This is a genomic window from Streptomyces sp. NPDC005931 (assembly GCF_042871235.1).
Taxonomy (GTDB): domain Bacteria; phylum Actinomycetota; class Actinomycetes; order Streptomycetales; family Streptomycetaceae; genus Streptomyces.
This window is the reverse complement of record NZ_JBIAIG010000006.1, coordinates 57,403-113,495: the sequence shown is the minus strand read 5'-3', so window position 1 is coordinate 113,495 and position 56,093 is coordinate 57,403. Positions and strand designations below refer to the sequence as shown.

Below are 56,093 nucleotides of genomic sequence, written 5' to 3'. Positions count from 1 at the left end.
TCATCGCGCGGCCTCCGCCGCCGGGCGGCGGGCGACGAACGTGTGGGTGATGCCGGTCTGCCACCCGGGCATCGGCAGCACGCGGACGTGCTCGTAGCCGGCGGCGCGCAGCCGCTCCGCGAAGCGGCCGGCGGTGTCGAACCGGACGACGCTGCGCCCCAGGTGGCGGTACAGCTCGCCGTCGCCGAGCACGGTGGCCACGGGCTGGACGAGGCCCCGGCACACCAGCGTCCACACGGCACGGTCCACCGGGCGCCCGCCGAGGGTGTACTCGTGCACGGCGAGCCGTCCGCCCGGGGCCAGCGCGCCGCGCACCTCGGCGAGCACGGCGTCGGGGTCGGACACGTTGCGCAGGAGGTAGGCGGCGAACACCGCGTCGAACGGGCCGCGTACCCCGGCCTCCGCCAGGCCCTCGGCCCGGGCGCGGGCGAAGGTCACGCCGGGCGGCCAGGACTTGGCGGCGGCCCGCTCCAGCATGCCCGCGGAGGCGTCCACCGCGGTGATCCGCGCACCGGGCAGTGCCGCGGCGAGCGCGGCCGTCGAGGCGCCGGTGCCGCAGCCCAGGTCCAGCACGCGCAGCCCCTCGCCCCGCCGGGGCAGGCCGAGCCGGCGCACCGAGCGGCGCAGTTGCGCGTGGTAGCCGGGGTTGGCGGCGACCAGGGCGTCGTAACGGCGGGCGGCGTGGTCGAAGGCGGCGGCGAGTTCCTCGTCGCGCAGCAGGGTCATGCGGGCTCCCGGGGCCGAAGGGGCGGGCGGTGGCGGGTCAGGGCGTGTCGAACGGGCGGCGCGGCAGGCCGGGCAGTTCCAGGGCCGAGCGGAGCATGGGTCCGACGGGGGTGCGCAGACCGATGGCGAGGTCCTGGTGCAGCCGGGTGCGACCGTCGAGGAAGAGCAGCAGGCGCCGCATGGGCACGCGGGCGAACAGCCGGGAGAACAGCTCGGGGCCGTCCGCCCGGCCGCTGTCCAGGGCACGCAGCAGGACCGCGTCCATGGCCCGGGAGCGGGCCGGGTGGGCGGGTGGGGGCACCGGCCGCCGGCCCCGGCGCAGGGCGGCGGCGACGGCCCGGGTCTGCCGCTGCAGTCCGGCGAAGGTGTAGCCGGTCGACGGGCGGGTGGCGCCGCCCGCGGCACCGATGCGGAAGACGGACGCGCCGGTGCGACGGGGCATCGGGGCGTCGGTCATCGGGATGACGCCCGTCTCGGTGGACCGCACCTCGAGTTCACCGAGACGGAGCACCTCCTCGGCGTAATGCCGCACGGCCGCCCGGTAGGCGTCCGCCGACAGGGGGTGGGGGGAGAACTCGGTGTACTCCACCAGCGCCTCGTGGCGGCCCACGGGCAGGACGTAGCCGAACGACAGGCCCCGGTCGGGCTGCGGGGTGCGGAAGTCCATCAGGTCGGCGGTGGTGGGGTCGAAGACCGGGCGTTCGGTGCGGACGTACCAGCCGTGGAAGTGCTGCAGCAGTGTGGTGCGGGCGGCCGGGAGGCTGCCGGGCGGGCGTGAGTCGAAGACCCAGCGGGCGCGCAGGACGCGGGGCCGGCCGTCGGTGCCCCGCAGGTGCACGTGGGCTCCGCCGGGCACGTCCTCCACGGTCTCCACGGTCGCCTCCAGGCGCCGTACGGCAGGGCGTTCGGCCAGGTCGCGGGAGACGAGGTACTCGAAGTCGTCGGAGCGGATCATCTTGTAGCGCAGGGGTGTGATGTCGTCCTCGACCGGCCCACCCGCGGGCGGGCGCACCCGCAGACGCCGCCAGGTCGCCGACACGGCGGCGTCGTAGCGGCCCTGGCCGGACTCCCAGAAGCACCAGGTGCGCCGCGGCGGACGCAGCGGGCCGGGCGGGGCGCCCACGAGCACGACCGAGGGGGTCCGGGCTCCCGGCAGGGCCTCCGACAGCCGGTGGGCCAGGGACAGCCCGGCGGCTCCGGCCCCCACGACGGCGACCTCCGTCTCCAGCACGGCCACTGCCTCCTCCCGGTTTTCGGCACCCGCGTACCTCGCCAGCATTCCTGCCTGTGTGCCCCGTGGAATGCGGGTCACTCGGACGTGTGACGGGCGCGCGTCGGTGAGGCGGCGCGGCGTGGGAGGGAAAACATGCGGCAGTCCGTTCTCGGCCGTGGCGCCGTGCGCGCGTGCGGCACGCGGACGGCGAGCGGCGTCGGAACGGTCCGCCGGCACGACGGGAGAGGAACGGGATGCGCCGAACAGGGACGCGGGAGCGGGACACGCGGGAGCGGGGGGACCGGGGGCGCCCGCCCGGCCCCGGTGCGCGGGGACGGCCCGGCGCGGCGGAGGGCGCGGCCGGTGCCGGCACGCCGGGTGCCGCCCGGTGACCCGGACCGTGCCGGGGCGCACCGATCATGTCGTGGTCGTGGGGGCCGGGCTGGCCGGGCTGTCGGCCGCGCTGCACCTGCTGGGCGCCGGGCGCCGGGTCACCGTGGTCGAGCGGGACGCCCTGCCGGGCGGCCGGGCCGGGCGGATGGACCTCGGCGGCTACCGCGTCGACACCGGGCCCACCGTGCTGACCATGCCCGATCTCGCCGACGAGGCCTTCGCAGCGGTCGGCGGGAGTCTGCGCGAGCGCGTGGACCTGGTGCCGCTGCACCCGGCCTACCGGGCCTGTTTCGCCGACGGGAGCACGCTCGACGTGCACACCGACGCGGAGGCGATGGCGGCGGAGGTGGAGCGGTTCGCCGGTGCCGGCGAGGCCGCGGGCTACCGGCGGCTGCGCGACTGGCTGGAGCGGCTGCACCGCGTCCAGATGCGCCGCTTCATCGACGCCAACTTCGACTCCCCCCTGGGGCTGCTGAACACCGATCTCGCGCGGCTCGCGGCGCTCGGCGGGTTCGGGCGGCTGGACGGGCGGATCGGGCGGTTCCTGCGGGACGAGCGGCTGCGCCGGGTCTTCTCCTTCCAGTCCCTGTACGCGGGCGTCCCGCCGGCCCGGGCCCTGGCCGCCTACGCCGTCATCGCCTACATGGACACCGTGGCCGGCGTCTACTTCCCCCGGGGCGGGATGCACGCGCTGCCGCGGGCCATGGCGGACGCCGCCACCGACGCGGGGGCCGACCTGCGGTTCGGGCAGGAGGTGATCCGACTGGAACGCTCCGGCGGCCGGATCGGTGCCGTCGTCACCGACCGGGACCGCATCCCCTGCGACGCCGTGGTCCTCACCCCCGACCTGCCGGCCGCCTACGCACTGCTCGGCCGACCGCCGCGGCGCCCCGTGCGGCTGCGGCACGCACCGTCCGCGGTAGTACTGCACCTGGGCACGGACCGGACGTGGCCGCACCTGGCGCACCACACCCTCTCCTTCGGCGCCGCCTGGCACTCCACCTTCGAGGAGCTCACGCGCAGCGGACGGCTGATGAGCGATCCGTCGCTGCTCGTCACCCGGCCCACCGCCACCGACCCGGGACTGGCCCCCGCGGGCCGCCATCTGCACTACGTCCTCGCGCCGTGCCCCAACACCGACATCGGGCCCGGCGCCGCCGACTGGAGCGAGCTCGGCCCGCGCTACCGGTCCGCGCTGCTGCGGGAGCTGGAGCGGCGCGGGCTCGAGGGCATCGAGTCCGCCGTCGAACGGGAGTGCCTGGTCACACCGGCCTCCTGGCACGCGCAGGGGATGGCCGCCGGTACGCCCTTCTCGGCGGCGCACACCTTCGCGCAGACGGGGCCCTTCCGCCCGCGGAACCTGGTCCGCGGCACCGAGAACGCCGTCCTCGCCGGCTGCGGCACCACCCCCGGCGTCGGTGTGCCGACGGTGCTGCTGTCCGGGAAGCTGGCGGCGGCACGGATCACCGGCGGTCCGGGGCGGCCCCGCACCGTGGGCCGGGGGCGGCCGCGGACCGTCGGCCGGGGGCAGGAGGCGGCAGCATGACGAACCGTGAGCTCGACGCGGCGGGCGTCACCGACCCGGAACTGCGCGCGGCCTACCGCCGCTGCCGACGGCTCAATGCCCGGCACGGCAGGACCTACTTCCTCGCCACGCGGCTCCTGCCCGTCGACCGCCGGCCGGCGGTGCACGCCCTGTACGGCTTCGCCCGCTGGGCCGACGACATCGTCGACGCGCTCGGCCCGGGGGCGGACACCGGGCGCCGTGACGCCCGGCTGTCCGCGCTGCAGCGGGAACTGGACCGGGGTCTGCGGGACGGGAACAGCGGTGAGCCGGTGGTGCGGGCCCTCGCCGACACCGCCCGCCGGTACGCCATCGACCCCGGGCACTTCACCGACTTCATGGCCGCCATGCGCGCCGACCTGGTGGTCACCGACTACGCCGACTACGCGAGCCTGCGCGGCTACATGCACGGCTCGGCGGCCGTGATCGGGCTGCAGATGCTGCCGGTGCTGGGCACGGTCGTCCCCCGCGAGGAGGCAGCGCCGTGCGCCGCCGCGCTCGGGGTGGCGTTCCAGCAGACCAACTTCCTGCGGGACGTGGGCGAGGACCTCGACCGGGGCCGCGTGTACCTGCCCGCGGACCTGCTCGCCGCCCACGGGGCCGACCGGCACCTGCTGCGGTGGAGCCGGGACACGGGCCGCCACGACGCCCGGGTCACCGCCGCGCTCGAGGAGTTCGCGGCGATGACCCGGCGGGTCTACGGGGAGGCGGCGCCCGGTCTGCGGATGCTCGATCCGCGCTCCCGTCCCTGCATCCGCACGGCGTTCGTGCTCTACGGCGGGATTCTCGACGCCGTCGCCCGGGAGGGCTACCCGGTACTGCACCGCCGGGTGGCCGTCCCCGGCGGACGCCGGGCGGTGGTCGCCGCCGACGGGCTCGCCCGGGTCGTCACGGCCCGGCTGCGCGCCCGCGGGGGCGGCCTGCCCGGCGTCGTTCCCGCGGGCGCCGCGCCGGGCTGGCGGTGCCCCGCCGTCCACGAGGAGGTCGCGTGAACAACGGCATCCCCGGCAGGCGCCGCCGTCTGCCGCTGTCCCTGCGCCGGCGCCCGGTCCCCTGGGAGCGTCAGCGCCCCACCTGGCGGGAGGCCCGCCCCGCCGTGATCGCCGGGGCACTGAAGCGGGCGCTGGCGCGCCCCTCCGGCAACTGGTACGTCGTCGGGGCGAGCCGGGACCTCCGGCCGGACCGGCCGCTCGCCCGGACGGTGGCGGGACAGGAGGTGGTCGTCTGGCGCGGTGCCGACGGCCGTCCGGTCGCCGGCCCGGGGATCTGCCCGCACCTGGGGGCACCGCTGCGGGAAAGCCCGGTGCGGTGCGGCACGCTCGTGTGCCACTGGCACGGACTCGCCCTCACCGGTGCCGCCTTCGCGGGCTGGGAGCCGTTCCCGGCGCACGACGACGGGGTGCTGGTGTGGGTCCGGCTGGACGCGGTGGGTGGTGAGGTCGCGCTGGACGCGCCGGTCGTGCCGCGCCGGCCCGCCGCGGCTCGCGCGCTGTCCGCCGTGTACGTCGGCGTGGGGACCTGTGAGCCCGAGGACGTGGTGGCCAATCGGCTGGATCCCTGGCACGGGGCGTGGTTCCACCCGTACTCGTTCGTCGACCTCACCGTCACCGGCTCGCCCGACGGGCCGGAACCGGCCGCGGACGCCTTCACCGTGGACGTGTCCTTCAAGGTGGCGGGGCGGCTGGTGGTGCCGGTGCGGGCGGAGTTCACCGCGCCCGAGCCGCGCACGGTCGTCATGCGGATCACCGGGGGCGAAGGGGCGGGGTCGGTGGTCGAGACGCACGCCACCCCGTTGGGACCGGACGGCCTCGGGCGTCCGCGCACGGCGGTGGTCGAGGCGGTGGTGGCCGCCTCGGACCGCCCCGGCTTCGCCGTCGCCCGCACCGCCGCCCCCTTGCTGCGTCCGCTCGTCCGCGCCGCGGCGGCCCGCCTGTGGCACGACGACCTCGCCTACGCGGAACGCCGCTGGCACCTGCGGTCGACGGGCCGTTTCCCCGGCTGAGGACGCGGTTCCCGCGCCGCGGCGCCCGGGTCCTCCGGCGCCCGGCGGGGCCGACCCGGGCGGCCGGGGCGCGGGACCCTCGGTCGACCCGGCGGGCCGAACCGGGGACGGGCCACTTTCCGTGCCCTCAGAGGCGGCCGCCCGGACCGAGGGGAGTTCCACTCCCGGGACGGTCAGTTCTTCCAGGGTGGGGCGGCCCGGTCGGCCGCTCCGCCGGTGCCCAGGGGGCCGGTGGGGTGCAGGGGGTCCCGCTCTGCAGATCAGGACGCGGTTCCCGCGCCGCGGCGCCCGGGTCCTCCGGCGCCCGGCGGGGCCGACCCGGGCGGCCGGGGCGCGGGACCCTCGGTCGACCGGGGAGCCGAACCGGGGACGGGCCGCTTTCCCTCCCCTCGGGAGGCGGCCGCCCCGGCCGACGGGAGGTCCACCCCCGGGACGGTCAGTTCCCGGAGGGTGGGGCGGCCCGGTCGGCCGCTCCACCGGTGCCCAGGGGGCCGGTGGGGAGCAAGGGGGTCCCGCTCTCCAGGCGGCTGAGCCGGCGGCGGGTCGCCCGCGTCACCATGGACGGCAGCGCGGCGCGTCCCGCCTGGGCCAGGCGGAGCCAGCGGGGCAGGTAGACGGCCGTGCTGCGGTTCTCCACCGCGCTGCCGAGCCGGGCGGCGGCCCGGTCGACCGGATACACCCGGCGGGCGGGCGGCGGCATGCCTGCCCGCAGTTCACGCATCACCGGGTACCGGTCCGCGTCGCGGATCATGTCCGTGTCGATCCAGGTCAGATAGCCGATGCCGACGGCCACGCCGCGGTGTGCGACCTCCGCCCGCAGACAGTGGGCGAACGCCTCCGCACCGGCCTTGGACGCGCAGTACGCACTCATCATGGGCGCCGCGCCGATGGAGGCCAGCGATGCGACCTGGAGGTAGTAGCCCCTGGTCTCCAGCAGGTCCGGCAGGAAGACGCGGGCGGTCACCGCGCTGCCGGTCAGGTTGACGTCGACGACCCGCCGCCACCGCTCGGGGTCCGAGGCGGCGAACGCACCGCCCTCCGCGACACCCGCGTTCGCCACCACGACCGAGGGCGGACCGAGCCGCGTCCGGATCAGGCCCGCGGCGTGCTCCATGGCCGCCGGGTCCGTGACGTCCGCCTCGCAGGCCAGTGCGGGCGTGGTCAGGACGGCCGCGAGCGCCTCCAGTTCCGTCTTCTCGTGGCCGACCAGGGCGAGCCGGGCACCGCGCCGGGAGAGGTCCCGCGCCAGTGCCGCCCCGATCCCGCGCGCGGCGCCCGTGACGACCACGGTGCGGTCGCGCAGCGGGCCCGCGGTCTGCCGCCGTGCCCCGCCGCTCACGTCCGGTCCGACCGGTTGCGCTCCCTGGCGCGGGTCTCGGTCTCGGGGGCGGTCTCGGGGCGGGCGGTGTGGTCGGGGTGGCCGGCCGTGCGGCGGGCCTCCTTCATCTCGGCCTCGTAGAGGTGGTCCCTTCCCTCGGCCAGTTCCTCGACGGCGGCGCGTTCGAGGTCCTTGAACGGCTGGTAGTACGTGTCGTCGTACGCCTCGACGATCTGGAAGGTCCAGTGCCCGGGGATCACGTTGCGGCCGAGGACCTGGGTGCGCACCGTGTCGGCCCACTCAGGGTGTCCGGCCTTGCGCAGCAGTTCGACCGCCCGGTCGAGTTCCAGGTCCGCGGTGCCGGTGAGCTGGTGGAAGCTGTAGAGGTGGCCGCGGGCCCGCTCGGTGGTCTCCAGCGCCTTCGACAGCGAACCGAGGGCCTCCACCGTTTCGGTGCTGACGCCTTCGGGACGCTGATGGGCGCGGTCGGGGCCGTCTTCGGGGTTCATGGTCTCGCCTCCGGGTGTCGGTCGCTGGTGAGGTCCCTGCTGCGGCATCGTCCCGGGCCGGGTCCGGTCGCCGGCCGGGGCGCCGGTCATGCGTCGCCGGGCGGGCGGCCCGGCGGCCGGCCCGCGTCCGGCTGCTTGCGCCCGGTGCGGTCGCGGTGGGCCAGCAGGCGCTGCGCCCGCGCCAGGCCGGGGGCCAGGGACCGGCGCAGCGCGGCGCGGGCGGCGTTGGCGCCGGGCGCTCCGTGCACCCCGCCGCCCGGGTGGGCGCCGGCGGAGGCCAGGTACAGACCCCTGACGGGGGTCTCGGGGCGGCCGGTGCCGGGGGCGGGACGGAAGAAGAGCTGCTGGTGCATGGACGCGGTGCCCCCGTTGATGGCGCCGCCGTACAGGTTGCGGTCGAGCGACTGGAGGGTCGGCGGGGCGAGTACGCGCCGGGCGCGGATCAAAGAGCGGAAGCCGGGCGCGAAGCGCTCGACCTGGCGCTCGACGCGGTCGGCCATGATCTCCCGCTCCTTGGCGTCCCAGGTTCCGGTCAGCCCTTCGTCGCCGGCGTCGCCGCTGACGTGGTGCGGGACGTGGGTGTAGGCCCAGGCGGACTCGGTCCCCCGCGGGGAGCGGGACGCGTCCGAGGTGGTCATCTGCCCGAACAGCGCGAAGGGCCGGTCGGGGACCCGGTGCATGGCGAGTTGGGCGGCGAACCGGGTGAGCTCGTCGATGCCGTCGGCGAGGTGGACGGTGCCCGCGCCCGCGGCTTCGGCGGCCTGCCAGGGCACCGGACCGTCCAGCGCCCAGTCGACCTTGAAGGTGGCGAAGTCCCACTGGAAGCGGTCGAGGTCGGACAACAGTTGGGCGGGCAGGTGCTCGGGAGCGACGAGTTCGCCGTAGAGGGCGGGTACGGCCACGTCCGCGAGGACGGCCCGCCGGGCCGCGACCGTGTCGCCGCCGGAGGTGCGCACCGCGACCGCCCGGCCGCCGCGCACGACGATGCGCTCGACCCGCTGCCCGCAGCGCAGCACTCCTCCGCGCGCCTGGAGGCGGCGGGTGAGTGCCTCGGTCAGGGCCCCGGCGCCGCCGACGGGCACGGGGAACCCGTAGGTCTGACCGAGCATGGACATCAGCCAGCCGTAGCCGCCGCTGCCCGCGGCCTCCGGGGCGAGGTCGGCGTGGAGCGCGTTGCCGGCCAGCAGCAGTCCGCCGCCCTCCCCGCGGAACTCCTCCTCCCCCAGGCGGCGCACCGGCAGCACCAGCGTGCGGGCCATGCGCAGTCCGCCGGTGCCGCGCAGCCGGACGGCGAGCCGGGCCGCCGAACGGACCGGTGGGAACGGCGTGAACAGGGCACCCAGCAGATCGGGCCGCAGGCGCTCCCACGCGTCGTGCAGTCGGCGCCAGGCGGCTCCGTCGCCTGGCGCGAAGGCGTCGAGGGAGCCGGCGGTGACGTCGACCCGGCGGTCGAGGACCGCGCAGCGGCCGTCGGTGAGCGGATGGGCGAGGACGTGGGGGGCGTGGCTCCAGCGCAGCCCGTGGTCCTCCAGCCGCAGCCCGGCCAGGACCGGGGAGGCGGCGGCGAGCGGGTAGAAGGCGCTGAAGAGGTCACTGACGAAGTCGGGGTCCGCGCCGCGGTCGTGGCGCACGGCGCCGCCGGGTTCGGGCTGCTCCTCCAGGACCTCCACGCTCCATCCGGCATCGGCCAGCAGGTTCGCCGCCACCAGCCCGTTGGGTCCGGCCCCGATCACCACGGCGTCAGGCACGGGCGCCTCCCTCTCCGGGCGGCGCCACGACGTGCCCGAGCGGCCGGCGGCGCTCCTCCTCGGCGGCCTCGGTCTCGCAGAGCCGGGCGAGCCGGGCGAGCATGGTGCGGTGCCGCAGCTGGATGAGGGCCTCCACGGCCACGTTGTGCATCAGGCCCCCGGCCCCGCGCAGCGGGTGCTCGTCCACGACGACCAGGCAGTCGTCGCCCCAGGGCCGGATCTCGATGGCGATCCGTGCGGTGCCGAGCGGCCCGGCCTTGGCCTCGAGCTCCAGGGCCTCGCCCTCGAGGCAGCGTCGTACGACCGTCTCGTTGGACACCTTCCACGGTCCGAGGGGCACCTGGTAGCGGATCGCGGAGCCGAGCCGGGGCCACTGGCCGCGCACCGGTTCCGACTCCGAGGTGCCCACGACCCAGTCCGCGTAGCGGTTGCCGTCCGCGAGGACGGCCCAGACGTCCCGCGGGCTCGTTCTGATGAGGCGATGCCGAACAGCCACGTCGTTCTCCCTTTGGTCCAGGATCTGTCCGGGTTCGTCCGGAGCAACACCGGTCAGCACTGAGTGCCCCGTGTGGGGCGCGTCAACCGGTGACGCGGGACCGGTGTGCGCGGCGGCGTCGGTGGGTCAGGACGTGCCCCGGGGCGGGGTCAGGGCCCAGCGGATGCCCGCGGTGACGACGGTGCCGAGCGGGCGGACGCAGACGTCCTCGGCGGGGGGTACCCGGGGCAGCCACAGCGCGCGGGAGGCCCAGCCGGGCAGCAGGGAGACCGCGTTGGCGGCCAGGACGCCGTAGGGCAGCCGGGCGAGCACCGGGACGGGCGGGTTGAGCAACAGGAAGCGCGCGGTGGCGCGGGCCTCGGGGGTGGCGCGCAGTTCGGCGCGGTAGGAGGCGATCCGCCGGTCGAGCTCGGCGCGGGTCAGCGGCGGGTCGGGGACGCCGAGCGCGGTGGCGATGCGCGCCATGTCGGCCACGTAGCCGTCGCAGCCCTCGTCGTCCAGGGGGTGGGCGCCGTAGCGCTGGTGGGCGCGCAGGAAGGTGTCGACCTCGGCGATGTGCACCCAGCACAGCAGCCGGGGGTCGGCCGCGCAGTACTCCACGCCGTCGGCGGTGGTGCCGCGCACGGTCTCGTGCACGGCCCGGACCCGGTCGACGGCCCGCTGGGCGCTGTCGGCGGGGCCGTACGTGGTGACGGCCAGGAAGGTGCTGGTGCGTTGCAGGCGCCCCCAGGGGTCGCCGCGGAACCCGGAGTGCCCCGCGACGGCCGCCATGGCGAGGGGGTGGAGCGACTGGAGCAGCAGGGCCGCGAGACCGCCGATGAACATCGACGCGTCCCCATGCACCCTGCGGACGGGCCGCTCGGGGCCGAACCAGCGCGGGCCGGGTGCGCCGTGGATGTGGGCCCGGTTGTCGCGGCCGTCCGGTCCGGCGACGCGGGAGAGGATCGCCTCGCCGATCCGGTCGCGCAGCGCGGTGCCGCCTTCCGGGAGAAGCCTCATGACCGCCGTCCCCTTCTCGCGCCCGCGACGACCGGCCGGTGTCCGTCACGGCACCGGCCGGCGTCCTACGGCTACGTCTGCCCCGCCGGACCGCCGGTACCCGTGGCCCGGCGCGCCTCCCCCGCCGGATGCGCCGCGCGCCCGGTGGCCGGGCCGGTGATCAGGGCACGTCCTCCCGCCAGTCCAGGATGCGCCCGCCCGTGCCGCGGGCCACGTACACCGCCCGGCCGCCCGGGCCGTAGCGGCCTATCTCGGTGCGGAGCGCGATGCCGTCCCGCAGGGCGGTGCCGGGCCGGTCGGTGATGTCCAGCAGCAGGCCGTCCAGCGGCCCGCCGGCCAGTTCCGCGTACGACCGCCCGGCGCGCGGAGCGGGGTCGTCGTGGTCCGCCCCGTAGACGCGGCCGCGCATGAACTCCAGTTCGTCCATGACCGCAGGGTGCCATCCGGCACTGACAATCCGCTCTACGCGCCCGCCTCACCCGCGGTCACCGCCCAGGGCCGCGGGGTGAGGCCGTCGCTCCAGGCCAGCAGCGCCTCCCGGTCGACACAGACGATGCCGCACTGCGCGGCGTACTCCAGGGCGGGCTGAGTGAAGTCGCTGGTGGTGACGACGACGGCCACGTCCGCCTCGTGGACGGTGAAGCAGGTGCCGCCGAAGCGCTGGAGGTCCTGCGAGCCGACCTTGTGGTCGTCGCCGTAGCGCTTGCACTGGACGACGACCCGCCGGCCGTCGGGTGACAGCGCGACCACGTCGGCGCCGAGGTCACCCGCGCCCCCGACGACCTCCACCCGGGTGCAGCCGTCCCGCTCGCACAGGGCGGCTATCGCCTTCTCGAACTCCTCGGGGTCCAGGGCGCCGTAGTCGGGCACGGCGGGCGCGCCGATGACGGGGCCGGCGGCCCGTTCCCGCCGCTGTCCGGGGACCGGCGCGGGGGCGACCGGCGCCGGGCGGGGCTCGTCGAGGGCGTCCAGCGCCGTGGTCGTGGCCTGCTCCAGCGCCTCGGTGGCCCGGCGGGCGATCCGTGCCGCGGAGAGCCGGCGCCGTCTGCGACGGTGGAGCGGCAGGGCGGCGCACACGAGGCAGAGCAGGACGACGGCCCACACCGGGCGCCGTTCCACGACACCGGACAGGGCCCGCACCGCGAACCCGCCGGCGATCAGTGCCGTGGCCAGCAGGCCGAAGAACATGGCGGTCGCCCGCAGGTCGAAGCGGCGCCCGTGACGGACCGGACGCGTACGGTGCTGTGGCACGGTCACCGTGGTGTTCCCCTCTCTGGCAGCCGGAGTGAGCCTGTCGGCGGTCGCCCGCGACCACCGAGGATCATGTACGCCGTCTGCCCGGGAACGGGGCGTTCACCGGCCGCGCTCGTCGCACGCGCGCACGCGGGCGGGGCCCCGCCGTAGCAGGGCCCCGCCCGGTCACACAGTGCGGCGGCGTCCGCCGGTCAGTGCCGGAAGACGTCCTTCGTCTTCTCCTTGGCCTGCCGGGCGTCGCCCTTGGCCTGCTCGGCGCGGCCCTCGGCCTCGAGCCGCTCGTCGCCCATGGCGCGGCCGGCCGCCTCCTTGGCCTTGCCCTTGGCCTGCTCCATCTTCGCCTTGGCCTTCTTGTCTCCAGCCACAGTCATGCACTCCCAGCCGAATCCGTCGTCGGTGTCATCGAACGGGTGGCCGTCGGTGCGGTTCTCAAACACGGTCCGCGCGGCGCGGGTCTCAGCGCGTGCCGTTCCAGTTGTGGGCGACGTCGATCACGACGCGGTCCTCGACCCGCAGGACCCGGAAGGGCAGCCGGGCGCGGACGCCGAGGCCGACCTGCGTGTCTCCCTCGAAGCTCCCGGCGAAGCGGGTGTCCCGGAAGGTGCGGTACCCGGTGAGGTCCACACCCGGCAGGGGCCGCCCGGCACGCGCCGGATAGGTGGGTGCGCCGGTCTCGGGGTCGTAGGCGGGTGCGGTCACCCGCACCTCCAGGACGGCGCCACCGGCGACGGGGATGTGGCGACCGGATCCGTCCTGGAGGAGCCGGTCGACGTAGCGGACGGAGTAGCCGACGCCGCGGCCCGCGCCGGGCAGGTCGACGACCATCCGGTCGTAGCAGGCGTGCCGTCCGGTCCGGATGTTCCGCACGGGCGTGACCGTCCCGGTGCCCGCTGACTTGGCCAGGCTGCCCCAGCCGGTCGGGCACGCCGTGGCCTGCGTCGCGGCGGCCGGGGTGGCGGCTGCCGGGATCGTCGCCGTCGCCAGCGTGGCGCCGACGAGCGCGACGGTCGCGAAGATCGTTCGTCTGGTTCGGGTTTGTAGCATTTTCGGCCCCTGGGCTCGCATAGTGCTGGTATCGGATGAGACGAGCGGGTTGGAAAGATGGTTGCGCTGATTCCGGGCACGTTCGCGCGGACACGGGTCCGGTGCCGCGCCGCTCCGCCGCGCCGGACCGCCGGGCATGGCACATCCTGGTGGGAAGCGAACGACGGCCCGTGCATCCGCACCGGGAGGACGCGAGATGGATGAGGCAGCCGCCGCACCGGGCGGAGAGCGGCCGACCGGGGCGCGCGGCCCGGGCGGGCAGCGGGGAGGGGCCGGGGACGCGGCCCGGATCGAGGACGCGCTCGCGGATCCGCTGGTGGCCCTGGTCAACGGTGTCGGCGGATACGGCGGCCTGGTGTACCTGCGCTCGCGGGACCGGCGATCGCTGGTGCTGTGCGTGGTGACCGGGGTGCCGCGGTCGCTGCTGCGGTCCTGGTGGCGGGTTCCGGTGGGCGGGGCGCTGCCCATGGCCGAGGCGTACCGCACGGGCGAGACCATGTGGCTGCCGGACGAGCGGGCGACGATGCTGCGCTTCCCGCAGTTCACCGCCGCGCTGCCGTACTCGTTCGCCTCCGCCTGCCGCCCCCTCGTGGTCGGCGGTGAGACCGTGGGCGTCCTGGTGGTGCTGCGCTCGGCCGCGCGGGAGCCGCTGAGCGCGCAGGAGGTGGAGGGCCCGCTGCGCGACGCGGGGCGGACCATGGAGGCGCGGCTCGGCGGGTTCGGCCGCGGCCTGCCGAGGACACCGGAGGCGGACGCCGTCGCGCAGCCCCTCGAGTACGACGGCCAGCCGGTCAGTGTGCGGCTGCCCACCCCGCCCGCGCACGCGGTCCGGGTCGGCATGGTGGAGTGGGACCTGGACGGCGACCGGTGGTCCGCCGACGACGAGGCGCTGCGGCTCCTGGGTCTGGCGCGGGCGGACTTCGGCGGCACCCTGGCGGACGTCGAGGCGCGGGTGCACGCGGAGGATCTCTACGAAGTGCGCGCGAGCCGGCGCGAGGCGCTGGACAGCGGTCTGGTCAGGTCGCGGCACTTCCGGGTGCTGGACGAGACCGCGCAGGACGGGCGGATGCGCTACCGGCCGGTCGAGCTGTGGGGCCATGTGGTGCGGGCCCGTTCCGCCGAGCGGCTGCTGGTCGGGGCACTCGTCGACACGACCCTCGGATCGACCGCGGCCGAGGCCGCCGAGCGCTTGCCCGACGGGTTGTTCTCCCTGGACCAGGACGGCCGGGTCACCTACGCCAACCGCCGCTGTGCGCAGCTGCTGGGCTGCGAGCGCGACCAGCTCTTCGGCCGCTACCCGTGGCAGGTGATCACCTGGTTGCGCGATCCCGCCTACGAGGACCGGTACCGGGCCGCCATGCTGTCGCAGGAGCCGGTGTCGTACCTGGTGCACCATCCGGACGGCACCTGGCTGGGGTTCCTGCTCTACCCCGGCGTGCACGGGCTGACCGGCCGCATCTTCCGCACCAGCGCGCCCGCTGGCGGCGAGGCGTCGCGGGGCCGGACCGCCACACCGGTGGCGGGCGCCCGCGCGGTGGTGCCGCCGGAGCCGGTCGCCCCGGCCCGTGCGGGGGCGCTGTACCACGTGGTGCAGATGGCCAGTGTGCTCACCGAGGCGGTGACCGTCGAGGACGTCTGCCGGGCGGTCGCCGATCAGTTGCTGCCCGCGTTCGGGGCGCGGGAGCTGGCGCTGTACATGGTCCGCGACGGGCGGATGCACCTGATGTGGGAGTCCGGCTATCCCGAGGGGTTCCTCAGTCCGTTCGAGGGAGTGCCGCTGGACACGCAACTGCCCGGCGTGCACGCCCTCACCACGCGGTTCCCGCTCTTCTTCGAGTCACCGGAAGCCCTGTCCAGCGCCTATCCGGGCATCGCCCTGGACCGCATGAACGCCTGGTCGTTCCTGCCGCTGATCGCCTCGGGCCACCCGGTCGGCTCCTGCATCCTCGGCTGGGAGGACCGGCACCGGTTCAGTCCCGACGAGCGTTCCGCGCTGATCGCGCTGAGCGGACTGGCGGCGCAGGCGCTGGAGCGGGCCCGGCTCTACGACGCGGAGTCCGCCGTCGCGCGCGGGCTCCAGGAGGGCCTGCTGCCGCACCGGCTGCCCGCCATCGAGGGGCTGGTCACCACGGGGCGGTATCTGCCCGGCACCCAGGGCATGGCCATCGGCGGCGACTGGTACGACGTGATCAGGACCGGGCGGGGGGTGGCGCTGGTCATCGGCGACGTCGAGGGGCACAGCGTCGGGGCGGCGGCCGTCATGGGGCAACTGCGCAGCGCCGTCCACGCCTTCGCGGCCAGCGGGCGCCCGCCACAGGAGGTCATCACCCACACCAATCGGCTGCTGGCGGAGCTGGACGCGGACGCCTTCGCGACCTGCTGCTACATCGAACTCGATCCGGGCACCGGCCGGGCCCTCGCGGTGCGGGCCGGGCATCCCCCGCCCCTGCTGCGCCGTCCCGACGGCCGCGTCGAGACCCTGGACCTCGCCGGCGGCATGATGCTGGGCGTGCAGCCGGACGCCCCCTACCCCGTCACGGCGTTCACGCTGCCACCCGGCAGCGTTCTGGTGCTGTACACCGACGGGCTCGTCGAGCAGCCCGGCAGTGACATCGAGACGGGCATCGACGCGGTGCGCGGCTGCCTGGCCGACTGCGTCACGGACTCGGTGGAGGAGCTCGCCGATCAGCTGGTCCGGACGGCCCGCAGGACGCCGGACCGCCCGGACGACGTGGCGCTGCTGCTCACGGCGTACGGCCGGGCTCCGGGCCCGTGAGCCGCCGGCCGGCCCCGGTCACCGCAGCAGCGCGCAGACGAAGTCCTCCTGAACGGCCCGCAGGCGGCTGACCTGGTCCGGTGCGGTGGCCTGGTTGATCTGGCTGGTGACGGAGAAGACCAGGGAGCGCCGGCCGTCCGGGGTGGCGGCGATCAGCTGCGTGTAGCCGGGTGTGTTGCCCGTGTGTCCCAGCACGACGCCGCACCGGGTCTGGTATCGGAAGAGCGCCAGTCCGGCCGTGTTGCGTCCCGGTCCCGCGGGTTCCGAGGCACCGTCGATCCACCGCCGCTGCTGCCGTTCCACGGCCCCGCCGAAGAGGGCGCCGCCGGTGTACCCACGGACGAAGCGGGTCATGTCCGCGGGCGTGGAGACGATGCCGCCGGACGCCCACAGGCCCGATGCGCCGAGTACTTCACTGACGTCCTGAGGAGGTCCGGGCGGGGTGACGTCGTAGCCGTGGAGGTAGGGCTCCGGCATCCGGTGGCCCTGGGGAAGGCTGGTGTCCCCCAACCCCAGGGGCCGGTGGACGAGGTCGCGCAGCAGCCGCTCGTAGCGGATGCCGGTGGCCGCCTCCGCCATCAGGGCCACGGCGATGTTGTCGGAGTTGGAGTACTGGTAGCGGGTCCCCGGGGCGAAGCGCAGGGGTTCGTCGGCGACGAAGTCCAGCAGGCGCCGGGAGTCGAAGCGGTGCCGCGGGTCGGCGACGACGATGCGGACGAACTCGGGATCCCGCGAGTAGTCGGGCAGGCCGCTGGTGTGCTGCAGGAGCTGGCGCAGGGTCACTTCTCCCCAGGCCGGCGGGAGCTGCGGCAGCCGTTCGCGCAGGGTGTCGTCCAGGCTCAGCAGCCCGCGGTCCACGAGGCTCAGGGCGACCGCGCCGCTGAAGGCCTTCGCGGTGCTGGCGATCCGCATGTGGTCGTCGATGTGCGGTCTGCGGCCCGTCCCGAGGTCCGCCACGCCCGCGCGCAGGACACGGGTGTGGCCGTCGCGGCGGAGCACGGCGATGATCCCGGGAGGGCCGCCGGGGCTGCGCACGAACTCCTCGATCTGCCGGCGCAGTCGGACGTCACCGTGCGGTTCCGGAGTCGCGGCGACGCTCGCGGCGCCGGGCATCACGACGGCCAGCCCCACGGCGACGACGGCCGCCGCCCTCAGGCGGCGCGAGGCGGGACGCGGGGTGGGGGCGGGGCATGAAGACAGCGGCATCGGGTCTCCCGGGGACGTTTCGGGGGCGGCAGGGTCAGCCTGGCCGCTGTGCGCCCCGCGGGCCCGTGGTGCTGCTGCATTCGACGGACGGCCCGCCGTCTCAGAGGCAGTAGCGGACCATCCACCCCTCCGGGTCGTAGGTGTCCCGGGCGGGATCGGGTGCGGTGGCGGGGCGTTCCTCCACCATGTCCTCCGTCCGGACCGGCTGCGGAAGGCTCCCGAAACGGGCACGGCGCGCGGCGGCCGCCTCCGCCTCCGCGTCCTCATAGGTCGGTTCCATCTCCTTGCGCACGGCAACTCCCCTCTCCGGCCACTCGGTTGCTCCCCCTCGGGCCGCACCGCGGCCTGTTCTCCCAGTGTCACACGCCGTGACGGAAGCACGGCTTCCGTCGCGGCACCGGCGCCCTTCCCCGAACGACTCGGCGCTCAGGCAGGGGCCGACAGGGCCGGTGCCGCACGGCCGGGGCCACAGGGCCGGGGCCGCAGGGCCGGGGCCGCAGGGCCGGTTCGCCCCGGCGGATCCACGCCACCGGCTCACCCCGTGGGGCCGGCGCACGGCGCGGGTTCCCGCGGGCCGGAAAGTGGTCCTGGACGGAGCGTGCGAAGTGGACCCCGAAGTGGGCCGCCGTGCTCCCTAGCGTCGGTGCCATGAATGCCACCACCACGCGCGGGGCCCTCCTCGCCGCGCTCGCCTGTGTCCTCGTCGGAGGCTCGTTCACCGCCAACAGCGTCCTGGGCGACTACCCGTGGGCGGGTGGTCAGTTCCTGCGCTACGGGCTGGCCTGTCTGCTGCTCCTCCCCGCGGCCGGTCGGGGCACGACCGCGCGGTTGCGGTCGCTGACACGGCGTCAGTGGGGCCGACTGGCCCTGCTCGCCGCGGTCGGCATGGTCGGGTTCAACCTCGCCGTGCTCGCCGCGGAGCGCACCGCGGAACCGGCCGTGCCCGGGGTGCTGGTGGGCTGCGCACCGGTGGTCGTCGCCGTCCTGGTGCCCCTGCTGGGCGGTCGGCGGCCCCAACGCGTCGTGCTGTACGGGGCGTCGCTGGTGGCCCTGGGCGCCTTCACCGTGCAGGGCTGGGGGCGTACGGACGGGGCGGGCATCACGTTCTCCGTGGGCGCGCTCGTCGGTGAGGTCGGCTTCGCCGTGCTGGCCGTGCCCGTCCTGCGCCCGCTGGGCCCGCGGCTGCTGTCCGCAGTGGTGTGCGGCATCGCCGCGATCGAGTCGGCGGCGGCGGGGGTCCTGGTCGACGGCACGGCATGGTTGCGGCGACCCGACGCGGTCGAGGCGACGGCGTTGCTGTGGCAGGCGGTGGTGGTCACCGTGGTCGGGTTCGTGTGCTGGTACATGGGCATGCAGCGGATCGGCGCGGAGCGGGCCACGCTGTTCTCCGGGCTGATCCCGGTGGCCGCCGCCTGCACCGCCCCGCTCGTCGGCACCGGTTCCTACGGCGCCGCCCAGGCGGTGGGCAGCGCCCTGGTCGGCGCGGGTGTCGCCCTGGGCTCCGGAGCGCTGAACGCCAGGGGGCGCCTGCGCGCGAGGCCGGCCCGGAAGGCCCCCGTCGCCGCCCCGCGGGAGATCGCGGCCGACCGGCGCTGAGCGGCCACCGTGGCGCTCGGCCGCGGGCCGGGCGGGCCGGGCGGGCCGGGCGGGCCGGGCGGGCCGGGCGGGCCGGGCGGGCCGGGCGGGCCGGGCGGGCCGGGCGGGCCGGGCGTGGGACGGCGGCAGGAACACAGGGGGTTCCTGCCGCCGTCCGCCGCGCGTCGGAGCGGGGCAGTGTCCGTCAGATGCGCTGGTGTGTCAGGTGCGCTGACGTGTCAGGTGCACTGGTGTCAGGTGCGCCGGACCCGGCGCAGCACGACGAAGCCGGCCAGGACCAGGATCCCGCCCGCCGCGGCGGGCCAGAGCTGGGCTCCCGTCTCGGCCAGTCCGCCGCTCACGGCCTGCGGTTCGGTCCCGTCCGCGGCCTGCGCGTCCCGGCCGCCGTCGGTGGGCGCGCCGGCGCCGGGCGCCCGGCCTGCCTCGTCGCCGCCGTCGCCGGTCCGGTCGCCGCCTGCGGACTCGTCACCGTTCCCGGTCCTGTCACCGCCTCGGCCGTCCGCCTCCGCCGCCTTGCCGTCGCCCGGCGAGGGGGAGGCGTATGCCTTGGGCTGCTCGGCGCGCGGAGGCGTCGTGGCGTCGTCCTCGCCGCCCGCGGGCTCCTCGGTGGCCGGCGTCCCGGCCGGGGGCTCCGACGGGTTCTCCTGGCCGCCGTCACCGGGCTTGTCCGCGCCGTCCCCGGGCTGGTTGCCGTCGTCCCCGGGCTGGTTGCCGTCGCCGCCCTGCTGGCCGCCGTCGTCACCGGGCCGGTCACCGCCACCCGGCTGCTCGGCGCCGTCCCCGGGCTGTCCGCCGGTGTCGCCGTCGCCGCCCTGGGCCGGGGGCTCGGGCGTCGCGGTCGGCTCCTGGGGCTGCTGCGGCTCCTCGCCGCCGTCGCCGCCGCCGTCCGCGCCGGAGCCGCAGGTCCGGCCGCTGTTGATGCAGTCGACCATCTCTTTCATCAGGTCCTCGTCGAAGACGTTGATGAAGTCGCCGTGGTCCGTGATCGGCTTGTGCAGCTGCTCGGGGAAGGAGTCCACGGCGAACAGCGGTGTCGTGCGGCCCCCGTCCTCCAGGCTGGGCGCGTCGACGTCGTAGACGATGCGCTGGACCAGTTGCGGCACGGCCTTGAAACCCGCGGGGCAGTTGCCGGCCGCGTCGGCGAAGGCCATGTGGGTGCGGTGGTTGGCGCTGTCGATGTTGCGGCCGTCCCAGCAGCTCTGGAAATTGAACGTGCGCACCACGTCACTGCCCTGGGGGCACAGCGGGTACTTGTCCTTCAGTTGCCGGTCCTCGAACCCGGTGCAGCTCCAGGAGGCGTTCGCGTTGGCGGGGCCGTTGACGAAGGACTTGGCGTCGCCGGTGATGATGCGCAGCAGCCGGGGCATCGCGGTGACCTCGCCCCGGGGGTTCCCGACGAAGGTGAGCGTGACCTCCTTGGGCGTCACGATCTCGCCGGCATTGCCCTCGATGCCGCCGCCGGGCGAGTCGGCGTCCTTCTCCTGGGTGCCGTTCTGCAGGCGCAGCACCGGCCAGTAGTACGACGACCTGTCGCCCTGGTCCTCGCAGGTGGTGTCGGCCCCGGCCAGGTCCTCGTCGCTGGAGAAGGCGTTGGTGGCCTGGTTGCCGATGTAGTCGTGGAAGTGGTGAGCGCCGTTGGCCACGCCCGGGGCGGCGATCACGTTGTCGGAGTTGAACAGGCCGTTCTCGTTGACGCCGCAACTGGAGGAGAAGGTGCCGCGGGAGGCGTCGTCCGTAAGGGCCGGCCGGGCGACGTTCGGCTGGACGCTCTTGATGTCTGCGTAGTCCGCGGCCACGGGCCCGTTGCCCGCCTGGCCGCCGTTCCCGCCCTGGGCCTGCCCGCCGGCACCCTGGTCGCCCTGCTCGCCGTCCTGGCCGTCGCCGTCCTGCCCGGCATCCGGTTGGGCGGAGGCGTTGCCGGACTCGCGCACGGTACAGGCGGCGAGTTCGTCGAGGCCCTCGGGGCGGTCACCCACCCGGTCGATGGCGATCACGATCCGTTCGAGCGTGGCGGACCGCTTCTCCTCGAGCGGGCCCAGGATCGCATTGTCCGCGAACCCGGGGTCCTGCTGGACGGCCCCGGCGGACTCCCCCAGCTTCTTGTAGGCCTCGGCGATCTGGCCGTCCAGCGCGGCGAGTTCCTTGTCGACCTCTGCCCGCGCCTGCTCGGGAACCGACGTCAGCCGGGTCGTCACATCCGGGCAGTCGACGGTGGCGGCCGCGAGGACCTGGTTGCCGCCGTCGGCCTCACCGGTGGTGTCGTCCACCGTCGCGGAAGCGTAGACGTTGGCCGCCATCAGGCCGCCTCCGCCGAGGATGAGCGCGAACGCGGCGAAGGTCGCGCGTTGTGGGCCTCTTGGGCGTCTGCGTGCGTTGCGTGCCAAGGCAGTACTCCTACGCTTCGGTCGTGGGGGGTCGTCAGGGGTCGGCATGGAATTCCCACGCCCCATACGTAGGGGGACCGTCGTATGTTCAAGCGCCGCGGAGTTTCCGCGAAATCTCTCATGGACCGGCACACGCTCCGACCACACGGGCCCCGCCGCCACGCGTCGCACGGCGAGGAGGCAGCGGTTCAGCGGAAGATGACGTCGCGGCACAGGAAGTAGGTCTGGTCCATGTGCGAGGCCTGCCGGATCGTGCAGAGGACGTGACGGCCGCTCGAACCCGAGGTGTGCACCGGGACTTCGTACTTCTGGCTCGGGGCGTAGAGCCCGTGCGGGCGACCAGTCGGAGGTCGTTCCGGGTCATCGGCCGGGTGGTGGGGTCGAAGCCCTGCCGGGTGACGTGGACCAGGAAGCAGTCCGCGCCGTGGCGGGCCTGGTCGTGCAGTTCGACCGTGAGCCACCGGCGGCCTCCGCGGTTCGACGCGTTCGACGGCGGTCCGATCCCCGCCGCTCACAGACGGTCCGCGTCCCGGGTCGTGCGCCCGAGACACGTGACCACGTCGTCCATGCGCGTCGCGATCTCGCGGAAGCCCATGCGGTCGTAGAAGGCCCGGGCCGGCTTGTTGGCGGTGGACATGACGAGGTGGACGGCCGGCACTCCCCTGCCGTCCAGTGCCCGCAGGAAGGCCCGCATCAGTTCCCTGCCGTGACCGTGCCCCTGCCACTCGGGCAGCAGGTCGATGTGCAAGTGGGCGGGGTAAGCGGCGAGCTCGGGGACGATCATCCGCTCGGGACGGTGCAGCAGGGCGGCGATCTCCTCGTCCGGGGTGCGCGGCGACCCCGGCGGCTCCGGGTAGCGGTCCGCGACCAGGGGCAGCCACGCCTCACGGAACGCCGCGGCGAAGCGAGGGGTGTCGGCGGTGCCGAGGATGTAGCCGACGGCCCGGCCGCGCCCGTCGTCCAGCACGAAGGCCAGCTCCGGCTCGAGGTGGACGTACGGGGCGGCGAAGGTGGCGGGGAAGACGCAGGGGTCGGCGTAGTGGGGACGGCTGTCGCCACCGTTGTACGCGGTGCGGACGCAGATGTCGTCGAGGGCCGGGCGGTCCTCGGGGCGGTAGCGGCGAACGGCGGGCACGGAAGCGGTCATGGGCGGCATCCTGTCATCCTGTCCTTGTGGGAGCGCTCCCACAAGCACTCCCACAAGCCCGGCCGTGCCGGGTTTTCCCTCGCCCTGGGGCAGGGCCCATGCTGGGCCCGTGGACGAGTTCACCACGATGGGCGAACTCGCCGAACGCACCCGGCCGAGCCGCAGGGCGCTGCGGCTGTACGGGGAGCGGGGACTGCTGGTCCCCGCCCGGGTCGAGGCGGGCGGGGTGCGCCGGTACGGGTCGGAGCAGGTCGCGCGGGCCCGGCGGATCGCGCTGATGCGATCGGTGGGGATGCCGCCGGCCCGGGTCGGGGAGCTGCTGGACCTCCGGGGCGGAGAGGCGGCGGCGCCGGCGGAGTACCGGCGGGCGCGGGAGGCGGAGCACGCGGCCGGCGGTCGCTGGTGACCCATCTCGGTCAGGTGCTGGAGGGCAGGGCCGGTCCGGCGCGGCCGACCGCGGAACCGGACGCGCCGGAACAGCGGGTGGTGTCCGTGCGCGGCCAGGTCGACGCGGCTGGGCTGCCGGGCTTCCTCGAGTCCGGGACCGACTAGCTGTTCGACCGACTGACACAGGCGGGAGCGCGCGTGAACGGGCCGGTGTTCGCCGTGTACGACGGCATCGTGGGAGAGGAGTCCGGCGGGCCGGTCGAGCGGCGCGTGCCGACCGACGACCTCGTGGAGGAGTGCGACCGCGTCCGGGTGCGGGTGGAGCCCGCGCCCCGGGAGGCGTACCTGAAGATGACCCGGCGCGACCTTCCGTTCCCGGTGCCGCCCCGGCGCTGCACGACGGGGCGGGCGGCGTGGGTACTGGGGCGGGGGCTGGGACCGGTCGGCGCGGCACGCGAGGTCCACTGCCCGAACTTCGCCACCGCCGACGCTGGCAGAGCATGTGAGGTACATCGCCGTTCCGATCCGCGTGGGTGCTTAACGCGGCGCCGGGTGGTTACCCGGCGCCCATGAAGCTGCATATTCCGGGGCGGAACAGCCGGCACGAGCACGAGACCGCAGCACCGGAAGGGACCCGCGCGGACCCCCCGGCGAGGTCCGCCGCGGAGGAGCGGCCCGGACCGAGCGACGAGGTCGAGCGCGCGGCGCCGGACGGGCCCGGCGACCTGCCCCGAGGGTCGTGGGGCGCGGCGCTGAAGGGCAGTCTGCGGGAGTTCAAGGACGACGAACTCACCGACCGGGCCGCCGCGCTGACGTACTACGGCGTACTGTCGCTGTTCCCGGCGCTGCTGGTGCTGGTGTCCCTGCTGGGTGTCACCGGCAAGAACACCACCGACAAGGTGATGGACAACCTCCAGCAACTCACTCCCGGGTCGGCACGCGACATCATCACCCGGGCGGTGGAACAGCTCCAGGGCAACGCGGGCGTCGGCTCGGTGATGGCCATCGTCGGTATCGTCCTGGCGGTGTGGTCGGCGTCCGGGTACGTTGCGGCGTTCATCCGCTCGGCGAACGCCGTCTACGACATGCCCGAGGGCCGCCCCGTCTGGAAGGTGCTGCCCGTGCGGCTCGGGGTGACGGTGGTGCTGATGGTGCTCGCGGTGATCAGCGCCCTCATCGTCGTCTTCACCGGTGGGCTGGCCCGCCAGGCGGGCAGCGCCTTCGGGGTGGGCGACACGGCCCTGACCGTCTGGTCGATCGCCAAGTGGCCGGTACTGGTCGTCCTGGTCACGATGATGATCGCCCTGCTGTACTGGGCGACCCCGAACGCCAAGGTGCGGGGCTTCAGGTGGATCACGCCGGGCAGTTTCCTGGCCCTGGTCATCTGGCTGATCGCCTCCGCCGGGTTCGCGTTCTACGTGGCCAACTTCGCCTCGTACAACAAGACCTACGGGACGATGGCCGGTGTCATCGTGTTCCTGATCTGGCTGTGGATCACCAACCTGGCGATCCTGCTGGGGCTGGAGTTCGACGCCGAGGTCGCCCGGCAGCGGGCCATCGCGGGCGGCCATCCGCCGGAGGCGGAACCGTACACCGAGCCGCGCGACACCCGGGCCTGGGACGAGCAGGACCGTCGGCGCCTGGAGGAGACGGAGCGCGCGGACGGCGTGTGAACCTCCCGCGCCCGCGGCTCCGGTCGCCGGCGCGGACACCGGACCGGTCAGCCCGGCATCAGGCCGGCGGCGAGCGTTGCGCCCAGTTCCCAGCAGCGCTCGACGCCGGCCTTGTCCGGTTCCCCGGTGACGGTCACGGTGTCGGCCGCGCGGCGCCAGCCGAGGCCGGTGGTGATCGCCTCGATCGCGCGCACGGCGCCGGTGACGTCGTTGCCGCCGTGCACGTAGCAGCCGAAGGGGCGGCCGCGGGTGGCGTCCAGGCAGGGGTAGTAGACCTGGTCGAAGAAGTGCTTGAGCGCCCCGGACATGTAACCGAGGTTCGCGGGTGTACCCAGCAGGTAGCCGTCGGCCTCCAGTACGTCGGAGACGGTGGCGGACAGGGCGGGCCGCCGCACGACCCGGACGTCCTCGATCTCCGGGTCCGTGGCACCGGAGAGGACGGCTTCGAACATCGCCTGGCAGTTGGGCGAGGGCGTGTGGTGGACGATCAGCAAGGTGGGCACACCCCGACCCTGCCGTCCGGGCCCCCGCCCCCGCAAGCGGCCGTCAATGACGTCACACCGGCCGGGTGGCGCGGGCAACGCCCGCCCGGGGCGCCGGGGCGGACCCCTCGTCCCCCGCCCGGCCGGTCCCGTTGTGAGCGCCCGCGCGGGATGGGACGATGCCCGGGACCGGTTAAGCGGGGAACGGGGTTGGTCGTGGGCGACGAGGACGAGACGTCACCGGCAGCGGCGGTGTTCGACGCGCTGGGCAGCGAGTACGAGAAGGCGTTCGCCGGCTCGGAGGCGCACCGGGTCTCGTTGCAGTGGCTGCTGGGACGACTGGCACCCGGCAGCCGGGTGCTGGACGTGGGCAGCGGCACGGGACGGCCCACGGCGGCCACGCTCGCCGCGGCCGGCCACCGGGTGCTGGGCGTCGATGTGTCCCCGGTGATGGTGGAGATCGCCTCACGTCAGGTGCCCGGGGCGGAGTTCCGGTGCGCCGACGTCCGCCGGCTCTCCCTCGAGGACGGTTCGTTCGACGCGGTGTGCGTGTACTTCGCACTGCTGCAGATGTCCCGCCCGGAACAGTCCGCACTCGTCCGGCAGTTGGCACGGGCGGTGCGTCCGGGCGGTTTCTTCGTCCTGGCGACCGTGCCCCTCGACGTCGAGGGCTTCGACGGGGTCTTCATGGGCCAGGACGTGCGGGTCACCAGCTTCTCCGCGCAGGACGTGACGGCCCTGGTGCGGCAGGCGGGCCTGACGGTGGTGTCCGAGGAGAGCGTGATGTTCACCCCGACCCATCCCGACGCCATGCCCGAGCCCCAGCTCTTCCTGCACTGCCGGCGCCCCGGACCCGGCGCGGACGGCTGACCCGAGACCGACGGGGGCCCGAGCGGAGATGACCGACCCGATGGGCGGGGCCCACAGCGGAGATGACTGACCCGCGCCGGAGGTGGTACTCGCATCCGCGTCCCAACGGAAAGCGAGGCACTCCACCCATGTCGCAGGTAGAGGAATCGATCGAGGTCAACGTCCCCGTCCACACCGCCTACAACCAGTGGACCCAGTTCGAGAGCTTCCCGGAGTTCATGGGAGGCGTCGAGCGGGTCGAGCAGCGCACGGACACGCTCACCCACTGGGTCACCAAGGTGGGCGGCGTGGAGCGGGAGTTCGACGCCGAGATCACCGAGCAGATCCCTGACGAGCGCGTCGCCTGGACCACGGTCGGCGGCGAGGCCAAGCAGGCCGGCGTCGTCACCTTCCACCGCATCAAGGACGACACCACCAAGGTGATGCTCCAGATGGACTTCGAGCCGGACGGAGTCGCCGAGACCGTCGGTGACAAGCTCGGTGTCGTCAAGCGGCAGGTCGACGGGGACCTGAAGCGGTTCAAGGAGTTCATCGAACGCCGCGGCCTGGAGACGGGCGCCTGGCGCGGCGGGGTGTGACCCGGGCGCACCCGGTGGTGCACGCGCGGCCCCACGGCCTTCGGGCCGTGGGGCCGCGCGGCTGTCGTCACGCCGGTGGTCCGCCCGGCTCGCCCTGGGCGGCCCGGAGGTCCGCGAGCAGTTCGGCCTGGCCGGCCAGCACGCCCGAGAGGATGGTGCGCGCCACCCGGAGCAGTTCCGCCACGTGCGGGCTGGTCAGCGAGTAGTACACGGTCGAGCCCTCCTTGCGGCTGACCACGAGGTTCGCGCGCCGCAACAGCGCCAGTTGCTGCGAGAGGTGCGCCGGCTCGATGCCCACCTCGGGCAGCATCTCCGCGACCGCGTGCTCCCGCTCGCTGAGCAGTTCCAGGACGCGGATCCGGGCGGGGTGCCCGAGGGTTTTGAAGAACTCGGCCTTCAGCTGGTACAGCGGCGTGGTCATCGAGCCGTCCCCTTTCCGGCGCGGCGCCACGGCCCCGAGGGCCACACGTCGGGCCATCGCCTCCACCTGTTCGTCGACACCTCAGCGCGACCTCGACGTTTTTCCGACATTAGCAACTTCGTGCGCATCGGCGATCGGTCGGCGCTGCCGTGCGGAGCGTCAGAGGGGGAGCGTGATCCAGACGCTCTTGCCCCGTCCGTCGGCGTCGGCCCGGACCACGGCCGTGCCACCCAGGTCGCGGGTCAGCTCGACGACGGTGGCCAGGCCGCCGCCGCTCCCGGGCGCGGTGGCCGGCCCGTACAGGGCGGGCCGGTCGGGGTGACGGTCGTGCACGGCGAACACCAGGCAGTCGGAGCTCGCCGCGTAGATCACAGTGGTCTGCGGCGAGCGTTCGGCGGCGTGCCGGACGCTGTTGGTGACCAGTTCGCTCAGGATGAGCAGCGCCGGATCGACCGCGGGGTGGTGCCGCCCGATCCCCCACTCCGCCAGGGCCTGTTCGGCGGTCTCGCGGGCGAGGCGCACGGCGGAGGGCTCGGTGGGCAGGGTGAGCACGTGGCGGTGGGGCAGGACGTCGAGGCGGGGTGGCATCACGGCTCCGTGGGGTACGGGTGGTGGCTCGCGGTCGTCAAAGGGGTCGGCGTCGGGCGCGTAAGGGTGGTCAGGGCGCCTCCCCGATGACCGCGGGCTCCGGGGCCGGGGCGCGGCCGGGCCGCAGGACCCCGATGCGTTCCGGGCGGCCGCGGGCGGCGCCGATCACCTCGGGGGTCGTGGCGTGATCCGGGCCCTTGTGCCGTGGCAGGTCGAGCGCGCCCACGGAGCCGAGGATCCGGCGGTGTGCGGGCCGTATACCGGAGGCCATGACAACGATGCCGAATCCGAGAGCCAGGGGCAGCGCGACGACGGCGACGGTCGGGCCGGCGAGCAGGTCGCGACGCGGATCGCGGCGGACCCGGGCCGGATCGGTGCGGGACGGCAGCACGGTGGTCCGCGCCGGGACGAGCATGCGGAACGGCGGTTCGGACACGGTCCCTCGGCTGTCCGGTTCGGACACGGTCCCTCGGCTTTCCGGCGGCGGCCCGCCGCGGCACGCGACCCGACACGCGGCGGCTCCATGACCGTACCAGCATGTAGACACTTGCTAAATTTGGCAATTCCGCAGGTAGTAGTAGCTCTATCGGCGAGCGATCGCGGTCAGCCGGTCATGCGCTTGCGCCAGGACGGCTCGACCAGTTGCCACTCCGCCTCCCACTCCGCCCAGCGCCGCCGCTGCATCCGTGCGCGGACCAGACGGCCGGTGAGCACCACTGCTCCCCCGGCGGCGACCGCGACGGTGATGCCGGCCATGACGGTCTGGAAGCGTGCCTCTCCGGTGCCGAGGGGCTTGGTGACGAGGTTGCCCGCGGGGTCCGTCCACACCGTGACCGAGGAGCCCTCGGCGCCGCCGGAGGCGACCTCGGCGCGGCCGGTGCGGGGAGTGCCGTCCGGCGCGGTCCAGCGCACCGCGGCCCAGACGGTGCCCTCCTCGGTCACGGGCGAGGGCAGCGCCTGCGCCGCGTCCTCGGTGAGTGCGGCCGTGACGGGACGGGACTGGGCCCGGCGCTCGGCGATCGAGTCCTCCACCGTCCCGGCCGCCGACAGCCCGGCGAACCCGCCGAGCACCAGGGTGAGGACGAGGGTGGCGAGCCCGACCCAGGCTTCGACCAGATCGCTGCGGCGCCGCAGCGGATTCTTCCGCCAGCGCCACAGTCGCACCGCGCGGGGCCGCGCACCATGCGTCCTCGCCACGTGACTCACCTCCTCGCGAGGGTGCCGGCGCCGTCCCGCGCCGGCCGAAGAGCCGGCCGCCGGTCCGTGCGGGCCCGCGGCATGACATGTTCAGGTTCGGCCACCAGGCCGCCGCCGTCATGGGCCGAACGGCCCGTTCACGAGGGCGCCCCGGCCCCGGTCGGCACGGACCGCGCGGCCCACGGATCAGCCCGGCTGCACCGCGACGACCTCGCGCCGCGGGCCGCCGAGGACGACCTTGAGCGCGCCGGTCTCGGCGGCGTTGCCGAACACGTCGTAGGCCTCCTGCATCCGCTCGAGCGGGAAGGTGTGGGTGGCCATGTCGCCGGTGGGCAGCCGACCAGCGGCAGCCATCCGCAGCAGGGTGGGCGTGGAGTGGGTGTCGACCAGGCCCGTGGTGATGGTGATGTTCTTGATCCAGAGCTCCTCCAGGTGCAGCGCGGCGGGAGCACCGTGGACCCCGACGTTGGCCACGTGCCCGCCGGGCCGCACCATGCGTGTGCACAGGTCGAAGGTCTCGGGGATGCCCACCGCCTCGATCACCACGTCCGCGCCGAGCCCGTCCGTGAGGTCCGCGATCAGCTGCTCGGGGGCCTCTCGCGCGTCGGCCACCGCCTCGGCTCCGAAGGTCCTGGCCGCCTCCAGCCGCGACGCGGCCAGGTCCACGGCGACGATCCGCTCGGGCGAGAACAACCGGGCGGTGGCGATCGCGGCGAGTCCGACGGGGCCGGCGCCGACCACGACGACGGTGTCCCCGGGACGCACCCGGCCGTTGAGGACGCCCACCTCGTAGCCGGTGGGGAAGATGTCGGCCAGCATCACCGCGTCCTCCTCGGCGAGCGTGCCGGGCAGGGGGTGCACGGAGAGGTCGGCGAACGGCACGCGCACGTACTCGGCCTGGGTGCCGTCGATGAGGTGGCCGAGGATCCAGCCCCCGCCGCCGCGGCACTGGCCGTACATGCCCTCGCGGCAGTACCGGCACCTGCCGCACGCGGAGATGCACGAGACCAGGACCCGGTCCCCGGGGCGCACGGAGCGCACGTCGTCGCCGGTCTCGACGACCTCACCGACGGCCTCGTGCCCGAGCACGGTGCCGGGGCGCACCTCGGGCACGTCGCCCTTGAGGATGTGCAGGTCCGTTCCGCAGATGGTCACGACGTCCACCCGTACGATCGCGTCGGTGGGGTCCTTGACGTCCGGATCGGGCACCTCCTCCCAGGCGGACTGTCCGGGACCGTGGAAGACGTATCCCTTCATGCCGATCCTCACCTTCCGCTCGGCGGCTCTTCTGCGCGGCGGCCTCGGCGTCCGGCGGTCCTGACGGACCCGCGCCGCCCGGGTCGGCGGGACCCCGGCCCGCTGTCACCGGGGGCCGTCCCGCCTTCCAGTCTGGCGGCTTCTCGGGCGATGCGCGCGGCCCGCCGGTTCACCGCCGCAGCACCCGGACGAGGGCGCCGCCGGGGCGGGCGGTGAGTTCCTCCCAGGTGCCCTCCTCGGCGATGCGGCCGGATTCGAGGACGGCGATGCGGTCGGCGCGGCGGACGGTGGCCGGGCGGTGGGCGATGACGACCGTCGTGCGGTGGCCGCGGCGCATGATGCCGGCGAGTTCGGCGTCCCCGGTGTTGTCGAGGTGTGCGGTGGTCTCGTCCAGGACGAGCACCCTGGGGTCGGCCAGCAGGGCGCGGGCGAGGGCGATGCGGGCGCGCTGCCCGCCCGAGAGGGTGGCGCCGCGCTCGCCGACCGGGGTGTCGAGGACGGCGAACCGGTCGATGCCGCACGCCCGGACCACGTCGGCGAGGCGGGCGTCGTCCGCGTCGGGTGCGGCCAGCCGCAGGTTCTCGGCGAGCGTGCCGTGAAACAGGGGGGTCTCCTGGCCGACGACCGCGACGGCCCGGCGCAGGTCGGCGTCGGCCAGCTCGCGCAGGTCCACGGGGCCGCCGTGCTCCGGCAGCAACTGGACGCTTCCTTCGGCCGGGTCCCAGAACCGGGCGAGCAGATGGGCGCAGGTGGACTTGCCCGCCCCGGAGGCGCCGACCAGGGCGAGGGTGCGGCCCGCGGGCACCGTCAGTTCCACGCCGTCCAGGACGGGCCGGCCGCCGTAATCGAAGCGCACGCCGTGCAGCCGTACGCCCAGGGGGCCGTCGGGCAGCGGGCGGGGGTCGGCGGGCGGCGGGGCGAGGGCGGGTGCGGCGAGGGCGGCGCCGACACGGGCCGCCGCGGCGCGCAGGGCGACGGCCCGACTCAGGGACCGGGCGGACTCCGCGACCGGGCCGAGCACCGACAGGGCGAGGGTCATCGCCGCCGGGACCCAGGCACCGTGCAGCCGGCCGGAGGCGGCGGACTGGGCGGCGCCGGCCACCACGCCGAGCACCGCCAGCACGATGAGCGCGTCGCGGACAGCGGCGGAGGTGGCCTCCCAGCCGGCCTCGGCGCGCTGGGCCTCCCCCACCGCGCGGCCCTGCGCGGCGATCCGGCGGCGCCGTTCGGGCAGCGCGCCGAAGGCGAGCAGCTCGGGCAGCCCGTCGACGGTCTCGACGGTGTCGGCCGACAGCTTCGCGGTGGCCGCCAGGGTGCGGGCCCCACGTGCCGCGCGGTGGCGCGCGTCGGCGAACGGCGCGACGGTCAGAAGCGCGGCGACCGGCAGCACCGCCGCGAGCAGCCACGGCTCCATCGTGGCCAGCAGCGTGGCTCCCGTGCTGAAGACCACGCCGGATGCGAGGAGTTGGGCGGTGGTGTGGGCGTAGAAGAACTCCAGCGCCTCCACGTCGGCCATGGCCGTGGCGGCCAGGTCGCCGCTGCGCCGCCCGGCCACGCGGGCGGGCGCGCTGCGGGCCAGTCCGTCGAAGACCCGTATCCGCAGGGCGGCCAGGACCCGGTAGGCGAGGTCGTGCGAGAGGTCCATCTCGCGCCAGGTCGCGAGGGCGCGGACGAGGACGAGGGCGGCCAGCGCGGTGACGGTGCCGGCCGAGGGGGCACGGCCGTCGACGACGGCGGTGCCGGTGGTGTGCGCGGCGAGGGTCAGCAGGGCGACCAGCGAGCCCTGTTCGAGGAGTGCGGTGGCGCAGGTGCGGGCCGTCATGGCGCGGTGCGCGGCGAGGGCGGGCAGCAGGGCCCGCAGGGAGCCGGGTGGGGGCTGCGCACCGGAGGTGAGGGTGCCCGTGGTCATGCGGCGAGATCTCCTTCGTGCGCGTGGCCGGCCGCGACCAGCCGGGCGTAGACGCCACCCGCGGCGACGAGACCGGTGTGGTCGCCGACGGCGTCCACGCGGCCGTCGTCCAGGACCACGATGCGGTCGGCGTGCCGGACGGCGGCTAGCCGGTGGGCGACCACCAGGACGGTTCGGTGGCCGGCGACGTCGAGGAGTTCGCGCACGATGTCCGCCTCGCGGCGCTCGTCGACGGCGCTGGTGGCCTCGTCCAGCACGAGCACCGGGGCGTCGGCGAGCAGCGCCCGGGCGAGCGCGAGGCGCTGGCGCTGGCCGCCGGAGAGGGTGGCGCCGTGTTCGCCGAGGACGGTGTCGTAGCCGTGGGGCAGGGCGGCCATCTCGTCGTGGATGCCGGCGGTGCGGGCGGCCCGCGTCAGCTCGTCGTCGGTGGCATGCGGGCGGGCCAGGCGGAGGTTGTCGGCGACGGTGGCGTGGAAGAGGTGGGTGTGCTGGGAGACCACGGCGATGCCCCGCCGCAGCGAGTCGAGGTCGTACGCGGTCACCTCGCGTCCGGCGGCGGTGATTTGGCCCCGTTGGGGATCCTGGTGGCGCAGGAGCAGCGCGATCAGCGTGGACTTGCCCGCGCCCGACGGTCCGACGACGGCGGTGGTGCGTCCGGCCTCGGCGGTGAAGGTGACGCCGCGCAGGGCGGCCCGGTCCGCGCCGTCGTAGCGGAACTCCACGTCTTCGAAGCGCAGTTCGGGTGGCGCGGACCAGTGTGCGGGTGCGATGCCGGTGTCGGCGACGGCGGGTTCGGCGGTCCGCAGGGCCGCGATGCCGTCGGCGGCGGAGGCGCCCAGGTAGCCGGCGTGCCACTCACGGGACAGGTCGCGCACCGGGCGGAAGCACTCGGCGGCGAGCAGCAGCACGAGGTAGGTCGTCGTGGCCGTGGCGGAGCCGGTGACGGCCGACCGGCAGGCGAGCAGCGCCGCGGCCGCGGTGCCGCCCTGGATGGCCAGGTCGGTCAGTCCGGTGTCGACAAGGGACACGCGGAGCTTGGCGACAGTGGCCCGGTGCAGCCGCGCCGAGCGGGCCTCCAGCCGCTCCCGGGTGCGTCCGACGGCGCCGGCGGCCCGCAGGGCGGGCATGCCCTGGAGGGCCTCGAGGTAGTCGGCGCCCAGCGACTCGTAGGTGTCCCAGTGCTCCTTGCCGCGCCGGGCGAGCAGCCGATCCCAGGCGCGTGGCCCGGCGAGGGCGAGCAGCAGGGCCGGGACGAGGCCGAGCAGGGCGGGCGGGGCGAGCAGGGCGAGGGCCGTGAGCAGCAGCGGCGGTACGGCGAGGGTGACGAGGAGCTGGGGCAGGTAGCGGGCGACGTAGGCGTCGACGCCCTCGACGCCGTCGACGAGGGTGGTGCGGACCGCGCCGATGCGCGCGGTCGTCAGGTGGGCGGGGCCCAGCCGCCCGAGGTGGGCGAGGAGTTCGTCCCTGAGCCGTACCCTGACCGCCGCGCCCGCGCGGGTGGCGGTGGCCTGCTGCCGGTGGCCGAGCCCGGCGCGCACGGCGACGACGCCGAGCACGGCAGCGAGCAGCAGCGGCAGGCGTGCGGTGGCGCCGCGGGCCAGGTCGGCGAGGGCGAGCGCCAGCAGGACGGCCTGCGCGAGGTGGGTGAGGGTGACGGCGCCCTGGAGCAGGGTCGCCGCGAGCAGGGGGCGCCGGGCGTGGCGGGCGGCGCGGCGCAGTTCGCGATGGACGATCACGAGGTCCTCTCCTCGGGGTGGGCGGTGCCGAGCGCCAGTGCGTGGACGACGAGGTCCCGGCCGGGCGGGCCGCCCAGCGCGGCGCCCAGGTCGGCCCGCTGCCAGGAGCCGACGGGGCGGGCGGCCAGCTTCCGCCGGGCGGCGGTGACATGGGCCAGTTGGACGGCGTGTCCGGCGCGCAGGTGCACTCGGCGGATGCGCGCGGCACCGGCGTCCATCGGGCAGCCGTGTCCGAGCAGCACGGCGCCGGCCCGCGCGATCCACGCCTGGCGTGCGGCCCAGACGGCCAGGGTGGGCCGGGCGTCGCCCGACGCGATCCGGCGCAGCGTGCCGTCGGGTGCCGCCTCGACGAGCCCGGGCCGGGGGCCCCCGACCGCCGCACACCAGGCGAGTTCACCGGCACCGGCCTCGGCGACGGTGGTGAGCAGGGCGTGCAGGTCCTCGGGGGGCGGGGTGCCGTGCAGGGGTGTCGGGGCGCTGCGGCGGGCGGGGACGTCGTGCGGGCCCGCTGTGTGCCGGGGCGGCGGGACGTGCACGGTGGCGAGGGGCTCCGCGTCGGCTCCGGTGGCGACCGGATCCGCGGCGGGCCGGTGCGCACCGTGCCCGATCGGCTCCGGGTCCCCGGCGGAGGGCGTCCGGCCGTCGAGGTGCAGTGCGGGCGTCGCACCGAGGGCCCGTGCGGCCAGCCACAGGGCGCCGGCCGTGTGGCCGGTGTCGAGGAGCAGGAGCGGCCAGGCGCGGTGGCCGTAGTGCGAGATCGTGCGTCGTGGGGTGACGGAGAGCTCGGCGCTCACCCCGGGCGGAGTGCCGGCGGGTGCCGGTCCCAGGTGGTGCACGCGGTGGCGCAGCGGGTCGTAGCCGTAGCGTCCGGGCGGCAGGGGGCAGCCGGTGCCGACGACGAGCCCGGCGTCCACCGGGTGGAGTGCCCCCGCGGACGCGGCGGGCCGCAGCCGGCCCGCGCCGTCCCCGGCCGTCAGCGACAGGCGCAGCAGCCGGTCGAGGTCCAGCTCGCCGGGGCGGGCCGGCGGTACAGGACGGGGCGGGTCCGGCCAGCGGCGGACCGGTGGGCCCGCGGGGGTGTCGGGGCCGGGCTCCTCGGGGGAACGGGCGCGGGCGAGGGCGGTGACGAGGTCCACGAGGTCTCACATGTGGGGCGCGGGGGCGAGGGTGAAGTCCTCGGGCGCGTGCGGGGCGGTGGTGCGCCAGCCGCGCGCGACGGCGACGCGGGCCAGGCGCGGGCAGCCGAAGTACCCGAAGGCGGCGGGGGCGTTGGGCAGCAGGCCGGAGACGAGGACGCGGGCGACGCGCAGCGGCGTCTCGGCGACGTCCTCGGTGGTGAGGTCGAACGTCATGATCCGGTGCCCGCCGTCGTGCAGGGCCTGTTCCAGCCGCTCCCGGCTGCCGGGCCGCACGTCCCGCAGGGGTACGGTGCCGAGCGCCGGCTCGGTGAAGCGGCGAGCCTCGGGCGCCATCCGCTCGTCCAGCCAGACCTGGACGTGCGCGCCGAGATCCCGTACGTGCTCGAAGTGCGGGCCGCAGGAGTCGAGGTAGCGGCCGTCGGGACGGTGGTCCAGATACAGGCCGCGGGCGAGGAGCCCGGCCTCGACCGCCTGGAACACCCAGCCGTCCGGTCCGGTGAGGCCCTGGGTGAAGACCCAGGTGTGGACGGCTTCCAGGACGGCCTTGCGGGCGGCCTCGGCCGGGTCGTACCTGCAGGCGAACCCGGCGGCGTACAGGCCGAGCCGGGGATCGTGGACGAGTGCCGCGACGCACGGGGCGAACTCCGAGGGCATCTCCGTCAGATGCACCTCGAGAGGGGACCCGGCGAGGTCGTCGGCGAGGCCCGGCACCGTCGCCGGGTCGATGCCGCGGGCCGGGCCGTCCAGATGCCACCACAGTTCGAGCGCATCGCGCTCGACGATCTCCAGCAGGGCCCGTTCGACGGCGTCGTCGAAGCCCTGGCCGGTGGCGATGCCCGCGTAGTTGAGGTGGTGCGTGCGCGACAGGGAACGCAATGCGCCCTGACGCCAGTTGAGGTGGGTGAGGGCGACGGGCGCCCACACCTCGGCGCGGGTCCCGTCGGGCAGTTGCTCGGTCCCGCGGGCCCACAGGGCGGGCGTGTCGACGGTGAGGCGGCGGTAGGGGAACCGGTCGCGTGCGTACTGCCAGTCGGCGTACGCGGGGAGTTCCTCGGGGCCGTACAGCCGCAGCGACCTGTCGGCCAGTTCGGCGGCGGTGGCGCGCAGCGGGGCGTCGGGGTGGCCGGGCGGGGGCACCCGGTTGCCGCAGTACCGTTCGACGCCTTCGGCTATGGCGGCGATGCGGGCGGCCCCGGGGTCGCCGAAGGTGGTGCCCAGGGAGACCCGGTCGGCGGGCCACAGTCCGAGTCTGCGCGCGTCCGACATCTCGGCGGTGAGCGAGGTGTAGAGGGGCGGGACGCCCGGGGGGTGCCCGACCGGTTCGACCCCGCGGACGATGCCGCAGACGGGATCGACGAGGGCCTCCAGGGGCAGCGGTGTCATCGCGGGATCTCCTGTGCCGGGTCGATGGGTGTGGGGCGGGACCGCAGGACGGGCAGCCGGAGCAGCACTCCGCCGGGGTCGAGGTCGCGCCGGGAGGCGCGCAGACGGGTGGCGGTGACCGGGTCCTCGCCGGTGTGCGGATTGCGGGCGTGGGCCGGGAAGTGGTGCCCGGCGATCTCCAGGCGGAGCCGGGTCCCCGCGGGCAGTCTGCGGGCGAGCCGGCCGAGTTCCACGGTGAAGCCGGCCGCCCGTCCCGGGGTGTCGGCCCGCCGGACGATCCCCACCGCGAGCCGCTGGGCGACGCCCTCCGGGGTGAGCGCGACGAGCCGGGCGGCCCAGTCGGCGGACGGTGTGTCGGCGGTGGCCCGGAGTTCCAGGCGGGCCGGTCCGACGACGTCCAGGGGGCGCGGCAGCGGTGGGGTGACGAGCAGGCAGCGGTCCGGCGTGTCCCGTGCGGGAGCCGTCAGGTCGTCGGAGGACACGGGGCGTTCGGGGTCGGCGAGGAAGGACGTCCCGTGCAGTGCTCGCAGTCGCGGCGCGTACGGCTCGCCCTCGATGCCCGCGTCGAGCCAGAGGGCGCTGCCGCCCAGCCCGATCACGCCCCGGGCCCCGGCGGTCAGGTCGCCGCCGAGGGCGCGCCGGGCCCAGCGGGCGTACAGCGCGCCGAGGCGGACCCGGTGTGCGGGGTCGGCGTCGGGGCCCGGTTCGGCGACCAGGCGGTGTCCCCAGGGTCCCAGCAGCAGCCGTGCGCAGGGTCCGCCCCAGTGGCGCCACAGGGCGACGGTGTCCTCGGTGAAGTGGTCGTGGTGACCGCCCACCGCGAGCAGCGGAACCGCGGCCCGCCCGGCCCGTGCGATCAGCCGGCCGCGCTCGCCCCGGCGCCACAGTCCCGGCCAGGACGGCAGGTCGCGGCCGAGCCGTTCGGGCAGGCCGGTCACCGGAAGGTGCGCCAGCAGGCCGGGGTCGGCGGCGCGGGCCCCGGCCAGGGCCGCCTCGTCGGAGTCGCGGCGGTCGCCGTGGGCGGCCCACCAGCCGGCGCGGGCCGCGAGCCGTTCCACTCCGGTGGGTTCGCGGGCGGTGTCGGCGGCGCCGAGCGCGGGAACGGCGGCGACGACGGCGTCCGGCCGAGCGTCCCGGGGCGCGTCGAGGGCGAGGACGAGGGCGCAGTGGGCGGCGTAGGAGGCGCCGACGGCCACGATTCTGCCGTCGTTCCAGGGCTGGCGACGGATCCAGCGGGCGGTCGCGGTGCCGTCGGCGGTCTCGTTCGCATAGGGCTGCCACACTCCCGTCGACGCGTGCCGGCCGCGCACGTCCTGGACGACGGCGGCGAATCCGTGCCGGGCCCAGCCGCGCTGTTCGGCGCGGTGGAGCAGCCGGTCGTAGGGGGTGCGCAGCAGGACGGCGGGAAAGGGGCCGGCGCCGCCGGGGAGCAGGACGTCCGCGACCAGCCCCCCGACGGTCACGGTGAAGGGGGTCACCGGGGGTGTTCACCCGTGGCGGGCACGGGGGCGACGTCGGGGACGGGCAGGACAGGGTGCTCGGTGACCGTCAGGCCGCGCAGGTCGACGCACCGCAGTCGGCGCCGGGCCGGGAGCGGGCCCGGGTCGGGCGCGCCGGTGGCCCAGCGGGTGAGGTCGGCGGCGAGCAGGGCGGCGACCAACGACGCCTCGGGACGCGCGAGTTCGAGGGGGGCGCCGCCGGTGCGCGGGCCGGCCCAGTAGGCGGCCAGTTCGCGGTGGGCGGGGGTGGCGGCGAGGCGGCGGGCGCGGACGTGGGCGGCGGTGACGTCGCCGGGGGCGGTGGCCGGCGGCTCGACGTACACCTGGTAGCCCTCGCGGTGGCAGCGCAGCCAGGCGATGCCCTGCCCGGGCAGCCGGTCGGCGGCGTCCCACAACCCTTCGGGCACGGGCCCGTCGAGGCACCACACGACGGCGGCGGGCCGGCCGCGGGCCGGGTCCTCGGGCGTTCCCGGGCGGGGCTCGGCCCCGGCGGCCCGCAGGAGCGCGGCCAGCGGATCGGTGAGGACGGGGTCGCCGAGCAGCCGGACGTCGCGGAGCCCGGCGGGCCACTCGGTGCCGGACGGCCCGTCCGTCAGGTGTCCGGCCGTGTCGAACGCCGTGAGGAGCCGGTCGACTTCGGGGTCCGCCGGGGCGGGGGTTCCGGAGAGCCTGGCGAGCAGCGTCTGCTCGTCCGCGTCGCCGGTGCGGACCGTGAGGAACTCCCCGTCCGCCGTGCGCAGGGCGAGGCCCCGTCCGGGTACGGCGACGACCTCGGCACCGGGGGCGAGCTGGCTGGGGGACACGTCGAGTCTCCTGGGGGGAAAGGGGCTGGGGCGGGCGTGGGCCCGCCCGGAAGGCAAACGGGCGGGCCCACGGTCTGGGGAGAGCTGCTCCCGCTTACTCCTCGGTGTCGTCGAAGGGGTTCTCGACCAGCGCGTTGGAGTGGGAGGCCGAGGCGTGGGCCAGCTGGCCCGGGTCGGCGATCGGCACGAAGACCTGCTCGTTGTCCATGAACTCTCCTTGTTCATCGAGGAGTTGCAGTGATCGGACGATCACCGCGCAGCACACACTAATGAATATGATTTTCATATTCCACCCCTGTGAGGGGGTGATCCGGGTAACACACCGGCCAGCCGCCCTGCGGGTCGCGGCCCACCCGGCCCGCCACCCTCAGGACGTCCGCGAGCAGACCCGGTGTCACGACCTCCTCGGGCGGACCGTCGGCGACGACGAGGCCGTCCCGCAGGGCGACGATCCGCTCGGCGAACCGGGCGGCGTGCGCCAGGTCGTGCAGCACCATCACGACGGTCAGTCCGCGCTCCTCGCGCAGTCGCACCACGGTGCGCAGGACGTCCAGTTGGTGATGCAGGTCCAGATAGGTGGTCGGCTCGTCGAGGAGGAGGATCCGGGTGTCCTGGGCGAGCGCCATCGCCAGCCGGACCCGCTGCCGCTCGCCCCCGGACAGCGCGTCCACCGGCCGCTCCGCCCACTGCTCCACCCCCACGTCCCGCAGGGCCCGGCGCACGACGGGGTCGTCGCCCTCGCGCAGCATCCCGAGCGGCCCGCGCGCCGCGTACCGGCCCTGCCGCACGAGGTGACGCACCGTCATCCCCGGTACGGCCGGGGCCGACTGGTGCAGCAACGCGACCCGTCGGGCGGTCGCCCGCCGGGTGAGCCGGGCCGCGTCCTCGCCACCGAGCAGGACGCGGCCCCCGTCGGGCCGCAACAGCCCCGCCGCCAGCCGCAGGAGAGTCGATTTCCCGCACCCGTTGAGCCCGATGAGGGCGGTCAGTTCGCCCGGACGCACGGTCAGGTCCACGCCCCGCAGGACGGGCCGGCCGGGGTAGCCGAAGCGGACCCCCTCGACACGGATTCCCAGGGACCCGGTGGCATCGGTCATGCTCTGCCCTTCGTCGACATCACAACGTTCGGTCCGGCGCCCGGCGCACGACGAGCAGCAGCAGCGCGGCACCGGCGCAGGTGGTGAGCGCACCGACCGGCAGCGTCAGCGACTCGGTGTCCAGCGCCACCGCCAGCAGCCGCGAGGCCAGTTGGGCCGCCGCGTCCGCCCCGCACACCACGGCGGCCCCGAGGAGGGCGGCGCCGGGCAGGGACATGCGCAGGTCCGCACCGAGGACGGCGAGCGCGAGGTGCGGCACCAGCAGCCCGACGAACCCCAGCGCGCCCGCGGCGGCCACGGCACCCGCGGTGAGCGCCACCGCGGTCAGCAGCGCGAGCCTGCGGGCCCGTCCGGTGGACAGGCCGGCGGCGGCGGCGGTGTCCTCACCGCAGCGCAGCAGGGTCAGCGGCCCCGCCAGCAGCCACGCCGCCGCCGTCCAGACCAGCGCCCAGGGCCACAGCAGATGCCAGTGCTGCCACACCCTGCCCTCGGTGGTGCCGACCAGCCACTGCACCACGCTGCCGAGTTCGCCCGGGGCGACCAGCAGCACCATGGCGGTGAGCCCGCCCAGCACCGCCGAGACCAGCACCCCGTGCACGGCGGTCTGCGCCGGATCACCCCGGTCGCGACCGCTGAGGAGCCACAGCAGCCCGGCCCCGGCGCAGCCGCCCGCGCACGCGGCGACGACCACGGCGAGCGGGGACTGCCAGCCGGCCAGCCCGAGCCCCGTGGCGGTGACAGCCCCGAGCACCGCGCCCGGTGTCACCCCGGTGACCTCGGGTCCGGCGAGGGGGTTGCGCAGGGCCGACTGGAGCACCAGGCCGGCCACGCCGAGGCAGGCTCCGGCGCCGAGGGCCACCAGCAGGCGTGGCAGCCGGAGTTGGAGCAGGATGTGCCGTTCGGTCGGGTCACCGCCGCCGCCCAGGACGTCCACCACGGTGCCCGGGGACATGCCCCGCCCGGCCACCAGTTCCGTGCCGGCGCACAGTACGACCAGCGCGACGAGAGCGGCGAGGCGCCCGGTCACCGGGCCGCCTCCCGCGTCGCGCCGGCCGGGTCCGTGGGCCCGCCGTCACGCGGCCGCAGGCGCCCGGAGCGCAACAGGGCGACCCCGGCGGGCACGCCCAGCAGGGCCGTCCAGGCGCCGACCGGGGTCTCCACCGGTGCGAGCGCGAGCCGGGCCGGCACGTCGGCGACGGCCACCACGGCGGCCCCCCACGCTGCCGACCAGGGCAGCCACCGCACCGCGTCCGCGCGGGGGGCCAGGCGGCGCGCCAGGTGGGGGGCGAGGAAGCCGACCCACGCCACCGGCCCGCACACCGCCGTCACGGGCGCGATCAGCACCACGGCGACAGCCAGCGCGGCGAACCGGGCCCGCCGGGCGCGCACCCCCAGCGTCTCGGCGTCCTCGTCCCCGAGCCGCAGCACCGACAGCACCGGCGCGCACAGCACCAGCGCGGGCACGGCGACGAGCAGCCAGGGCCACAGTCCCCCCACGTCGTCCCAGGTGCGGGCGGAGAGGGAGCCGAGCAGGTAGCGGTAGATCAGCTGGAGGTCGAGCTGGTCCGCCATCACCATCAGCACCAGCAGCGCGGCCTGCAGGGCGGCGGCGACCGCCGCGCCGGTGAGCAGCACGGCCGACGGACTGCGCCCCGCCCCCGCGGCGAGCAGGGTCAGTACCCCGCCGAGCGCGGCTCCGCCGATGGCCATGAGGGGCTGCACGACGGCCGGTACGGACACCGCCAGCACCAGGGGCGCGGCGACCCCGAGCGCGGCGCCGGAGGAGACGCCGAGCATCTCGGGCACGGCGAGCGGATTGCGCAGCGCCTCCTGGAGCACGAGCCCCGCCGCACCGAGGCACGCCCCGGCCAGCAGCGCCAGCACCAGCCGGGGCACACGCAGTTCACCGACGACGATCCCGGCCAGGGTGGTGTCCCCGTCGAGCAGTGCGGCGGGGAGGCGGTGGAGGGGCACGTAGGGCGTGCCCAGGGTCAGGGAGCACACCGAGGCAGCGGCCAGCAGCGCGAGCAGGACGTACGCCTGCCCGCTCCCCCGCCGGCCGCCCGCCCGGTGGTCACCGGTCACGGTGGGCCTGCTCACCGCAGCGCGGCCGTGGCCTCGTCGAGGACGATGCCCAGCGAGCGGGTGCCGCGGCCCTTGGCCCACACCTCGGGGTCCACCTCGTGGACGTCGCCGTTGCGTACGGCCGGGATCTTCCCCCAGAGCGGGTTCTCCGCCAGTTTCTCCGACAGCTTGCCGTCCGCCCCGCCGAAGCTCATCGTCTCGACGAAGAGCACGTCGACGTCCTCGGCGAGGATCTCCTCGAGGCTGTAACTGCCCTGCACGCCCCGGGACTTCCAGGGGTAGTCGGCGAGCCTGGGGAAGAGGCTGGCGGTCACGTCCGTCTCGGGGGTGGCGACACCGAAGTTCTCGTCGCTGCCGTAGATGACGAGCGCCTTCTTCCCGCTCCTGGCCCGCTCGGCCGCGGCGAGTCCGGTGCGGAAGGTCCGCTCCGCCCTCTCCCCCTCGGCGGTACGGCCGGTGAGCGCGGCGGTGTCGCGCAGGTAGGCCACGCTGTCCTGCCAGGTCTCCGGCTGCATCGGCCAGAAGGTGGTGGCGCCCTTCAGGGCGGGGGCGAGCTTGCCGTGGGTGTCCTCGAGGCCGATCACGAGGTCGGGCTTGTGGGCGAGGACGGCCTCGACCTCGGGGGCTATGAACCCGCCGGGGATCACGTCGACCTCCTTGGCCCTCCGCTCACCCAGGAAGTCCTCGTGGGCAAGGAGCGCGCTGTTCGTGGCCGTGGGGACGATGCCCAGTTCGGTCAGGATGTCGTCGCACAGCGCGAACAGGCAGACGATGCGCTCGGGCGGCTCGGACAGGGAGATCCGGACGCCGTTGGCGTCGGTCAGGTCACGTGTCGCCTTGATGGGTCGGACGGTGACGTCGGTCTGCGGACCGGAGCTCCGGCCGTCGGCGGCGGGTTCGCTGGACGCGCCGCACGCGACCAGGAGGGAACCCACCGCGGCGGCGGTGATCCAGCTTCGGACGAGTCTCGACGGTGAGCGCAGCATGCGTGGCCTCGCTTCTTCTCAGGGGCCCGAACGCCACGAAGATACATGATAATCGTTTTCAATAGACCTCGCGCCCCTCTCCCCCGCTGCCCGGAGGACCTCATGACGACCGATCCGCTGCTGCTCGTCTCCGACCACGTGGCCGGAGTCCTGCATGTCCTGACCGTCCCGGACGGCAACCCCGTCCACCGCCTGACGGACCGTCACCTCTCCGAGCACGCGGGATTCCTGCCGCTCCCCGGCGGCCGGGTGGCCTGCGTCGACGACGGCCGGGGCGAGTTGCTGGTGCTCGACCCGTTCGCAGCGGAGCCCGTCCGGGCGGCGGCCCCGGTCGCCGTACCGGCCGAGCACCTCGCCGCGGACCCCTCGGGCCGCCTCGTGGCGGTGACCACGGGGCTGGGCGCGAACGCCGAGCCGTGGTCGGACCTGCTGACCGTCGCCGACCTCGCCACCGGGAGGACGGCCCGGGTCCGCACGCGCGTGGGAGAGCCGGGCGTCACGGTACTGGGCGGCGCCGACCCCCTGGTCGTGCTGCGGCACCGGGAGCCGGGCGCGCTCGCCGTGCACCGCTTCGCCGATCTGCTCGCCGCTGGGCCCGGCTGCCCGCCCGCCCTTCCCCGCACGGAGCTCCCGCTGCCGGACGACGGCCACGGGGACGCCCACGACCCGGTCGGCGGGCGGGTGTTCGCGGCCACGGGAGAGGGCGTGGCCCGGGCACGCCGGGAGGGCGACACGCTCGTGGCCGAGCCGGTCGTCTCCTGGGGCTCGGCCGCCCGGGGCTGGTACCTGCGGCTGGATCCGGCCCGACGGGCACTGTGGTCGACGCTGCGGGGCGGGCCCGGCGATCCGCTGCGCTGGCCGGAGTGGACGAACCAGGCGTGGTGCCACGACCTGGCGACCGGCCGCACCACCCGGACCGACCTCGGACCCGGCCTGGTCTTCCGGCTGGCCCTCACCCGGGACCGCGCCGCGGTCACCCGCGTCCACCCCGACGGCGACGAACTCGTCCTGCTCGGCACCGACGGCAGCGTCGGCCGGGTCCCCCTGCCCGCGATGGACGGTGCCCCGCGGGCCGGCGCCACCCCCTGGGACGGCGTCCAGCGCCGTGCCGTCGCCGCGTCTCCCGGCGCGGACTGGGTCGCCGTCACCCGCGGCGGCCACGGCGAGGTCCATGTGGTCGACGCACGGTCCGGCACCGAGGCGGGCCTCGTCAGGCTCGACACGGCCCTGCACCACGGGGGTCACATGATGCTGCGGGCCCGCACCGACGGCGCCGAGGGCGACACCGTGGGGCGGTGACCGGCCGGTGCGCGAACGCGCCGACGGCCACCGCCCTCACGCGGGGGTCACGCCACCGGGCGTGCGATGCCGCTGTGCAGCAGGTGCCGGGCCTGCCGGGCGTACACGCCCAGGTGCAGGGCGAGGCGGGAGAGCGCGTCGTACAGGTCGCGCACCGGGCCGAGACGCTCCAGCCGCGGGGCCAGCGCCGACAGGGTGATGGCCGCGGCCACGCCCGCCCAGGCGACCGGGCCGAGCGGGGTGCAGCCGAAGAAGTGGCTGACGCCGGGGGTCTGGACGAGGGCGGCGAGCACCGCGGCGCTGCCGAGGGCGGTCGCCCACACCAGGGGGCTGTGACGGCGGCCGGAGAGCGTCTGCACCAGCTGGGCGCCGACCACACCGCACAGCGCCATGGTCGTGGAGCGGCGCTCGGTGCCGGGCGTGTACCGGCCGACCAGGTACGCCGTGACCGCGCCGAGGCAGGTGGTCACACCACGGCGCCGGATGGCCCGCAGCAGGGGTGCGCCGAGGACGTCCAGGCCCATCGGGCCGGTGGCCGCGTGCGCCGCCGTCGACGGGTCGTCGCTCGGGGTCACCGCCACCGCCATGGCCGGGAACATGTCCGTGAGCAGGTTCACCAGCAGCAGCTGACGGGTCGACAGCGGCGAGGAGCCGGCGAGCAGGGTGCCCAGCACACTGAATCCGACCTCGCCCGCGTTGCCGCCGATGAGGATGCTCACCGCGTCGGCGACGCTGCGCCACAGGGCCCGGCCCTCGACGACCGCGTCCACCAGAACGGACAGGTCGCCGGTGGTCAGCACCAGGTCGGCGGCGTTGCGGGCGGCGGCCGAGCCGCGCGCCTCGACGCCCACGCCGACGTCGGCGGCGCGGATGGCGGCGGCGTCGTTGGCGCCGTCGCCCGCCATCGCCACGACCCGGCCGGCCTGTTGCAGCGCTTCCACCACGTGCAGCTTCTGCTCGGGCGCGACACGGGCGATGACACCGGCGCCGTGCAGGGCGCGGACCCGTTCCCGGCGGTCCATGGCGACGAGTTCGTCACCGGTGACCACTTCCGTCTCGTCCGGCCAGCCCAGTTGCAGGGCGATGGCGCGGGCCGTCTCGGGATGGTCGCCGGTGAGCATGACGGGCAGGATGCCGGAGCGGCGCAGCTCGGTGAGCAGACCGTGCGAGGTGTCCCGCGGGATGTCGGCCAGCGCGATCAGGCCGACGAACTCCAGGTCCGTGAGCTCGGCGTCGAGTTCGGCGGCCGGGTCCGGGCCGCGGCAGGGCCGGCGGGCGACGGCGAGCACGCGCAGTCCGCGGCCCGCGAGCGTGTGGGCGGTCTCGGTGGCGTCGTGGGGCAGGTCCCGGCAGGCGGGGAGCACCGTCTCCGGGGCGCCCTTGACGACGAGGAGTCCGTCCGGCCGCGAACCGGACGTGCCCGAGGTGTCCGACGGGCCGCCCTCTTCGCGCCCGACGGCGGCGGCATAGCCGCGGCGTGCCTCGAAGGGCAGTTCACCGGTGGGGTTCCAGATCTCGTCCGGCGGCGCGACGTCGAGCACCGCCTCGTCGGTGGCGTGCGCGACCCGGCGTCCCTGCCCGGTGTCCTCCTGCGGGCAGGCGCGGGCGGCGAGGCGCACGACCGGTACGGCGTCCTCGGCGTCCGGCTCGAGGACGGTGCCGCCCGCGGTGGCGACGCGGACCAGGCGCAGCCGGTTCTCGGTGAGGGTGCCGGTCTTGTCGAAGCAGACGGTGTCGACCCGGCCGAGCGCCTCCAGGGTGCGCGGGGTGCGGACCAGGACACCGCGCCGGGACAGCCGGCGGGCGGCCGCCATCTGGGCGACGGTCGCCACCAGCGGCAGGCCCTCGGGGACCGCGGCGACGGCCACGGCGACCCCACCGCTGACGGCACGCCGGATCGGGCTGCCACGCAGCAGCGACAGGCCGGTCACCAGCGCGCCGCCGGTGAGGGTCACCGGCAGTGCCTTGCGGGTCAGCTCCTGCAGCCGGGCCTGGACTCCGGCGGGCGGCGGGGTGCGGGCGGCCAGGGCCACGGCGCGGCCGGCCTCGGTACGGTCGCCGACGTCGACGACGAGCGCGGAGGCGCGGCCGGCGACGACGGTGGTGCCCTCGAAGACCATGCAGGTGCGCTGGGACACGGGCGCGCCGGGGGTCGGCTCCAGGCTCTTGGTGACGGGCAGCGACTCGCCGGTGAGCGACGACTCGTCGACCTCCAGCCCGTCCAGTTCCAGCAGCCGCGCGTCGGCCGGTACGACGTCGCCGGCGCCGAGGCTGATCAGGTCCCCGGGGCGCAGTCGCGCCGCGTCGACCGTGACCGTGCTCCTGCGCGTGTCCTGCCGGCGGGCCTTGGGCTGCTGCCGCGCCGCCAGCCGGGCGAGGGCCTGTTCGGCGCGCAGCCGCTGGAGTCCGCCCGCCACGGCGTTGATGTCCATCGCGCCGACGACCAGCAGCGCGTCGACGAGCGAGCCGAGCAGGGCGGAGGCGACCGCGCCGGTGGCCAGGACGGGGGTGAGGGGGTCGTCGAGTTCCCGGCGGACGGCGCCGGCTGCCTGCCAGGTCCAGCGCACCGGTGTCGCGACGGGCGTACCGGCCAGCCGTGCCGTGCGCCGGCGGGCGCGGTCGGCGAGCAGGGCCGCGCCGCGGAGCTCGGTGTCGGCACGGGCGCGGGTGCGGCTCAGCCGGTCGCGGGCCTCGTGCGGCTCCAGCGCGTGCCAGGGCACGTGCAGCCGCGGCTCGGGCGGGGTGGCCCGGGCCACCCGGGCGGCCTCGACGGTGCCGCCGAAGAGGGCGGCCGCCGCGGCGATGTTGACGGGTGCGTGCCGGGTGAGCGACCGCCAGATCCGGCCGCCGGGCTTGCCGCCGCGGGCCACCATGAGCCCGGACAGGGCGGCGCCCGCCCGGGCCAGGGTCTGGGAGCGGCGGCCGACCCGGCGGGCGGCGGGAATGGCCGTCAGCAGCCGCCACACGTCGGCGGTGCCGCCGGGTGCGAGCGCGTCGACGCCCCACGGGATCGCCGCGTTCCGGTCGGTGAGCGCGACGGCCACGTCGCCGGCCGGCAGGCCGTCCGCCACGTCGCCGCCGTCGGCGGCCACCCGGGCGACGCTCACCACGATGTGCCCGTCGTTCTGCAGCGCCCGCACCACGTCGCCGAACGGCAGGTCGGCCGGGGCCACTTCGTCGGCCAGGCGGGTGATGTCCTTCAGGTCCGAGCCGCCGGTGATGACGACGTGCAGCCCGGCCCTTCGGGCGGCGTCCAGGACGGCCTCGGCGAGCGGGTCGACCGGGTCGTCGGTTCCGGTCCCGTCGTCGTCGGCACGGTTGCGCAGGGCGTCGGCGTGCAGCACCAGGGCGTCGGCGATCTCCAGTTGGCGCAGCCGTTCCGCGCCGCGGACGAGCATCCCGGACCGGGCGAGGAAGGTGCCGAGGGTGGCGTTGAAGGCGGCGGGCCCGTAACGGGCCGCCTTGGGGGAGCCGGCGAGGACGGCCTCGGCGGCTTCGTGGGGGTTGTGGGTGACCAGCAGGGTTGCGACGGCGCCGGCGATGCTGCCGGTGCCCGCGTTGGCCGCGTACTCCTGGGCGGGGGTCACCCGCAGCGGCGGGCGGGTGCCGGTGGGACAGCGGATGCTGGTGCGTTCCTCGAGGCAGACGTCGTCGTGCAGGGCCTCGAAGGCCGCGACCCTGGCCACGGCCTCGGTCAGCTGCTCGGTGCGCAGCAGGCCGTCGAGCACCAGGGCGGCCGGGGACTGCCCGGCGCCGTGCGCGGCGGCGTTGACGCCGGCGAGGACGAGTTCCATGCCGCTCTTGCCGAACCGGTGGCGCAGCAGGGCACGGAAGCGGGGGTTCTCGCGCAGCAGGGTGACGGCGGCGGTGACCGTCCTCGGGGTGCTCGGCAGACGCATCGAGCGGGCGGCCAGGGCACCGGCCGCGCCGGCGGCGTCGATCAGCAGCGCGGCGGCGGTGACCCGCACCTCACGGGGGTCACCGGGGTGGGTGATCTCGCTCTCGTCCTCCTCCGGTGCGCTGCCCTCGACCAGTCCGAGGCGGTCGGCGAGCGCGGTGGCCCGCTCGGTCAGGCGGTCGCCGGCCGCGTCCGCGACGAGGGTCACCACCAGGCGGGACAACCCCTCGTCCCAGTAGGCCGTCAGCACGTCGGGGTGGTCGAGCAGTTCGGCGGCCACCTTGCGGGCGAGCGGTCCGGCCTCTCCTCCGGGGTGCCGCAGGGCCAGGTGGACGCGGTGCCCCGCCCGCCAGTGCCTGCCGCCGTCGAGGGCGTTGCGGGCGACGTGGCGGACGCGGCGCGTCGTGTGCCGGACGGACGTCATGCCCTGGGCGGTGCTGCGGGCGGCGCCGGCGGCGGCTCCCGCCACGGCCCCGGCGAGGGGGGCGACGTCGAAGCGTGTGAGCATCAGGTGGTGTCCCGGTGACGTGTGACGGTGCGGAGGGGGCCCGGCGGCGGCCGGTTCGTGGCTCAGCCGGCCGGCCGCTCGCCGTGCGGCCGGCCGTGGGTGCCGTTGCCGTGGTGGGCGGGTGTGCCGTGGTGGGCGGTGGCCTCGGCGACCTGCTTGAGCGCGGACGCCGTGGCCGTGTCACCCACCTTGGCCGGCTGTTCGTGGGCGTGAGGGTGTTCGGGCGGCTCGTTCCGGTGCCGTGACGGGGTGAGTCTGTCCCCGGGACCCCGGTCGGCCGGTGCGGGTGAGTCCTGCTGCGCCCGGTCCCGGTCCGCTGGGGTCCCGGACCGGGTGTCCTGCCCCTCGGCGACGGCCGGCGCGGGGCCGTCCGGCTCCTCGGCGGGCCGTTGTGCGGGGCGCGGCTGGGTGAGCCAGGCGACGGCGGCGCCGGTCAGGGCCACCGGCCATTCGACGACGCCCGCCACGCCGAGCACTCCGGCACCGGCGTAGACGGCCATGCGGCGGCCGCGCGGGGAGACGGCACCGATGGCGTCCAGCGCGCCGCCGGCGGCCTTCTCCACCGTTCCCGCTCCCGGCAGGTGCCGCAGGCCGGAGGCGACGGCCCGCAGCGGCTGCGGCAGATCCGACGATCGAGACGTGTTCCGGTCCATGCCGACCTCCACGAGCGCAGCACCTAGGGGCGCTATCCGGTTTCCCTGCCTTTGGCCCCATATTCAGCCTTCCGGAAGTCGGGCGCCTTTCTTGTTCGCCCGAGGGGCGCCGCGTCCCGTCCCCCCGAGGGCACCGCGCGGGTACCCGGCCCACCCGCTCGTCCCGCGCCTTTCGCCCCGCCCGTGTCGGGGCGGACGCGCCGGGTACTCAGTGCTCGCAACGCAGGCCCGTCCGGGGACAGGAACGAAGCGGCGGCCGCGCCGAGGCCCGGCCGCGAAGGGAGTGGTCATGACGGAGAACGGTGATGACGCCACGCTCGTCCGGCGCCCGGAGATCCCCGATCTCCGCCTGGCACCGGACACGTCCGGGTGGGTGCCATCGCGGGAGACACCACGGCACGACGAGCCGGAACCGGACCTGCCCCTCGACCGCAACCAGGCCATCCTGGAGGCCGCCAAGCAGGTCGGCGCGGTCCTGAAGCGCAGCGGGCACCTTTTCGCACTCGCCGGGAGCGTGGCCGTCTACGCCCACGGCGGCAGCGGCAACCTCCAGCACGACGTGGACTTCTGCGTACGGCCCGAGGACGCCGAGACCGTGGCCGCCACGCTCCGCGAAGCCGGACTGACGGTCTACGCGCCGCCGGAGGACTGGCTGATCAAGGCCACCTGTTTCGGCCAGGACGTCGACATCATCTTCGAGCTGGCGCACCAGCCGGTCTCCACGGAGATGCTCGAGCGGGCGGAGGAACTCTCCGTGGAGTCCGTGCGGATGCCCGTGCTGTCGCCGACGGACCTGCTGCGCAGTCTGCTGGCCGCCTTCTCCGAGCACCACTGCGACTTCGGCGCGGTGCTGCCCATCGCCCGGGCGCTGCGCGAGAAGGTCGACTGGGAACGGGTGCGGCGCGACTGCGGGGACGAGCCCATGCCCGCCGCCTTCTTCTTCCTCCTGGAACGCCTGAACGTCATCTGAACCGAGCCCGCGGAAGGAGCAACCCCCATGAGCACCCACGGCGCCGACAGCGCAGGCGGCGCAGGCGGCGCGCCACCGGCGCAGAGCCTCGAGTACCGCGTCGCCCATCTGCAGGACCGCCTGGCCGCCGGCGAACTCGGCGAACTGGGCGTGCGCATCGAGGTCCGCGGGGAGCATGTGCTGGTCACCGGCACCGTTCCCTCGGCCCCCTGCCGCGACGACGTCCTGCGCACCGTCCGCGAGGAGCTCGCCGGGCTTCCGGTGCACTGCGACATCGTGGTCAGCGAGACGTCCTCGCCCGATCACGCGGAGGAGCTGGCATGATCCGCATCGCAGCCGTCGGGGACATCCACATGGGCCCCGACAACCAGGGCCTGCTCCGGCCCGCCTTCGAGACCCTGCCGGACTGCGCCGACCTGCTGCTGCTGGCCGGGGACCTCACCCGCCACGGCACCCCCGACGAGGCCCGGGTGGTGGCCGAGGAGATCCGCGGCCTGGGCGTCCCCGTGATCGCCGTGCTGGGCAACCACGACCACCACGACGACCGGCCGCAGGAGGTCACGGCGATCCTCGAGGAGGCGGGCGCCGCGGTCCTGGAGGGGCGGGGCACGGTCGTCCGGGCCGGGGGGACCCGCATCGGGGTCGCCGGCACCAAGGGGTTCGGCGGCGGTTTCGTCGGGCGCAGCGCCGGCGAGTTCGGCGAGCCGGTGATGAAGGAGTTCGTGCGGCACTCGCGCCGATGCGCCGACAGTCTGCGCACCGCGCTGGAGGAACTGGAGCAGGACGCCTGCGACGTCCGGATCGCGCTCACCCATTACTCCCCCGTGCCGGAGACCCTGGCCGGGGAGCCCCTGGAGATCTATCCGTTCCTCGGCAGCTATCTGCTGGCCGAGGCGATCGACACGGCCGGGGCCGACCTCGCCGTGCACGGGCACGCGCACGCAGGCACGGAGCACGGCATGACCAGCGGCGGCGTGAAGGTCCGCAACGTCGCCCAGCCGGTCATCGGACGGGCCTTCCACGTCTACCACCTGCCCGTCCGCGAACGCGTGGCCACCGGGGCGCCCCGCTGAGCCAGGGGCTCCACGGCCCGCGCCTCCCCCGCGCACCCGCGATTCCGACCGCCGCCGGCGTCCGCCGGCGGCGGTCGGCGTGTCGGCCCGTACCGCCTCCGGTGTGAACGGCCCGCACGGCACGACCATTGCGCGCATTTTGTCTGCTTAGCATGCAGACGCCGCGTCCCTGGCCGATGTCGCCACACAACGGCCCGGGGCGCGGACCGCCGTCGTGCCGCTCGTCCATCGGCCCGCCCGCACCGTACGAAAGGACACCAGATGGCACTGACGGACCGTCACAGACCGTCCGCCGGCCACACCCTCGCCGAGCACGCCGTCTCCCCCCACGACGTCGAACTGCGCACCGCCGCCGCGCGACCGGCCCGCCGCCGCTTCCTGACCCTCACCGCCGCGGCGGCCGCCCTCGCCTTCACCACCGGCCTGCCGGCCCGCGGCGCCTTCGCGGCGCCCCGGCTCGACCCGGCCCGGATCACCGAGGACCCCTTCACCCTCGGTGTCGCCTCCGGGGACCCGCTGCCCGGTTCGGTGCTGCTGTGGACCCGGCTCGCCCCGGCCCCGTTCGAGCCCGACGGCGGGCTCGGACAGCGGATCGTGGCGGTCGAGTGGGAGGTCGCGCTGGACGAGTCCTTCGTCCGGGTCGTGCAGCGTGGCTCCATCCTGGCGCACCCGGAGTACGGCCACAGCGTGCGGGTCGACGTCGGAGGACTGAACTCCGGCAGCGTCTACTACTACCGGTTCCGCACGGGCGGCTGGGTCAGCACCACCGGCCGCACCCGGACCGCCCCCGCGCCGGGCGACGCGGTCACGCGTCTGCGCCTGGCCGCCGTGGCCTGCCAGGCGTACCACCACGGTTACTACACCGTGCACCGGCACCTTGCCCAGGAGGACGTCGACCTGGTGCTCCATCTCGGCGACTACCTCTACGAGTACGCCGTCGACTCCGCCGGCGGTGCCCGCCGTTACACCGACGTGGTGCTGCCGGACGTGTTCGACCGCGAGGCGGTCACGCTGGCGGACTACCGGATGCGGTACGCGCTCTACAAGAGCGACCCCGACCTGCGGGCCGTCCACGCCGCCCACCCGTTCGTCGTCACCTGGGACGACCACGAGACGGAGAACGACTACACGGGCGTCATGGAGGAGAACGGCAGGACACCGGAGCAGTTCCTGGTGCGCCGCGCCGCCGCCTACCGCGCGTACTGGGAGAACCAGCCGCTTCGTGCCGGGCAGCTCCCCCAGGGCTCCGGCGCCCGGCTGTTCCGCCGACTGCACTGGGGCGACCTCGCCCAGTTCGACGTCCTGGACACCCGCCAGTACCGCGACGCCCATGCCTACGGCGGCCGGCCGCACGTCCCCGGTTCCGAGTCGGACGACCCGGCGCGCAGCATCACCGGTCACGCACAGGAGCGCTGGCTCATCGACGGGTGGGCGGCCTCCACGGCCGTCTGGAACGTGATGCCCCAGCAGGTCTGTTTCTCACAGCGCCGATTGGACGTCAACGAGCGGGCCGACGTCTCCATGGACGCCTGGGACGGCTACCGCGCGAGCCGTGACCGGGTCGTCGCGGGCGCCAAGGCGGCCGGTGTGGCCAACTGGCTGGTCCTCACCGGTGACGTCCACGTCGGGTACGCCTTCGACATCAAGGACGATTTCGACGACCCCGCGTCCGCCGTCCTGGGAACCGAGCTGACCTGTTCCTCGGTCGCCAGCGGCGGCGACGGGGCGGAGCGGCCGGCCAACTGGGACACGTACATGCGCGCCAACCCGCATCTGAGGTTCTACGACGGCCGACGCGGATTCGTGCGGGTCGACCTGGACCGCACGAGCGCCCGGGCCGCCTTCAGAACCGTCTCCGCCGTGACGACCCCGGGTGCCCCCGTCACCACGGCCGCGTGCTTCGTCACCGAGGCGGGCTCACCCGGACTGCGACCCGCTTGAGTCCGCCCGGTCGCACGGGACCGGGCCGCGCAGCGCACAGGGCACACCCGCCCCGGCCTCCCCGGCGCTCCGGCGCGCCGGCGTGCCGGGCCGGTGCCGGAGCCGGAGCCGGTGCCGGTGCCGGTGCCGGTGCCGGTGCCGGTGCCGCGGGCAGGAGCGGATCCCGTGCGTCGCTTCGTCACCATCCCGCGGCGGTTTCCCGTCCGTTGGCGGGGCGGGCGGTGTCAGTCCGGACGGCGGTGAAACCCGGTCGGGGCAAGCGTCCGACCGCACCCCGCCGACACCGAGGAGGCCCCGTGCCCCGCACTCCCGACGACGTCCACCGGTCCGTCCGGCAGGCGGTGGCCGACCGGGCCGACGCCCTGTGGGACGTCGCCCTCCGGCTGCACGCCGATCCCGAGCCCGCCTTCGCCGAGCACCGGGCAGCCGCCCTGCTGACGGGTGAACTGGAGCGGGCCGGCTTCGAGGTGGAGCACGGGGTGGCGGGGATGCCCACGGCGTTCATCGCCCGTTCGGGTGGCCACCGCCCCACCGTGGCGCTGCTGATGGAGTACGACGCCCTGCCCGGCCTCGGCCACGCCTGCGGTCACAACCTCATCGCGGCGGCCGGTCTGGGTGCCGCGCTCGCCCTGCGTGCCGTGCCGGAGGCGTCCGCCGGGACCGTGCTGGCGGTGGGCACACCGGCCGAGGAGGGCGGCGGCGGCAAGGTCCTCGAGGTGGAGGCGGGAGTGTTCGACGGGGTCGACGCGGCGCTGATGTTCCACCCGGGGGTGTACGACTGGGCGCGTGCGCCGCTGACCGCGCAGGTGCAGTACCGGGTGGCCTTCCACGGGCGCGCCGCTCATCCGACCGGGAATCCGACGGAGGGCGTCGACGCGCTCGCGGCGCTGGTGGAGTTGTTCAACGTGCTGGGCGTGCTCGGACGCCGGCTGCCGGAGGGTTCCCATGTGCAGGGCATCGTGACCCACGGGGGCACGGCCACGAACATCGTCCCGGACCACGCCGAGGGCCGGTTCGGGCTCCGCGCGGCGACCACGGGCGCGCTGGAGGAACTGGCCGAGCGGCTGCGGGTGTGCGCCGACGGGATCGCCCTGGCGACCGGCACCACCGCGGAGGTGGAGCGGGCGACCGTCCGCTACGAGCACTTCCGGGACAGCGCGCCGCTCTCCGAACGGTTCGCGGCTCATCTGTCCCGGTCGGGGATCCGGCTGACGCCGCCGGAACCGGGGGTGTACCTTGGCTCCTCGGACGTGGGCAATGTGAGCACCCGGTTGCCGGCGATCCACCCCTTCGTCGCGATCACGGGCCCCGAAAAATCGGACCACACGCCCGAGTTCGCGGAAGCGGCGGCCTCGCCGCGGGCCCGTGAGGTGCTCCTCGCGGTGACCGCGGCCCTGGCGTGCACGGCGGTGGACGTCCTGCTCTCCCCCGGCCTGCGGGAGGAGGCGTGGCGGCGGCACCAGGAGGGGAACGGGGGGCGGGACTGACCGACGGGCCCCCTCATCCCTCATCCCTCCCCGCGCGATTCCCCCGGCCCGCGGCGGATCCCCGCCGCGGTCCGGGGACCGCCGTGCGGTCAGCCCGCCGCCGCCGTGGCCAGACCGGCGGGCATCCGGACGCCGGACACGACGACTCCGCTGCGCGGGCGGGTCGGGACGCGGTGCAGCGGGATCGTCAGATCCTGTTCCGGCACGGTGTACTCCAGGCGCGCCAGTCGCACCGCGAGGGCCTCCAGCAGCCCGATGGTGATGCCCTCGCCCGGGCAGCGGTGCCCCGTCCTCGGCTCGCCGCCGCCCTGCGGGATCAGCTCGTCGCGTTCCACGGGGCGGTTCAGAAATCGCTGCGGGCGGAAGGCGTACGGGTCGCCCCACAGCGCCTCGTCGTGGTTCTGCCCGTACACGTCGAGCACGACGAGTCCGCCGGCCGGCACCCACTCGCCCCGCCAGAACAGGTCCCGCGCGGCGAGACCGCCGAGGAAGGGCACGAACGGGTAGAAGCGGCGCACCTCGTGCACGAACGCGGCGGTGAAGGCGGTGTCGCCGTCGCGCAGCCGGGCACGGTGCTCCGGGTGGCGGTGCATGGCGTGCGCGGCGAAGGCGACGAACCAGCTGACGGCGGTCGTGGGGCGCAGGACGTTCAGCAGTTCCACGGCGGCCGTCCCGTCGTCGAGCGGAGCGCCATCGGCGTCGCGGTGTCGGCACACCAGGTCGAGCACGGAGTGCGCGGGGGCGGTGGCCGCGCCGGCGCGGACGTCGCGCACGAGGCGGGCCAGCCGCTCCTCCTGCCGGGCGCGGGCGCGGCGGGCCCGCAGGTGGCGTGGTCCGGCGGTGGCGAACCCGTCGACCATGGCGATCATGTCGCGGGCGACGGGCCCGGCTTCCGCGTCGTCGAGCCCCACACCGGCCCAGCGGTGGACGCCGGTGGCGAGCACGGTGGCCGCCTCGTCGAACAGCACCACGGCGTCGCGCCGGCCCCAGGCGGGCACGGCGTCGTCCCAGACCGTGGTGACCTGCTCGACGAGTCCGGCGATCCTGTCGGGTGCCAGCAGGGGCAGGAACAGGCCCTTGCGGGTGCGGTGGGCGACGCCGTCGAGGGTGTGGACCGCCTCGTGTCCGAAGAGCGTGCTGAGGACGGGTCCGGGGATGGCGCCGTGCCGGTGCACGTTCGCCTCGTCGTAGAAGAACCGCACCGCCTCCGGCCCGCGCAGGGCGAGCGCGGGCCGGCCGAGCAGCCGGGTACGGATCACGGAGCCGGAACTCTCCCGCATCCGGTTGGGCAGCCAGGCGTAGCCTTCGACGAGCAGGGACAGGGTGCGGTCGATCAGGGGGCGGCTGAGTAGGTCCATGGCCGCCGGGTGCCCCGGTCGGGTCGCCGGGACACTTCCGTCGCGGGCGGGGCATCCCGGTCCGGTCGCAAGGACGGTCCGGTCGCGAGCGGGGCATGCGGTGGGCGCACGGGGTGGTGGTGTGGCGCTCCGTCGGCGTGCGCGGCCATGGTGCGCAGGCCGGAACTACGTGGCCGTGGTGCGCGGGTCGGGGGGCGCGGCGGTCCCCCCGGTCGGGTCGCCGGGACACTTCCGTCGCGAGCGGGGCGTGTGGTTGGCGGGCACGGAGTGGGCGGCCGAGGCGCGCCGTCGGCGTGCGTGGCCTGGTGCGCGGGTCGGGGGCACGCGGCGGTGCCCCGGTCGGATCGCCGGGACACTTCCGTCGCGAGCGGGGCGTGTGGTTGGCGGGCACGGAGTGGGCGGCCGAGGCGCGCCGTCGGCGTGCGTGGCCTGGTGCGCGGC

52 protein-coding genes and 1 pseudogene (1 of these 53 running past the window's edge) are annotated in these 56,093 nt (G+C 75.5%); 16 read left to right on the top strand and 37 right to left on the bottom strand.

The window, feature by feature from the left end:
- Window positions 1–4, bottom strand: the 5' portion of a protein-coding gene (locus tag ACFYOV_RS16545; protein ID WP_389088138.1) for an FAD-dependent oxidoreductase. The gene continues 1,547 nt to the left of window position 1, outside the view; 4 of the gene's 1,551 nt are visible here — the first part of the coding sequence; it begins with the start codon at window positions 2–4; the stop codon falls past the left edge of the window.
- Entirely contained in the window at window positions 1–726 is a 726-nt protein-coding gene (locus ACFYOV_RS16540; RefSeq protein ID WP_389088136.1) for a class I SAM-dependent methyltransferase, read from the bottom strand. The genes ACFYOV_RS16545 and ACFYOV_RS16540 overlap by 4 nt, the downstream gene beginning before the upstream one ends.
- A 37-nt stretch (window positions 727–763) precedes the next feature.
- Window positions 764–2,005, bottom strand: a complete 1,242-nt coding sequence (locus ACFYOV_RS16535) for a lycopene cyclase family protein (protein ID WP_389088133.1) — start codon at window positions 2,003–2,005, stop codon at window positions 764–766.
- Window positions 2,006–2,327: 322 nt separating this feature from the next.
- Here ACFYOV_RS16535 and crtI point away from each other — a divergent pair, with 322 nt between their 5' ends.
- The 3 genes from crtI to ACFYOV_RS16520 are packed head-to-tail and all read left to right on the top strand — an operon-like array spanning window position 2,328 to window position 5,898.
- Window positions 2,328–3,878 (top strand): phytoene desaturase family protein, encoded by a 1,551-nt coding sequence (gene crtI / locus ACFYOV_RS16530; RefSeq protein WP_389088131.1) that lies wholly within the window; start codon window positions 2,328–2,330, stop codon window positions 3,876–3,878.
- Window positions 3,875–4,888: a phytoene/squalene synthase family protein gene (locus ACFYOV_RS16525; protein ID WP_389088128.1), complete on the top strand. Its 1,014-nt coding sequence runs from the start codon at window positions 3,875–3,877 to the stop codon at window positions 4,886–4,888. The genes crtI and ACFYOV_RS16525 overlap by 4 nt, the downstream gene beginning before the upstream one ends.
- Window positions 4,885–5,898: a DUF5914 domain-containing protein gene (locus ACFYOV_RS16520; protein WP_389088126.1), complete on the top strand. Its 1,014-nt coding sequence runs from the start codon at window positions 4,885–4,887 to the stop codon at window positions 5,896–5,898. The genes ACFYOV_RS16525 and ACFYOV_RS16520 overlap by 4 nt, the downstream gene beginning before the upstream one ends.
- A 436-nt stretch (window positions 5,899–6,334) precedes the next feature.
- Here ACFYOV_RS16520 and ACFYOV_RS16515 read toward each other — a convergent pair whose 3' ends face one another.
- From ACFYOV_RS16515 to ACFYOV_RS16475, 9 genes are all read right to left on the bottom strand, one after another.
- The gene (locus tag ACFYOV_RS16515) at window positions 6,335–7,237 is read right to left on the bottom strand and encodes an SDR family oxidoreductase (protein ID WP_389088123.1); all 903 of its coding nucleotides are present in this window, start codon (window positions 7,235–7,237) and stop codon (window positions 6,335–6,337) included.
- Window positions 7,234–7,725 carry a hypothetical protein gene (locus ACFYOV_RS16510; RefSeq protein ID WP_389088121.1) on the bottom strand — a complete coding sequence of 164 codons (492 nt, stop codon included), beginning with the start codon at window positions 7,723–7,725 and terminating at the stop codon, window positions 7,234–7,236. The genes ACFYOV_RS16515 and ACFYOV_RS16510 overlap by 4 nt, the downstream gene beginning before the upstream one ends.
- Window positions 7,726–7,811: 86 nt before the next feature.
- Window positions 7,812–9,473, bottom strand: a complete 1,662-nt coding sequence (locus ACFYOV_RS16505) for a phytoene desaturase family protein (protein WP_389088118.1) — start codon at window positions 9,471–9,473, stop codon at window positions 7,812–7,814.
- Complete coding sequence (locus ACFYOV_RS16500) at window positions 9,466–9,969, bottom strand: SRPBCC family protein (RefSeq protein ID WP_389088116.1); 504 nt, start codon at window positions 9,967–9,969, stop codon at window positions 9,466–9,468. The genes ACFYOV_RS16505 and ACFYOV_RS16500 overlap by 8 nt, the downstream gene beginning before the upstream one ends.
- A 126-nt stretch (window positions 9,970–10,095) precedes the next feature.
- Window positions 10,096–10,968 (bottom strand): oxygenase MpaB family protein, encoded by an 873-nt coding sequence (locus tag ACFYOV_RS16495; RefSeq protein ID WP_389088113.1) that lies wholly within the window; start codon window positions 10,966–10,968, stop codon window positions 10,096–10,098.
- Between the two features lie 160 nt (window positions 10,969–11,128).
- Window positions 11,129–11,395, bottom strand: a complete 267-nt coding sequence (locus ACFYOV_RS16490) for a hypothetical protein (RefSeq protein WP_389088111.1) — start codon at window positions 11,393–11,395, stop codon at window positions 11,129–11,131.
- 35 nt (window positions 11,396–11,430) lie between these two features.
- Entirely contained in the window at window positions 11,431–12,225 is a 795-nt protein-coding gene (locus ACFYOV_RS16485) for a restriction endonuclease (RefSeq protein WP_389088108.1), read from the bottom strand.
- Between the two features lie 188 nt (window positions 12,226–12,413).
- Window positions 12,414–12,587 (bottom strand): CsbD family protein, encoded by a 174-nt coding sequence (locus tag ACFYOV_RS16480; protein ID WP_389088735.1) that lies wholly within the window; start codon window positions 12,585–12,587, stop codon window positions 12,414–12,416.
- A gap of 91 nt (window positions 12,588–12,678) precedes the next feature.
- Complete coding sequence (locus ACFYOV_RS16475) at window positions 12,679–13,266, bottom strand: hypothetical protein (protein WP_389088106.1); 588 nt, start codon at window positions 13,264–13,266, stop codon at window positions 12,679–12,681.
- 196 nt (window positions 13,267–13,462) lie between these two features.
- On the opposite strand from ACFYOV_RS16475, the gene ACFYOV_RS16470 reads away from it, so the two are divergent.
- Window positions 13,463–16,042, top strand: coding sequence for a SpoIIE family protein phosphatase (locus ACFYOV_RS16470; protein ID WP_389088103.1), 2,580 nt, complete (start codon window positions 13,463–13,465; stop codon window positions 16,040–16,042).
- Window positions 16,043–16,060: 18 nt separating this feature from the next.
- Here ACFYOV_RS16470 and ACFYOV_RS16465 read toward each other — a convergent pair whose 3' ends face one another.
- Window positions 16,061–17,248, bottom strand: a complete 1,188-nt coding sequence (locus ACFYOV_RS16465; RefSeq protein WP_389088101.1) for a serine hydrolase domain-containing protein — start codon at window positions 17,246–17,248, stop codon at window positions 16,061–16,063.
- 100 nt (window positions 17,249–17,348) lie between these two features.
- On the bottom strand, window positions 17,349–17,528 hold the full coding sequence (locus ACFYOV_RS16460; RefSeq protein WP_389088098.1) for a hypothetical protein: 180 nt from the start codon (window positions 17,526–17,528) through the stop codon (window positions 17,349–17,351).
- 368 nt (window positions 17,529–17,896) lie between these two features.
- On the opposite strand from ACFYOV_RS16460, the gene ACFYOV_RS16455 reads away from it, so the two are divergent.
- On the top strand, window positions 17,897–18,844 hold the full coding sequence (locus ACFYOV_RS16455; protein ID WP_389088096.1) for an EamA family transporter: 948 nt from the start codon (window positions 17,897–17,899) through the stop codon (window positions 18,842–18,844).
- 233 nt (window positions 18,845–19,077) lie between these two features.
- Here ACFYOV_RS16455 and ACFYOV_RS16450 read toward each other — a convergent pair whose 3' ends face one another.
- The 3 genes and pseudogenes from ACFYOV_RS16450 to ACFYOV_RS16440 form a co-directional block, all read right to left on the bottom strand.
- Window positions 19,078–21,141, bottom strand: a complete 2,064-nt coding sequence (locus ACFYOV_RS16450) for a DUF1996 domain-containing protein (protein ID WP_389088733.1) — start codon at window positions 21,139–21,141, stop codon at window positions 19,078–19,080.
- A 275-nt stretch (window positions 21,142–21,416) separates the two neighbouring features.
- A pseudogene (locus ACFYOV_RS16445) lies at window positions 21,417–21,682 on the bottom strand (lytic polysaccharide monooxygenase); the annotation flags it as partial.
- A gap of 57 nt (window positions 21,683–21,739) precedes the next feature.
- Window positions 21,740–22,375, bottom strand: a complete 636-nt coding sequence (locus tag ACFYOV_RS16440) for a GNAT family N-acetyltransferase (protein WP_389088093.1) — start codon at window positions 22,373–22,375, stop codon at window positions 21,740–21,742.
- Between the two features lie 109 nt (window positions 22,376–22,484).
- Here ACFYOV_RS16440 and ACFYOV_RS16435 point away from each other — a divergent pair, with 109 nt between their 5' ends.
- The 3 genes from ACFYOV_RS16435 (at window position 22,485) to ACFYOV_RS16425 (ending at window position 24,435) form a co-directional block, all read left to right on the top strand.
- On the top strand, window positions 22,485–22,781 hold the full coding sequence (locus tag ACFYOV_RS16435) for a MerR family transcriptional regulator (protein WP_389088091.1): 297 nt from the start codon (window positions 22,485–22,487) through the stop codon (window positions 22,779–22,781).
- Entirely contained in the window at window positions 22,778–22,927 is a 150-nt protein-coding gene (locus ACFYOV_RS16430; RefSeq protein WP_389088088.1) for a hypothetical protein, read from the top strand. Before ACFYOV_RS16435 ends, ACFYOV_RS16430 begins: the two co-directional genes overlap by 4 nt.
- Window positions 22,928–23,331: 404 nt before the next feature.
- Window positions 23,332–24,435 (top strand): YhjD/YihY/BrkB family envelope integrity protein, encoded by a 1,104-nt coding sequence (locus ACFYOV_RS16425; RefSeq protein WP_389088086.1) that lies wholly within the window; start codon window positions 23,332–23,334, stop codon window positions 24,433–24,435.
- Between the two features lie 47 nt (window positions 24,436–24,482).
- Here the strand turns inward: ACFYOV_RS16425 and ACFYOV_RS16420 are convergent, their stop codons facing one another.
- A complete protein-coding gene (locus ACFYOV_RS16420; RefSeq protein WP_389088083.1) occupies window positions 24,483–24,938 on the bottom strand; it encodes a flavodoxin family protein in 456 nt (151 codons plus the stop codon).
- Window positions 24,939–25,088: 150 nt separating this feature from the next.
- Here ACFYOV_RS16420 and ACFYOV_RS16415 point away from each other — a divergent pair, with 150 nt between their 5' ends.
- Together ACFYOV_RS16415 and ACFYOV_RS16410 are read left to right on the top strand one after the other, a co-directional pair.
- A complete protein-coding gene (locus tag ACFYOV_RS16415) occupies window positions 25,089–25,787 on the top strand; it encodes a class I SAM-dependent methyltransferase (protein ID WP_389088081.1) in 699 nt (232 codons plus the stop codon).
- A 128-nt stretch (window positions 25,788–25,915) separates the two neighbouring features.
- Entirely contained in the window at window positions 25,916–26,365 is a 450-nt protein-coding gene (locus ACFYOV_RS16410; protein WP_389088079.1) for an SRPBCC family protein, read from the top strand.
- Between the two features lie 67 nt (window positions 26,366–26,432).
- Here the strand turns inward: ACFYOV_RS16410 and ACFYOV_RS16405 are convergent, their stop codons facing one another.
- From ACFYOV_RS16405 to ACFYOV_RS16330, 16 genes are all read right to left on the bottom strand, one after another.
- Window positions 26,433–26,786: an ArsR/SmtB family transcription factor gene (locus tag ACFYOV_RS16405; RefSeq protein ID WP_389088076.1), complete on the bottom strand. Its 354-nt coding sequence runs from the start codon at window positions 26,784–26,786 to the stop codon at window positions 26,433–26,435.
- Window positions 26,787–26,945: 159 nt separating this feature from the next.
- Window positions 26,946–27,374: an ATP-binding protein gene (locus ACFYOV_RS16400; protein WP_389088073.1), complete on the bottom strand. Its 429-nt coding sequence runs from the start codon at window positions 27,372–27,374 to the stop codon at window positions 26,946–26,948.
- Between the two features lie 70 nt (window positions 27,375–27,444).
- Window positions 27,445–27,810, bottom strand: a complete 366-nt coding sequence (locus tag ACFYOV_RS16395; protein WP_389088766.1) for a hypothetical protein — start codon at window positions 27,808–27,810, stop codon at window positions 27,445–27,447.
- 167 nt (window positions 27,811–27,977) lie between these two features.
- The gene (locus tag ACFYOV_RS16390) at window positions 27,978–28,571 is read right to left on the bottom strand and encodes a hypothetical protein (protein ID WP_389088071.1); all 594 of its coding nucleotides are present in this window, start codon (window positions 28,569–28,571) and stop codon (window positions 27,978–27,980) included.
- 186 nt (window positions 28,572–28,757) lie between these two features.
- The gene (locus ACFYOV_RS16385; protein WP_389088068.1) at window positions 28,758–29,828 is read right to left on the bottom strand and encodes a zinc-dependent alcohol dehydrogenase family protein; all 1,071 of its coding nucleotides are present in this window, start codon (window positions 29,826–29,828) and stop codon (window positions 28,758–28,760) included.
- A gap of 169 nt (window positions 29,829–29,997) precedes the next feature.
- On the bottom strand, window positions 29,998–31,737 hold the full coding sequence (locus ACFYOV_RS16380; protein WP_389088066.1) for an ABC transporter ATP-binding protein: 1,740 nt from the start codon (window positions 31,735–31,737) through the stop codon (window positions 29,998–30,000).
- Window positions 31,734–33,473 carry an ABC transporter ATP-binding protein/permease gene (locus ACFYOV_RS16375; RefSeq protein WP_389088063.1) on the bottom strand — a complete coding sequence of 580 codons (1,740 nt, stop codon included), beginning with the start codon at window positions 33,471–33,473 and terminating at the stop codon, window positions 31,734–31,736. The genes ACFYOV_RS16380 and ACFYOV_RS16375 overlap by 4 nt, the downstream gene beginning before the upstream one ends.
- A complete protein-coding gene (locus tag ACFYOV_RS16370) occupies window positions 33,470–34,609 on the bottom strand; it encodes a SagB/ThcOx family dehydrogenase (protein WP_389088061.1) in 1,140 nt (379 codons plus the stop codon). The genes ACFYOV_RS16375 and ACFYOV_RS16370 overlap by 4 nt, the downstream gene beginning before the upstream one ends.
- Window positions 34,610–34,615: 6 nt before the next feature.
- A complete protein-coding gene (locus ACFYOV_RS16365; protein WP_389088058.1) occupies window positions 34,616–35,995 on the bottom strand; it encodes a YcaO-like family protein in 1,380 nt (459 codons plus the stop codon).
- Window positions 35,992–37,473, bottom strand: coding sequence for a CocE/NonD family hydrolase (locus ACFYOV_RS16360; protein WP_389088057.1), 1,482 nt, complete (start codon window positions 37,471–37,473; stop codon window positions 35,992–35,994). The genes ACFYOV_RS16365 and ACFYOV_RS16360 overlap by 4 nt, the downstream gene beginning before the upstream one ends.
- Window positions 37,470–38,297, bottom strand: coding sequence for a hypothetical protein (locus ACFYOV_RS16355; RefSeq protein ID WP_389088054.1), 828 nt, complete (start codon window positions 38,295–38,297; stop codon window positions 37,470–37,472). The genes ACFYOV_RS16360 and ACFYOV_RS16355 overlap by 4 nt, the downstream gene beginning before the upstream one ends.
- A gap of 94 nt (window positions 38,298–38,391) precedes the next feature.
- On the bottom strand, window positions 38,392–38,505 hold the full coding sequence (amiA, locus tag ACFYOV_RS16350) for a streptamidine family RiPP (protein WP_389088052.1): 114 nt from the start codon (window positions 38,503–38,505) through the stop codon (window positions 38,392–38,394).
- Between the two features lie 58 nt (window positions 38,506–38,563).
- Window positions 38,564–39,394, bottom strand: coding sequence for an ABC transporter ATP-binding protein (locus ACFYOV_RS16345; protein ID WP_389088049.1), 831 nt, complete (start codon window positions 39,392–39,394; stop codon window positions 38,564–38,566).
- A gap of 19 nt (window positions 39,395–39,413) precedes the next feature.
- A complete protein-coding gene (locus ACFYOV_RS16340) occupies window positions 39,414–40,421 on the bottom strand; it encodes a FecCD family ABC transporter permease (protein WP_389088047.1) in 1,008 nt (335 codons plus the stop codon).
- Window positions 40,418–41,425 (bottom strand): FecCD family ABC transporter permease, encoded by a 1,008-nt coding sequence (locus ACFYOV_RS16335; protein ID WP_389088731.1) that lies wholly within the window; start codon window positions 41,423–41,425, stop codon window positions 40,418–40,420. Before ACFYOV_RS16335 ends, ACFYOV_RS16340 begins: the two co-directional genes overlap by 4 nt.
- Window positions 41,426–41,490: 65 nt before the next feature.
- Complete coding sequence (locus ACFYOV_RS16330) at window positions 41,491–42,465, bottom strand: ABC transporter substrate-binding protein (RefSeq protein ID WP_389088044.1); 975 nt, start codon at window positions 42,463–42,465, stop codon at window positions 41,491–41,493.
- 102 nt (window positions 42,466–42,567) lie between these two features.
- On the opposite strand from ACFYOV_RS16330, the gene ACFYOV_RS16325 reads away from it, so the two are divergent.
- Complete coding sequence (locus ACFYOV_RS16325) at window positions 42,568–43,764, top strand: hypothetical protein (protein ID WP_389088042.1); 1,197 nt, start codon at window positions 42,568–42,570, stop codon at window positions 43,762–43,764.
- 47 nt (window positions 43,765–43,811) lie between these two features.
- On the opposite strand, the gene ACFYOV_RS16320 is transcribed toward ACFYOV_RS16325, so the two are convergent.
- Window positions 43,812–48,170, bottom strand: a complete 4,359-nt coding sequence (locus ACFYOV_RS16320) for an HAD-IC family P-type ATPase (protein WP_389088039.1) — start codon at window positions 48,168–48,170, stop codon at window positions 43,812–43,814.
- Window positions 48,171–48,232: 62 nt separating this feature from the next.
- Complete coding sequence (locus ACFYOV_RS16315) at window positions 48,233–48,823, bottom strand: hypothetical protein (protein WP_389088037.1); 591 nt, start codon at window positions 48,821–48,823, stop codon at window positions 48,233–48,235.
- Between the two features lie 289 nt (window positions 48,824–49,112).
- Here ACFYOV_RS16315 and ACFYOV_RS16310 point away from each other — a divergent pair, with 289 nt between their 5' ends.
- The 5 genes from ACFYOV_RS16310 (at window position 49,113) to ACFYOV_RS16290 (ending at window position 54,294) form a co-directional block, all read left to right on the top strand.
- The gene (locus ACFYOV_RS16310) at window positions 49,113–49,793 is read left to right on the top strand and encodes a nucleotidyltransferase family protein (protein WP_389088034.1); all 681 of its coding nucleotides are present in this window, start codon (window positions 49,113–49,115) and stop codon (window positions 49,791–49,793) included.
- Window positions 49,794–49,820: 27 nt separating this feature from the next.
- Window positions 49,821–50,117: a hypothetical protein gene (locus ACFYOV_RS16305; protein WP_389088032.1), complete on the top strand. Its 297-nt coding sequence runs from the start codon at window positions 49,821–49,823 to the stop codon at window positions 50,115–50,117.
- Window positions 50,114–50,866, top strand: coding sequence for a metallophosphoesterase (locus ACFYOV_RS16300; protein WP_389088029.1), 753 nt, complete (start codon window positions 50,114–50,116; stop codon window positions 50,864–50,866). Before ACFYOV_RS16305 ends, ACFYOV_RS16300 begins: the two co-directional genes overlap by 4 nt.
- A 261-nt stretch (window positions 50,867–51,127) precedes the next feature.
- Window positions 51,128–52,807: an alkaline phosphatase D family protein gene (locus tag ACFYOV_RS16295; RefSeq protein ID WP_389088027.1), complete on the top strand. Its 1,680-nt coding sequence runs from the start codon at window positions 51,128–51,130 to the stop codon at window positions 52,805–52,807.
- Between the two features lie 296 nt (window positions 52,808–53,103).
- Window positions 53,104–54,294, top strand: coding sequence for an amidohydrolase (locus ACFYOV_RS16290; RefSeq protein ID WP_389088024.1), 1,191 nt, complete (start codon window positions 53,104–53,106; stop codon window positions 54,292–54,294).
- A gap of 89 nt (window positions 54,295–54,383) precedes the next feature.
- Here the strand turns inward: ACFYOV_RS16290 and ACFYOV_RS16285 are convergent, their stop codons facing one another.
- Complete coding sequence (locus ACFYOV_RS16285; protein ID WP_389088022.1) at window positions 54,384–55,652, bottom strand: cytochrome P450; 1,269 nt, start codon at window positions 55,650–55,652, stop codon at window positions 54,384–54,386.
- Window positions 55,653–56,093: the final 441 nt, after the last annotated feature.

Bases quoted from the DNA above. Each gene is read 5' to 3' on its own strand.
- ACFYOV_RS16345 (WP_389088049.1), bottom strand. From the start codon at position 39,394: ATGACCGATGCCACCGGGTCCCTGGGAATCCGTGTCGAGGGGGTCCGC.
- ACFYOV_RS16365 (WP_389088058.1), bottom strand. From the start codon at position 35,995: ATGACACCGCTGCCCCTGGAGGCCCTCGTCGATCCCGTCTGCGGCATC.
- ACFYOV_RS16385 (WP_389088068.1), bottom strand. From the start codon at position 29,828: ATGAAGGGATACGTCTTCCACGGTCCCGGACAGTCCGCCTGGGAGGAG.
- ACFYOV_RS16440 (WP_389088093.1), bottom strand. From the start codon at position 22,375: ATGACCGCTTCCGTGCCCGCCGTTCGCCGCTACCGCCCCGAGGACCGC.
- ACFYOV_RS16465 (WP_389088101.1), bottom strand. From the start codon at position 17,248: ATGCCGCTGTCTTCATGCCCCGCCCCCACCCCGCGTCCCGCCTCGCGC.
- ACFYOV_RS16405 (WP_389088076.1), bottom strand. From the start codon at position 26,786: ATGACCACGCCGCTGTACCAGCTGAAGGCCGAGTTCTTCAAAACCCTC.
- ACFYOV_RS16300 (WP_389088029.1), top strand. From the start codon at position 50,114: ATGATCCGCATCGCAGCCGTCGGGGACATCCACATGGGCCCCGACAAC.
- ACFYOV_RS16475 (WP_389088106.1), bottom strand. From the start codon at position 13,266: ATGCTACAAACCCGAACCAGACGAACGATCTTCGCGACCGTCGCGCTC.
- ACFYOV_RS16540 (WP_389088136.1), bottom strand. From the start codon at position 726: ATGACCCTGCTGCGCGACGAGGAACTCGCCGCCGCCTTCGACCACGCC.
- ACFYOV_RS16460 (WP_389088098.1), bottom strand. From the start codon at position 17,528: ATGGAACCGACCTATGAGGACGCGGAGGCGGAGGCGGCCGCCGCGCGC.
- ACFYOV_RS16470 (WP_389088103.1), top strand. From the start codon at position 13,463: ATGGATGAGGCAGCCGCCGCACCGGGCGGAGAGCGGCCGACCGGGGCG.
- ACFYOV_RS16285 (WP_389088022.1), bottom strand. From the start codon at position 55,652: ATGGACCTACTCAGCCGCCCCCTGATCGACCGCACCCTGTCCCTGCTC.
- ACFYOV_RS16310 (WP_389088034.1), top strand. From the start codon at position 49,113: ATGACGGAGAACGGTGATGACGCCACGCTCGTCCGGCGCCCGGAGATC.
- ACFYOV_RS16325 (WP_389088042.1), top strand. From the start codon at position 42,568: ATGACGACCGATCCGCTGCTGCTCGTCTCCGACCACGTGGCCGGAGTC.
- ACFYOV_RS16410 (WP_389088079.1), top strand. From the start codon at position 25,916: ATGTCGCAGGTAGAGGAATCGATCGAGGTCAACGTCCCCGTCCACACC.
- ACFYOV_RS16525 (WP_389088128.1), top strand. From the start codon at position 3,875: ATGACGAACCGTGAGCTCGACGCGGCGGGCGTCACCGACCCGGAACTG.
- ACFYOV_RS16510 (WP_389088121.1), bottom strand. From the start codon at position 7,725: ATGAACCCCGAAGACGGCCCCGACCGCGCCCATCAGCGTCCCGAAGGC.
- ACFYOV_RS16450 (WP_389088733.1), bottom strand. From the start codon at position 21,141: ATGGCGGCCAACGTCTACGCTTCCGCGACGGTGGACGACACCACCGGT.
- ACFYOV_RS16400 (WP_389088073.1), bottom strand. From the start codon at position 27,374: ATGCCACCCCGCCTCGACGTCCTGCCCCACCGCCACGTGCTCACCCTG.
- ACFYOV_RS16535 (WP_389088133.1), bottom strand. From the start codon at position 2,005: ATGCTGGCGAGGTACGCGGGTGCCGAAAACCGGGAGGAGGCAGTGGCC.
- ACFYOV_RS16330 (WP_389088044.1), bottom strand. From the start codon at position 42,465: ATGCTGCGCTCACCGTCGAGACTCGTCCGAAGCTGGATCACCGCCGCC.
- ACFYOV_RS16415 (WP_389088081.1), top strand. From the start codon at position 25,089: ATGGGACGATGCCCGGGACCGGTTAAGCGGGGAACGGGGTTGGTCGTG.
- ACFYOV_RS16425 (WP_389088086.1), top strand. From the start codon at position 23,332: ATGAAGCTGCATATTCCGGGGCGGAACAGCCGGCACGAGCACGAGACC.
- ACFYOV_RS16495 (WP_389088113.1), bottom strand. From the start codon at position 10,968: ATGAGGCTTCTCCCGGAAGGCGGCACCGCGCTGCGCGACCGGATCGGC.
- ACFYOV_RS16455 (WP_389088096.1), top strand. From the start codon at position 17,897: ATGAATGCCACCACCACGCGCGGGGCCCTCCTCGCCGCGCTCGCCTGT.
- amiA (WP_389088052.1), bottom strand. From the start codon at position 38,505: ATGGACAACGAGCAGGTCTTCGTGCCGATCGCCGACCCGGGCCAGCTG.
- ACFYOV_RS16380 (WP_389088066.1), bottom strand. From the start codon at position 31,737: ATGACCACGGGCACCCTCACCTCCGGTGCGCAGCCCCCACCCGGCTCC.
- ACFYOV_RS16320 (WP_389088039.1), bottom strand. From the start codon at position 48,170: ATGCTCACACGCTTCGACGTCGCCCCCCTCGCCGGGGCCGTGGCGGGA.
- ACFYOV_RS16305 (WP_389088032.1), top strand. From the start codon at position 49,821: ATGAGCACCCACGGCGCCGACAGCGCAGGCGGCGCAGGCGGCGCGCCA.
- ACFYOV_RS16490 (WP_389088111.1), bottom strand. From the start codon at position 11,395: ATGGACGAACTGGAGTTCATGCGCGGCCGCGTCTACGGGGCGGACCAC.
- ACFYOV_RS16295 (WP_389088027.1), top strand. From the start codon at position 51,128: ATGGCACTGACGGACCGTCACAGACCGTCCGCCGGCCACACCCTCGCC.
- ACFYOV_RS16315 (WP_389088037.1), bottom strand. From the start codon at position 48,823: ATGGACCGGAACACGTCTCGATCGTCGGATCTGCCGCAGCCGCTGCGG.